This is a genomic window from uncultured Brevundimonas sp., assembly GCF_947305955.1.
Lineage (GTDB): Bacteria > Pseudomonadota > Alphaproteobacteria > Caulobacterales > Caulobacteraceae > Brevundimonas.
The window spans coordinates 1-47060 of the sequence record NZ_CAMZFB010000018.1 but is presented as its reverse complement, the minus strand read 5'-3'; the positions used below and the strand labels follow the sequence as shown (position 1 = coordinate 47060).

47 protein-coding genes are annotated in these 47060 nt (G+C 62.1%); 31 read left to right on the top strand and 16 right to left on the bottom strand.

What is annotated here, in order from left to right; all coding sequences use genetic code 11:
- Window positions 1-173: 173 nt before the first annotated feature.
- The 3 genes from Q0Y42_RS06590 (at window position 174) to Q0Y42_RS06580 (ending at window position 3331) form a co-directional block, all read left to right on the top strand.
- Window positions 174-1268: a hypothetical protein gene (locus Q0Y42_RS06590; RefSeq protein ID WP_297801499.1), complete on the top strand. Its 1095-nt coding sequence runs from the start codon at window positions 174-176 to the stop codon at window positions 1266-1268.
- Between the two features lie 3 nt (window positions 1269-1271).
- Window positions 1272-1655 carry a hypothetical protein gene (locus Q0Y42_RS06585; protein ID WP_297801495.1) on the top strand — a complete coding sequence of 128 codons (384 nt, stop codon included), beginning with the start codon at window positions 1272-1274 and terminating at the stop codon, window positions 1653-1655.
- Between the two features lie 1160 nt (window positions 1656-2815).
- Window positions 2816-3331 (top strand): PH domain-containing protein, encoded by a 516-nt coding sequence (locus Q0Y42_RS06580; protein WP_297801493.1) that lies wholly within the window; start codon window positions 2816-2818, stop codon window positions 3329-3331.
- A 68-nt stretch (window positions 3332-3399) separates the two neighbouring features.
- Here Q0Y42_RS06580 and Q0Y42_RS06575 read toward each other — a convergent pair whose 3' ends face one another.
- Window positions 3400-4050: an outer membrane beta-barrel protein gene (locus tag Q0Y42_RS06575; protein ID WP_297801490.1), complete on the bottom strand. Its 651-nt coding sequence runs from the start codon at window positions 4048-4050 to the stop codon at window positions 3400-3402.
- A 252-nt stretch (window positions 4051-4302) separates the two neighbouring features.
- On the opposite strand from Q0Y42_RS06575, the gene arr reads away from it, so the two are divergent.
- A complete protein-coding gene (gene arr / locus Q0Y42_RS06570; protein ID WP_297801487.1) occupies window positions 4303-4725 on the top strand; it encodes an NAD(+)--rifampin ADP-ribosyltransferase in 423 nt (140 codons plus the stop codon).
- Window positions 4726-4787: 62 nt separating this feature from the next.
- Here the strand turns inward: arr and Q0Y42_RS06565 are convergent, their stop codons facing one another.
- A complete protein-coding gene (locus tag Q0Y42_RS06565; protein ID WP_297801485.1) occupies window positions 4788-5387 on the bottom strand; it encodes a porin family protein in 600 nt (199 codons plus the stop codon).
- A 207-nt stretch (window positions 5388-5594) separates the two neighbouring features.
- Between Q0Y42_RS06565 and Q0Y42_RS06560 the strand changes: the two genes are divergently transcribed.
- The 6 genes from Q0Y42_RS06560 (at window position 5595) to Q0Y42_RS06535 (ending at window position 11637) form a co-directional block, all read left to right on the top strand.
- Window positions 5595-6089, top strand: a complete 495-nt coding sequence (locus Q0Y42_RS06560) for a GAF domain-containing protein (protein ID WP_297801482.1) — start codon at window positions 5595-5597, stop codon at window positions 6087-6089.
- Window positions 6086-6979 carry an ROK family protein gene (locus Q0Y42_RS06555; RefSeq protein ID WP_297801505.1) on the top strand — a complete coding sequence of 298 codons (894 nt, stop codon included), beginning with the start codon at window positions 6086-6088 and terminating at the stop codon, window positions 6977-6979. The genes Q0Y42_RS06560 and Q0Y42_RS06555 overlap by 4 nt, the downstream gene beginning before the upstream one ends.
- Before the next feature lie 45 nt (window positions 6980-7024).
- The gene (locus tag Q0Y42_RS06550; protein WP_297801480.1) at window positions 7025-7843 is read left to right on the top strand and encodes a CoA ester lyase; all 819 of its coding nucleotides are present in this window, start codon (window positions 7025-7027) and stop codon (window positions 7841-7843) included.
- A 63-nt stretch (window positions 7844-7906) separates the two neighbouring features.
- A complete protein-coding gene (locus Q0Y42_RS06545) occupies window positions 7907-9973 on the top strand; it encodes a capsular polysaccharide biosynthesis protein (protein ID WP_297801478.1) in 2067 nt (688 codons plus the stop codon).
- Window positions 9974-10106: 133 nt separating this feature from the next.
- Complete coding sequence (locus Q0Y42_RS06540) at window positions 10107-11249, top strand: beta-ketoacyl-ACP synthase III (RefSeq protein WP_297801476.1); 1143 nt, start codon at window positions 10107-10109, stop codon at window positions 11247-11249.
- Between the two features lie 100 nt (window positions 11250-11349).
- Complete coding sequence (locus Q0Y42_RS06535; protein WP_297801473.1) at window positions 11350-11637, top strand: hypothetical protein; 288 nt, start codon at window positions 11350-11352, stop codon at window positions 11635-11637.
- An 81-nt stretch (window positions 11638-11718) separates the two neighbouring features.
- Here the strand turns inward: Q0Y42_RS06535 and Q0Y42_RS06530 are convergent, their stop codons facing one another.
- From Q0Y42_RS06530 to Q0Y42_RS06510, 5 genes are all read right to left on the bottom strand, one after another.
- A complete protein-coding gene (locus Q0Y42_RS06530; protein WP_297801472.1) occupies window positions 11719-12255 on the bottom strand; it encodes a porin family protein in 537 nt (178 codons plus the stop codon).
- Window positions 12256-12380: 125 nt separating this feature from the next.
- Complete coding sequence (locus tag Q0Y42_RS06525) at window positions 12381-12932, bottom strand: porin family protein (protein ID WP_297801470.1); 552 nt, start codon at window positions 12930-12932, stop codon at window positions 12381-12383.
- Between the two features lie 222 nt (window positions 12933-13154).
- Complete coding sequence (gene ppdK / locus Q0Y42_RS06520; RefSeq protein ID WP_297801468.1) at window positions 13155-15845, bottom strand: pyruvate, phosphate dikinase; 2691 nt, start codon at window positions 15843-15845, stop codon at window positions 13155-13157.
- 233 nt (window positions 15846-16078) lie between these two features.
- Entirely contained in the window at window positions 16079-18325 is a 2247-nt protein-coding gene (gene glyS, locus Q0Y42_RS06515; protein ID WP_297801465.1) for a glycine--tRNA ligase subunit beta, read from the bottom strand.
- 2 nt (window positions 18326-18327) lie between these two features.
- The gene (locus tag Q0Y42_RS06510; RefSeq protein WP_297801463.1) at window positions 18328-19242 is read right to left on the bottom strand and encodes a glycine--tRNA ligase subunit alpha; all 915 of its coding nucleotides are present in this window, start codon (window positions 19240-19242) and stop codon (window positions 18328-18330) included.
- A gap of 117 nt (window positions 19243-19359) precedes the next feature.
- Here Q0Y42_RS06510 and Q0Y42_RS06505 point away from each other — a divergent pair, with 117 nt between their 5' ends.
- Window positions 19360-20109, top strand: coding sequence for a polysaccharide deacetylase family protein (locus Q0Y42_RS06505; RefSeq protein ID WP_297801460.1), 750 nt, complete (start codon window positions 19360-19362; stop codon window positions 20107-20109).
- Here Q0Y42_RS06505 and Q0Y42_RS06500 read toward each other — a convergent pair.
- The 4 genes from Q0Y42_RS06500 to Q0Y42_RS06485 all read right to left on the bottom strand — a co-directional run bounded on the left by Q0Y42_RS06500 (window position 20043) and on the right by Q0Y42_RS06485 (window position 25631).
- Window positions 20043-21011, bottom strand: coding sequence for a hypothetical protein (locus Q0Y42_RS06500; RefSeq protein WP_297801458.1), 969 nt, complete (start codon window positions 21009-21011; stop codon window positions 20043-20045). The genes Q0Y42_RS06505 and Q0Y42_RS06500 overlap by 67 nt on opposite strands.
- Window positions 21012-21062: 51 nt before the next feature.
- The gene (locus Q0Y42_RS06495; RefSeq protein ID WP_297801456.1) at window positions 21063-21941 is read right to left on the bottom strand and encodes a 4-(cytidine 5'-diphospho)-2-C-methyl-D-erythritol kinase; all 879 of its coding nucleotides are present in this window, start codon (window positions 21939-21941) and stop codon (window positions 21063-21065) included.
- Window positions 21934-23850 (bottom strand): tetratricopeptide repeat protein, encoded by a 1917-nt coding sequence (locus Q0Y42_RS06490; RefSeq protein WP_297801453.1) that lies wholly within the window; start codon window positions 23848-23850, stop codon window positions 21934-21936. Before Q0Y42_RS06490 ends, Q0Y42_RS06495 begins: the two co-directional genes overlap by 8 nt.
- 131 nt (window positions 23851-23981) lie before the next feature.
- Window positions 23982-25631 carry an electron transfer flavoprotein-ubiquinone oxidoreductase gene (locus Q0Y42_RS06485; protein WP_297801503.1) on the bottom strand — a complete coding sequence of 550 codons (1650 nt, stop codon included), beginning with the start codon at window positions 25629-25631 and terminating at the stop codon, window positions 23982-23984.
- Between the two features lie 192 nt (window positions 25632-25823).
- On the opposite strand from Q0Y42_RS06485, the gene Q0Y42_RS06480 reads away from it, so the two are divergent.
- Entirely contained in the window at window positions 25824-26612 is a 789-nt protein-coding gene (locus Q0Y42_RS06480; protein WP_297801450.1) for a uracil-DNA glycosylase, read from the top strand.
- Window positions 26613-26811: 199 nt separating this feature from the next.
- Window positions 26812-28449 carry a lytic transglycosylase domain-containing protein gene (locus Q0Y42_RS06475; protein WP_297801448.1) on the top strand — a complete coding sequence of 546 codons (1638 nt, stop codon included), beginning with the start codon at window positions 26812-26814 and terminating at the stop codon, window positions 28447-28449.
- Between the two features lie 187 nt (window positions 28450-28636).
- Here the strand turns inward: Q0Y42_RS06475 and Q0Y42_RS06470 are convergent, their stop codons facing one another.
- Entirely contained in the window at window positions 28637-29284 is a 648-nt protein-coding gene (locus tag Q0Y42_RS06470; protein ID WP_297801446.1) for a glutathione S-transferase, read from the bottom strand.
- A 30-nt stretch (window positions 29285-29314) separates the two neighbouring features.
- Complete coding sequence (locus Q0Y42_RS06465) at window positions 29315-29635, bottom strand: multidrug efflux SMR transporter (RefSeq protein ID WP_297801443.1); 321 nt, start codon at window positions 29633-29635, stop codon at window positions 29315-29317.
- Window positions 29636-29836: 201 nt separating this feature from the next.
- Between Q0Y42_RS06465 and purB the strand changes: the two genes are divergently transcribed.
- The 5 genes from purB to Q0Y42_RS06440 all read left to right on the top strand — a co-directional run bounded on the left by purB (window position 29837) and on the right by Q0Y42_RS06440 (window position 34080).
- Window positions 29837-31138 carry an adenylosuccinate lyase gene (gene purB, locus Q0Y42_RS06460; protein WP_297801501.1) on the top strand — a complete coding sequence of 434 codons (1302 nt, stop codon included), beginning with the start codon at window positions 29837-29839 and terminating at the stop codon, window positions 31136-31138.
- Between the two features lie 101 nt (window positions 31139-31239).
- A complete protein-coding gene (locus Q0Y42_RS06455) occupies window positions 31240-31956 on the top strand; it encodes a 2OG-Fe(II) oxygenase family protein (protein ID WP_297801440.1) in 717 nt (238 codons plus the stop codon).
- 57 nt (window positions 31957-32013) lie between these two features.
- Window positions 32014-32853: a formyltetrahydrofolate deformylase gene (gene purU / locus Q0Y42_RS06450; protein ID WP_297801437.1), complete on the top strand. Its 840-nt coding sequence runs from the start codon at window positions 32014-32016 to the stop codon at window positions 32851-32853.
- A gap of 3 nt (window positions 32854-32856) precedes the next feature.
- Window positions 32857-33384: a DNA-deoxyinosine glycosylase gene (locus Q0Y42_RS06445; protein WP_297801435.1), complete on the top strand. Its 528-nt coding sequence runs from the start codon at window positions 32857-32859 to the stop codon at window positions 33382-33384.
- Window positions 33385-33477: 93 nt separating this feature from the next.
- A complete protein-coding gene (locus Q0Y42_RS06440) occupies window positions 33478-34080 on the top strand; it encodes a fasciclin domain-containing protein (protein WP_297801433.1) in 603 nt (200 codons plus the stop codon).
- A gap of 159 nt (window positions 34081-34239) precedes the next feature.
- Here the strand turns inward: Q0Y42_RS06440 and Q0Y42_RS06435 are convergent, their stop codons facing one another.
- Window positions 34240-34563 carry a DUF1476 domain-containing protein gene (locus tag Q0Y42_RS06435; RefSeq protein ID WP_297801431.1) on the bottom strand — a complete coding sequence of 108 codons (324 nt, stop codon included), beginning with the start codon at window positions 34561-34563 and terminating at the stop codon, window positions 34240-34242.
- 264 nt (window positions 34564-34827) lie between these two features.
- Between Q0Y42_RS06435 and purC the strand changes: the two genes are divergently transcribed.
- The 8 genes from purC (at window position 34828) to purQ (ending at window position 39894) form a co-directional block, all read left to right on the top strand.
- Window positions 34828-35586 carry a phosphoribosylaminoimidazolesuccinocarboxamide synthase gene (gene purC / locus Q0Y42_RS06430; RefSeq protein ID WP_297801429.1) on the top strand — a complete coding sequence of 253 codons (759 nt, stop codon included), beginning with the start codon at window positions 34828-34830 and terminating at the stop codon, window positions 35584-35586.
- Window positions 35586-35825: a phosphoribosylformylglycinamidine synthase subunit PurS gene (purS, locus tag Q0Y42_RS06425; protein WP_297801427.1), complete on the top strand. Its 240-nt coding sequence runs from the start codon at window positions 35586-35588 to the stop codon at window positions 35823-35825. Before purC ends, purS begins: the two co-directional genes overlap by 1 nt.
- Window positions 35825-36319, top strand: a complete 495-nt coding sequence (locus Q0Y42_RS06420; protein ID WP_297801425.1) for an N-acetyltransferase — start codon at window positions 35825-35827, stop codon at window positions 36317-36319. Before purS ends, Q0Y42_RS06420 begins: the two co-directional genes overlap by 1 nt.
- Window positions 36320-36404: 85 nt before the next feature.
- A complete protein-coding gene (locus Q0Y42_RS06415; RefSeq protein ID WP_297801420.1) occupies window positions 36405-36905 on the top strand; it encodes a hypothetical protein in 501 nt (166 codons plus the stop codon).
- Window positions 36906-36990: 85 nt separating this feature from the next.
- Window positions 36991-37476 (top strand): YbhB/YbcL family Raf kinase inhibitor-like protein, encoded by a 486-nt coding sequence (locus tag Q0Y42_RS06410; RefSeq protein ID WP_297801418.1) that lies wholly within the window; start codon window positions 36991-36993, stop codon window positions 37474-37476.
- Window positions 37477-37481: 5 nt separating this feature from the next.
- On the top strand, window positions 37482-37931 hold the full coding sequence (locus Q0Y42_RS06405) for a hypothetical protein (RefSeq protein ID WP_297801416.1): 450 nt from the start codon (window positions 37482-37484) through the stop codon (window positions 37929-37931).
- A 105-nt stretch (window positions 37932-38036) separates the two neighbouring features.
- Window positions 38037-39188: an MFS transporter gene (locus tag Q0Y42_RS06400; protein ID WP_297801414.1), complete on the top strand. Its 1152-nt coding sequence runs from the start codon at window positions 38037-38039 to the stop codon at window positions 39186-39188.
- A gap of 43 nt (window positions 39189-39231) precedes the next feature.
- Window positions 39232-39894, top strand: a complete 663-nt coding sequence (purQ, locus tag Q0Y42_RS06395) for a phosphoribosylformylglycinamidine synthase subunit PurQ (protein WP_297801412.1) — start codon at window positions 39232-39234, stop codon at window positions 39892-39894.
- A 66-nt stretch (window positions 39895-39960) separates the two neighbouring features.
- Here purQ and Q0Y42_RS06390 read toward each other — a convergent pair whose 3' ends face one another.
- Together Q0Y42_RS06390 and Q0Y42_RS06385 are read right to left on the bottom strand one after the other, a co-directional pair.
- A complete protein-coding gene (locus Q0Y42_RS06390) occupies window positions 39961-41037 on the bottom strand; it encodes an aspartyl/asparaginyl beta-hydroxylase domain-containing protein (RefSeq protein WP_297801409.1) in 1077 nt (358 codons plus the stop codon).
- Window positions 41038-41125: 88 nt separating this feature from the next.
- Window positions 41126-41344 carry a hypothetical protein gene (locus tag Q0Y42_RS06385; protein ID WP_297801406.1) on the bottom strand — a complete coding sequence of 73 codons (219 nt, stop codon included), beginning with the start codon at window positions 41342-41344 and terminating at the stop codon, window positions 41126-41128.
- A gap of 121 nt (window positions 41345-41465) precedes the next feature.
- On the opposite strand from Q0Y42_RS06385, the gene Q0Y42_RS06380 reads away from it, so the two are divergent.
- The 5 genes from Q0Y42_RS06380 to Q0Y42_RS06360 all read left to right on the top strand — a co-directional run.
- Entirely contained in the window at window positions 41466-42260 is a 795-nt protein-coding gene (locus tag Q0Y42_RS06380) for a hypothetical protein (protein ID WP_297801404.1), read from the top strand.
- A gap of 60 nt (window positions 42261-42320) precedes the next feature.
- Window positions 42321-44528, top strand: coding sequence for a phosphoribosylformylglycinamidine synthase subunit PurL (gene purL, locus Q0Y42_RS06375; RefSeq protein WP_297801401.1), 2208 nt, complete (start codon window positions 42321-42323; stop codon window positions 44526-44528).
- Between the two features lie 18 nt (window positions 44529-44546).
- Window positions 44547-44990, top strand: a complete 444-nt coding sequence (locus Q0Y42_RS06370) for a DUF305 domain-containing protein (protein WP_297801399.1) — start codon at window positions 44547-44549, stop codon at window positions 44988-44990.
- 82 nt (window positions 44991-45072) lie between these two features.
- Window positions 45073-46188, top strand: coding sequence for a glycosyltransferase family 4 protein (locus Q0Y42_RS06365; protein WP_297801396.1), 1116 nt, complete (start codon window positions 45073-45075; stop codon window positions 46186-46188).
- A gap of 77 nt (window positions 46189-46265) precedes the next feature.
- Window positions 46266-47060 (top strand): cytochrome P450 (locus Q0Y42_RS06360; protein ID WP_297801395.1); only part of this gene is annotated, 795 nt, incomplete at its 3' end.

Here is a 47060-nt window from a genome sequence, read left to right as displayed (position 1 = left end):
AAGGACAAAAGTGCGCCCGGTAGAAACCCAGCCCGCGGCCGTCGCCCCCCCCCCGCGCAATAACTGAGTGGCCCTTCAAGCCCACGTGCTAACCAGCACCAACGGGGGGGTGTTGTTTAGAAGTTTAGACTACAAGCATTGACAACACTCTATCTGTTATGGCCTCTTACAGCATGCGTGGATTTACCCCTTTTTCGATCCGGCTGGCTCCTGCGACCAGAGCCAATCTTGAAGCGATACAGCGTGAATGGTCTGCACAATCAGGCCAAAAGATCACCCTTGCCCAAGTCGTCGATCGGCTACTGGAAGGCCCTGCTGCACGCGGAGACCTTGCGACTGAGGTCGACGAGCTGAATACGGATCCTCTACGCACGATCCGGCAAATCAATGAAAAGCTAGCCTCCCATTCGCCTTATCGACGATCCGAATGGCTCTTCATCGCTGAGCAGATCCAGGAGGACATCGATAGAATTCCTTCGCATCAGGCAACTTTTGACGCCTCGCTATGGAGCGCAGTTTACGACGCCTTGATTCTTCTCGCCGGCCTCTTCACTTCAGCATCGCCGGTTCTACGCTATGTTGCTTCGAAAGCTACTAATAGCGTCAGCGATGGCGATGAAATCGATCCAAGCTCGATCCAAAGGGCGTTAGCGGTAGAGAAGGCCAAGTTCTTATCGCATCCCTGGCCTGTAAAGGATCTATACGTCGCACGCGCCCTGCACGTGTCTCTTCGCGATGGCGGCATCGCAATCGATGAACCAACCAAAATTCCAGATAGCGATATCGAAAAAGCTCTGGCCAGCGTTAAGAGCCAGCTCACAAAGCTGGCAACTAGAGCTATTGTCGATCACGAAGAAACCCCGCTACTTGGATCGATATTCAATAGCTCGCTGAGCTCATTCCACTTTTCTACCGAACTTGTGTCTGTCAGCGCACGACAAACCGAGAGAGGCGATCTTAGCTGCGGCCTGATATTGGGAAACAGTGATTTAAGCTTGCAGCTGTCACTGAATGGTTATGGCCAGATCGCAGACTTAAGCGAATGCCTTGCCGCCAGCGGCCTATCAAAAGTTCGCAAATGCAAAAATTATGAGGTCCGCACTCCATATAGAGAAGGTGAGAAAACCTTCCTATCAATAGTTAATGGCGGAACCGCATGGTTGAGCGACCAATGCGTCCACGACCTACGCACGGGGCTCTCCGAACTTCTGATGCACGAAGAATGGTCTGAACATCTAGCCCAGCTACGTAATGCATACGGCCGCTAGCTCATGACCATTAAAAGCAATGGGAATACAAAATACAATATTGATAGAGACACTCCTCTATCTCTTAAGACTGTTGCCGAATTATTTTTTCCAGATGGAAGCATAACTCGCAATAAGCTAAAGAAAAAAGTTGAAGACGGACTTCTCGTAGCTTGGGACATAGGCGGAGAATTACTAACTTCGCGCGTAGAAGTAGAGAGGATGTTAGAAAAATGCCGCGTGACACCCAGCCGCCTAGACTATGGTATCGCAAGCCCAGACCCCAAAAATCGGGAAGAAGTGCAGAAAAAGGGGCCTACTACATCCTCTATAACGGACGCCAAATTAGCACGGGATGCGGCCGTAATGACCGCGCAACGGCTGCGACAAAGCTTGCGCAGTTCATAGTAGAAAGTCACGCAGTCCCAAGACGCAGAAGGTGCATCGAAGACATCCCCATCGGCGATGTTCTTACGCTCTATCTCCAACAAGTCGTCCCTAAATTGGCCACCGCCCAGAAAGCCGCAGGACGCTGTGAGAGGCTTGCAAAATGGTGGGGTGACAAAAGCCTCTCAGAAGTTACGCGCGGCACCTGCGAACAGTTTACCGCAACCAAGACCCCTGGAGCCGCTAGGCGAGAGCTTCAGGATCTACAAGCCGCAATCAACTACCATCACAAAGAAGGCCTTCATCACGCCGATGTACGTGTGACCTTGCCTCCTGCTGGGGCTCCAAGAGAACGTTGGCTAACTCGCGAAGAAGTAGCGCACCTAATCCGCGTCTGCCGCAACACCAGAGAAATTCAGAAAGGGATACCGACTGAAAGGCGACCACTACGCCATTTGGTCCGCTTCATTCTTTTCGGGCTCTACACAGGATCACGGCCAGGCGACATTCTCGCAGCATCATTCACCGCAGCGCCAGGTCGGAGTTTCATCGACCTTGAAGCGGGCCTCTTCTACAGAAAGCCAGCGGGAAAAGTCGCGACGAACAAGCGACAGCCCACCACCCCTATTCCGCGCCGACTTCAGGCACACTTACGTAGGTGGAGAGCCCTGGGGGCTCAGAACGTTGTAGAATTCGAAGGCAGTTCCGTAAAATCAGTCAAAAATGCTTTTAACACATTGATCCAAAACGCTAACTTACCTGAAGGCATCATCCCCTACACCTTGCGACACACCTGTGCGACTTGGAAAATGCAAGCTGGAGAGCCTGCTTGGAGAGTCGGAGGTTTCATTGGCACAAGCGAAGCAATGATCATAAAGCACTATGGCCATCATAGCCCATCCGGGCTTCGAGAAACCGCAGAAGTCGCCACCCAACGACTACCCAACGCTAAAGTCCCCGTAAGACGCGAAAACCCCGCGTTCTCACCACAGTTTTAAAAGAAAAGCGGCTTCTCAATGCTAGTACAGCGCGCTCATAACGGTCTGGTTGGGGGTTCGAGTCCCTCCACGCCTACCACCCTCCCCTCTCGTTAAGTCATAGACTTGGCTGCGATATTTGCTCGCTCAAGCTTGTGGCTGGGGCACGGCTGTGGTCCTGTCGGCTAAAGGCCGGAGGGACAGATGACGACATCCACGAATTTCAGCTTCAGCTCAAAGCTGCAGATCTATTATTTCCTGTCAGGTGCCCTGACGCTGGCAGTCACCGTCGTCGGCATTCTGGCCCTGCCGGTGTGGGCCTTCGTCGGCACCTGGTGGGCCAAACGCTATTACGAACACCTGCGGCTGGAACTGACCGAGCGCAGCGTGGTGGTCGGCAAGGGCGTGTTCTTCAAACGCGAACTGACCATCCCGCTGGACAAGATCCAGGACATTTCGATTTCGGAAGGGCCGCTGCTGGCCAAGTTCGGCCTGCTGGGCCTTCGCATCGAAACGGCGGGACAGCGCAATGCTGCAACCGGCAAGTCCGAGGCCGATCTGATCGGCGTGGAAAACGCCCGTCAGGTGCGCGATCTGATCCTCGCCCGCCGCGACGCTCTGGCGGCATCGGATGGGCCGGCCAAGAGTGACATCGGCACGATCGATCTGCTGACCGAGATACGCGACAGCCTGAAACGGATCGAAGCGAAGCTGGGATAAGCTCCATAAACAAAGCCCCGACCGCCACTTGGCCGTCGGGGCTTTTTCATTTCAGGTCAGGCCCGAAATCAGAAGTTGAAGCGCATGCCAGCGCTCAGCACGTGGGCCGAGGTGTCAACCGACAGCGAGTCACCATCAATACCGTCCTTGCCGGTCGGGGCCGACAGGTAGCGGTAGCCGAAGTCAAAAGCTGTCTTTTCGTTGATGTCGTAGATCAGGCCGGCCTTCACCTGCCACATGAAGCCGTTGTCGTCGGCCGAACCGGCGAAGTCTGCATCCGGCACGGCCAGCTTGTACTCGACCTTGCCATAGCCGATGCCCGCACCGGCATAGAGGGCGGTGTTGGCCGAGCGATAGAACTCATAGTTGGCGTTGGCCATGACGCCGTAAACCTTGGTGCCGATGTCCAGCTTCACGTCTTCTTCGAAGTAGTCCGACAGGATATCTTCGAAGGTGCCGACGTCCACGTCGGTGTCCAGATAGACGAACTCGCCCTCAACCGACCACTTGTTCGCGAACTTGTGGCCGAAAGCAGCGCTGGCGAACACGCCGGTTTCGAGGTCCAGGTCTTCCTTGTAGCTATCGCCGTCCAGAACCAGGTTCAGGTCCGACTGACCAGCAAAGTTCAGGCCCAGGTTGCCTTGAATATAGTTGCCCGATTGAGCGAGAGCCGGAGAAGCCATCAGGGCGAGAGCGGCAGCCGAAGCCAAAACAGTCATTTTCATATCGGTAAATATACCTAGAGTTGAAAGGAAGCGTCTCTCTAGGTGCCAATTCCTACCGACTGGTTAATCGGCGTTATTTATCAACAGGTTGTAATGTAGATAAACATTCGCCCAAGGGCTGCGCGTCGCAAACCCCCAAGATACCGGTCCGTTTGACCTTAGATGGTGGCAAACCAGACAGTTTCAAGAACTGGTAGAACGACGGTTTTTCCTATTGCCTGCCCGCTCTGGCACGGAGCGAAAACCATGACGCAACAAATGTCCCCCACGCCCTTCAGGCAGGCGTTTTTCCATGGCACGCGGGCAGATTTGCAGGTCGGTGCGCTGATCGTGGCCGGTAATGCGTCAAACTATGGCGCAGGCCATGCGGCGGGCCACAACTATTTCAGCGGCACGCTGGACGCCGCCATCTGGGGTGCCGAACTGGCCAAGGGAGAGGGTGCTGGAAGGATCTATGTCGTCGAACCTACCGGCGATCACGAGGATGATCCCAATCTGACCGACCAGAAATTCCCTGGCAATCCCAGCCAGTCTTTCCGGTCCCGCGCCCCGTTGCGGATTATCGGCGAGGTTGTGGGCTGGCACGGCCATCCCGAGGCGCAGATTGCGTCGATGAAAGCCCATATCGACGAGCTGGAAGCTGCAGGTATTCGGGCTATGGACGACTAGGTCCATAAACAAAGAGCCGGCCCCTTTCGGAACCGGCCCTTCAATCACGCGGTCAACCGGCCTTAGAAGGCGCGGCGCAGACCGACGGTCAGGGTGTGGAACTTGCCAGCTTCGCCCACCGAGCCGACTTCCGGTGCCACCAGATAGCGGTAGCCGATGTCGAGGGTGGTCTTTTCGTTCAGTTCGCGGGTCGCACCGGCCTTGAGCTGCCACATGATGCCGGTGTCGTCCGACGAACCGTAATCGCTGCCTTTAGGCTTGTACTCGACTTCGCCGAAGCCAACGCCAGCGCCGACGTAGGCTGCGTTCTTGCCCGAGCGATAGATTTCGTAGTTGGCGTTGGCCATCAGACCCAGGGTGGTCATGTCGTAATCAAGCACCATGGACATGGGCGAGATACCCATGAGCTTGATGCGGCTGCCTTCCAGTTCGGCATCAGCGTAAACCAGTTCGCCTTCAATCGACCACTTCGGTGCGATCGACTGACCATAGGCAACGCTGACCAGATAGCCGTTGTCGGCGTCTTGGTTCATAAAGTTGGAATCGAACTCGCCACCGACAACACCGCCCAGGTTGGCTTGAATATAACGGCCCGACTCTTGGGCAACAGCCGGCGTGGCAAGCAGGGCTGCGCAAGCCGCAGCGACAGTAAGCATCTTCATAATCTGTACTCAAAACGAGGAGGAAGGAGCGACGCCATTCACGAAAAATAGCTAAGCTTAGATTAAGTCCTTGAGATTACGCTGTTTTTCCAATTCTCAGCACAACCCGCCCCGGCCGCGCTCGGGCATGAAAAAATACAGGCCCGGCATTTCGCCTTAGGCTTCGCGTCCCTATGTTTGCGCCTCCACCACAGGATTAAAATTCGCATGTCCTACATCGCCCGTGACGACCGCCCCGCCGACAAGGCCGAACGCTATGCCGAGGTCGAGGCTGAAATCCTGGCGGTACTGGATGGCGAGACCAATCTGACGGCCAAGATGGCGACGGTGTCGTCCATGCTGTCGGACGCATTCGAGGCCTTCTTCTGGACCGGCTTCTATGTGGTCGATCCCCTGAAGGAAAACGAGCTGGTCGTCGGCCCGTATCAAGGCACGCTTGGCTGCCTGCGCATTCCGTTCACGCGCGGTGTCTGCGGTGCGGCGGCGCTTCAGGGCAAGACCCAGCTGGTCGAGGACGTCCACGCCTTCGAGGGCCACATCGCCTGTGACAGCCGATCCCAAAGCGAGATCGTGGTGCCGGTGTTCGACGCCGACAAAAAGCTGATCGCCGTACTGGACGTGGATGCCACCGAGAAGGCCGCCTTCGACGCAATCGATCAGGAATGGCTTGAGCGCCTGATGGCCAAGGTCTTTGCCGCCTGATGCGTATCGGGGTCGATTTCGGCGGGACGAAGATCGAGGCGGCGGCCATCGATGACGCGGGCGGTTTCGCCGCCCGTATCCGCCGCCCCAATCCCGGCCACTATGACGGCGCGCTCGAAACCGTGAAAGCGCTGGTGGCCGAGGTCGAGGCCGAGGTCGGGGCCACACGCTCCATCGGCATCGCCATTCCGGGGTCGCCCTCGCCGCTCACGGGCCTGATCCGCAATGCCAACAGCCAGTATCTGAACTGCCGCCCGTTCCAGGCTGACCTGCAACAGTATCTGGGTCGCCCCGTGCGGCTGGCGAACGACGCCAACTGTCTGGCCCTGTCCGAAGCCGTGGACGGCGCGGGCGAAGGCCATTCATCGGTCTATGCCGTTATCCTCGGCACCGGATGCGGCGCAGGGCTGGTGATCGACGGCAAGCTGGTGGAAGGCCGCCACGGCGTCGCCGCCGAAATGGGCCACAATCCCCTGCCCTGGCCGACCCTTGACGAAGTGCCCGGCCCTGCCTGCTGGTGCGGACAGTCGAACTGTCTGGAGACATGGATTTCCGGCAGTGGCTTCGCCCGCGCCCACCATGCCGCAACGAACCGCAACTGGACGTGTGAACAGATCATCGAGGCCGTCCGCACGGGAGATGAGGCCGCCAAGGCGGAACTGGACCTGCTGCGCGACCGCGTGGCACGGGCACTGGCGGCCGTGGTGAACCTTGTCGATCCGGAGATCATCGTGCTGGGCGGCGGCCTGTCGAACGTCGCAGAGCTTTATGACGGTCTGAACGAGGCCATCGCCGCCCGCGTCTTTTCCGACATCTGGAACGCCGCCGTCGTGCCGGCCCGCTGGGGCGACAGTTCCGGCGTGCGGGGTGCGGCGAGACTTTGGGAATAGCGCCCGCTATGGTCGGGCGAACCTGATTTTCCCAGCGAGTCGCCCATGAAAGTCCGCAGCGTCCTCTACCTGCCCGCCAGCAATGCCCGCGCTATTGAAAAGGCGCGCACACTGGACTGCGACGTGGCGGTGCTGGATCTCGAGGATGCCGTCGCGCCCGAAGCCAAGGCGGAGGCCCGCGCCGCCGCCATCGAGGCCGCCAAGGCCGGTGGCTTCAAACCCAAGCTGGCCGTCCGCATCAATGCGCTGGACACCGAATGGGCCGAGGACGACCTGAACGCCCTCAAGGACGCGCCCGTCGATCTGGTGGTCGCGCCCAAGATCGAGAACGACCAGCAGGTCAAAGCCATCAGCGACGTGCTGCGTCTGGACCAGCGCCTGTGGGCCATGATCGAAACGCCCGCCGCCCTAATCGACCTTAAGGATATCGCCTCTGCGGGCGGCATCCTGTCGGGCCTGATGCTGGGTGTGAACGATCTGGCCAAGGAGATGAAGACCGGCCCCTCGCCCGACCGCGAACCGTTCAAGCCGTGGCTTTCATCGCTGGTCGCTCACGCCCGTGCGAACAAGCTGTTGGCCATCGACGGCGTGTTCAACCGCATCAAGGACGAGGAAGGCTTTGCCGCCGAGGCCGCACAGGGTCGGCTCTATGGCTTTGACGGCAAGAGCCTGATCCACCCGTCCCAGATCGCCCCCGCCAACGCGGCCTTTGGCCCCTCGCCCGCCGAGGTGGAGTGGGCGCAGAAGGTCGTCGCCGCCTTTGCCGCGCCGGAGGCCGAGGGCCTCGGCGTCATCCGCGTGGACGGCGAAATGGTCGAACGGCTGCATCTGGAACAGGCGCAGGCCCTGCTCGCCGGTCTCTGATTGCCCACAGGTCGACGCCCGCGCCATCTGGCGCACCGGCCAAGCCCCGCCTAGACATAACCCATGATCGAAAACGCCCCCGCCAACGCAACGCGCCGCCCGACCGCATGGGTCTGTGCGCCGGGAGTGTTGAAGGTGCCCCATCTGGCGACCTTCGTGGCCGATTACGACATCCGCAAGCTGCCGTCCGCCGATGTGGCTGTAGTGATGGGCTGGGGGATGAAACCCTCGGCCAATGTCGGGCGCAAATGGGCGGCTAAGAATGGCAAACCCTATGTGGCGCTGGAGGACGGCTTCCTGCGCTCGGTGGGTCTGGGCGAGAGCGGCGCGACCAGCCTCAGCGTCGTCGTCGATGATCTCGGCATCTATTATGACGCCACCCGCCCCAGCCGCCTTGAGGCCCTGATCGATACCGCGCCGCAGTGGTGTGATGCCGCCATGGCCGCCCGCGCCCGCGCCCTGATCGAGCGCATGGTCGAGAGCCGCATTTCCAAGACCAATATGGGCGTGGCGCTCGACCCTTCCGTGCTTCAAGGCCGACCGCGCGTTCTGGTGGTGGACCAGACCTATGGCGATGCCTCCATCGCCTATGGATTGGCCAATGAGGCCCGCTTTGCCGAGATGCTGGCCGCCGCGCGCGCCGATCATCCCGACGCCCAGATCATCGTCAAACGCCACCCCGCCGTGGCCGCAGGGCGCAAACAGGGTTGCATCCCCGCCGATCAACTCTCAAACGTCACACTTATCGACACCGACGTGCGCCCTGCCGAACTGCTGGATGCGGTGGATGCGGTCTATGTCGTGACCTCGGCTCTGGGCTTCGAGGCCCTGCTACGGGGCAAGCGCGTGACCTGTTTCGGCGCGCCCTTCTATTCCGGCTGGGGCCTGACGCAGGATAAGGTGCTGACGGGCCGCCGTGGACAGCCGCGCACGGTCGAACAGGTCGTGGCCGCCGCCATGATCCGCTACACCCGCTATGTCGATCCGGTGACGGGCCAGCCGTGCGAGGCCGAGGCCGCACTGGAACGGCTGATTTCGCTTCGTGATCGCGCCGAGCGTCTGTCCGGTCATTGGTCTGCTGTCGGCTTTGCCCCCGCCAAACGCCCGCCTGTGCGCCGCCTGTTGAACAGCCCCAAGGGGACGGTGCGCTATTTCTGGCGTTCATCCTCAGCCCTTGCCGACGCCCGCGCCAACAACGGCAAGCTGATCTGGTGGGCGGGCAAGGAAAACCCGATCATCCGCGCCGCCGCAGATGCCTATGAAGGCCCGACCGTTCGCATGGAGGATGGCTTTATCCGTTCGCGCGGACTGGGCTCCGACTTCTTTGGGGCGCTGTCTGTCGCTCTGGACGATGAGGGCGTCTATTACGACCCGCGCACGCCCAGCCGTCTGGAAAGCCTGATCGCGGGCAATGCCCTGTCACCGCGCCAGTTGGAACGCGCCCGTGCCTTGCGCGAGAAAGTCGTCGGGGCGGGCCTGTCGAAATACAATCTCAAGGGCGCGGCCCTACCCGCCGACTGGCCCAAGGACAGAGACATCCTGCTGGTCGTCGGTCAGGTCGAGAACGACAAGTCGATCCTGACCGGATGCGGCGATATCCGTACCAACTCCGGCCTCGTGAAAGCCGCCCGCGCGGACTATCCCGACGCCTTCCTCATCTATCGCAACCACCCCGACGTCACGTCCGGCAACCGTCCGGGCCTGCTGGATGCGGCGGCGATGGAGGAAGTGGACGCCGTGGCCGATGATATGGACATCATCGACCTGCTGAACGCCTGCGAGCGACTGGCGACCCTGACTTCGCTTTCGGGGTTCGAGGCTCTGATGCGGGGCAAGGCCGTCAGCGTCTATGGCCGTCCCTTCTATGCCGGATGGGGCCTGACCGAGGACCGTATGACGTTCGAGCGACGCGGTCGGCAGATCACGCTGGATGAGCTGATCCACGCCGCCCTGATCGACTATCCGGTCTATGTCACGCCGAATGGCTGGCCCTGCGAGGCCGAGGATCTGGTCAACATCCTGATCGCCGCGCGCGACACCCCCCTGCCCGCCCCGCCGCGCGGGCGTATCCGACGTTGGTGGCGCGGCATCAAGGCAAGTCTCGACCGCAGCCTCCCGCCGTCTTATTGATAGACTCAAACATTTACATAAGCCCGCTCACCTGACGGACAGAAGTTCGCCGCAAACACCGGACATGACCTGAGACAACAGGTTAACCGCCCCCAAAAGCGAACCGCGCCAGCGAGCGTGAGGAAGAAACGAAGTGCATAAAGCCGTCATCGCCGCCACCGGCCTCTACACCCCCGAACAGTCGATCTCGAACGACGAGCTTGTGCTGGCCTACAACACCTGGGTCGATCAATGGAACGCGGCCAATGTCGCCGCCATCGAAGCCGGTGAGGTCGAGCCGAAATCGCACTCTTCCAGCGCCTTCATCGAAAAGGCTTCGGGCATCAAGAGCCGCTTTGTCATGGACAAGGAAGGCATTCTCGATCCGTCGCGCATGGCCCCGCGCCTGCCCGCCCGCAGCAATGACGAAATCTCCATCCTCGCCGAAATGGCCGTAAAGGCTGCCGAGGATGCCATTGCCAAATGGGGCAAGCCGGTCAGCGAGATCGGTGCCGTGATCTGTGCCGCATCCAACATGCAGCGCGCCTATCCGGCGATGGCCATCGAAGTCCAGCAGGCGCTGGGCATCGAGGGCTTCGCCTTCGACATGAACGTGGCCTGCTCCTCGGCAACCTTCGGCATCAAGACCGCCGCCGATCTGGTCGCCAACAGCGACAAGGCCGTGCTGATGGTCAATCCGGAAATCTGCTCGGCGCACCTGAACTTCAAGGACCGCGACAGCCACTTCATCTTCGGTGACGTGGCCACCGCCGTCATCATCGAGAACGAGGCCAAGGCTGACCCCGGCGGCTGGAACATTCTGGGCAGCGCGCTCAAGACCAGCTTCTCGAACAACATCCGCAACAATTTCGGCTTCCTGAACCGCACCCACCTGCCGACCGACACGGCCGAGCCGATCCCGTCGGACGGCCTGACCGACAAGCTGTTCGTCCAGCAGGGTCGCAAGGTGTTCAAGGAAGTGGTGCCGATGGTCTCGGAGATGATCGTCGAAGAAGCCGACAAGCTGGGCATCGACCCGCAAAGCCTGAAGCGCCTGTGGCTGCACCAGGCCAACATCAACATGAATCACCTGATCGCCAAGCGCGTGCTGGGCCGCGAGCCGAGCGCCGAAGAGAACGTGATCATCCTCGACGAATACGCCAACACCTCTTCCGCAGGGTCAATCATCGCCTTCCATCTGCACAACGATGGTTTCGAAACTGGGGATAAGGGCCTGATTTGCAGCTTTGGGGCTGGCTATTCTGCCGGCACCGTAGTTGTTGAAAAGCGGGCATAATCTTGCCGCTTTCTGTGAGCGCCCGCCGTGGCGCTTGCACTGTTCGGTTTTTTTTGCAATCCCTATGGGACTGAAAATTTATCGGGGTTGGGATCCGGTAATGACGACGACGATGGAAAAGAACCCTTCGCCATGGGCGGAGAAGCTTAAAGATCCGCTGGCACATGATATTGCCACGGTGCTTCACCGCATGGGTGGATCAGCCCATCAGGACATGGTGATCAACTGTGTTGCCGCCATGAAGCGTCAGCGCGGCGAGTCGGTGACCCAGGACCTGAAGTCCAAGATCATCGAAGTGTTCGAGCGCTATCGCGACTTCTTCATCCGCCCGTTTGGCGAAGGCTCGCTGCGCTGGGCGATCGCCCCGGAAGTCCTGCACACGATCTGATCTCATTGGATCAACCGGATATGCAAAAAGGCCCGCCTCTTTCGAGGCGGGCCTTTCGCATTCCTGGACCGTTATACGATCTTAGAAGCGACGGACGTACGAGACGCTGTAGGCGTCGCCGCTTTCGCGGTCGTCGCGGAAGTCACGACGGGTCCAGTCGGCGCGGATGCCGTTGTCCTCGTTCATCTTGAACTCGGCACCAGCACCGTACGACCAGTGGTCACCGCCAACGTCGGTGGTCACACCGGCGATCTCGCGCTTCATTTCGGTGTGGCCGTAGCCACCGCGAGCGAAGACTTCAAAGTTCTGGCCGACCGGGATCTTGCCGACGACATAGCCAGCAGCGTCCCACTCGTGCTTCAGGGTGCCTTCAGCGCCGAGGATCGAGAAGTCCTTGTCTTTCACACCGACACCGACTTCGGTTTCGACAGCGAGGTAACGGTTCAGCTCGATACCCATGCGGCCTTGGACAGCACCGGTGTAGGCGTCTTCGAGGTAGCTGTAGCCCAGCGAGCCGTAGCCACGGGCATTGTCCATGCTCCACGGCGAGGTCGATTGAGCCATGGCCGGAGCCGAAACAGCGGCAGCAGCGGCTGCCAGCAGGATGATCTTACGCATAGTGATACTCCATGGTTGGGTCCGAGGGGCGCTTTGCGAGCGCCTCCCCTGCCCCGATCCGTCATTGGGGGAGGAAACCCCGCCCGCGGACAGATCCACGCGGGCGGAGGCAGTCATTCAGCCGATTAGAAGCGGCGGACGTACGACAGCGAATAGACGTCCACTTCGCCAGCATCGCTGTCGGTAAAGTCACGACGGGTCCAGTCACCACGGACGCCGTTCTGGGCATCGAAGTAGAAGTTGGCACCGGCACCGTAGTTCCAGCTGGTGCCGTCAGCTTCACGCGAGAAGCCGCCCAGTTCCGACTTGATCTTGGTCGTACCGTAACCACCGCGGGCAAACAGCTCGAACTGGTCGTTGATCGGCAGGGTACCTACGACATAGGCCGCAGCGTCATACTCGTGCTTGATCGAGCCATCGACGCCAGCGATGGTGAAGTCGTCGTCGCGAACGCCGAACGAAGCTTCGCCCTCAACGCCGAAGTTCTTGTTGAACTTGGCACCGAAACGGCCGGTGATGGCACCGAGGTCACCATCCGATTGATCCAGCTGCGAATAGCCGAGGGTACCGTAGTAAACCGGACCATCCTGGTAAGCAGCCGGCGCGGTTTGAGCAACGGCGGCACCGCCAAAAGCAACAGCAGCAACGGCACCAGCAGCGATAACAAACTTACGCATATTATAGTCTCCTAACTGGAGTTGAACTAAAGGCGAGAACGCCCCTCGTTCCAGCTCGGACAACAAAACGGCTCGCCCTCACTGGCGTTCCCTATGAATTTACATAACCAATAATAGTGTGCGCAACTGAACACATACAGCGTTCGGCCAAAAGTGTCAGAATTTGGCAATAAAAAAGGCGGCCCGTTGGACCGCCCTTCTTATTAATACTTGAGACGAAGCTTAGCGGTCTTTTTCACGCGCTACGCCCGACTTGGTCACAAGAGCAGCCTGAGCGGCGGCCAGACGGGCGATCGGCACGCGGTACGGCGAGCAGGACACGTAGTCCAGACCCACTTCCTCGCAGAAGGCGATCGAGGCCGGATCACCGCCGTGTTCGCCACAAATGCCCATCTTCATGCCCGGACGGACGCCATGGCCACGTTCCTCGGCGATGCGAATCAGGTCGCCCACACCGTTCGTATCGAGGCGGACGAACGGATCGTTCTCGAAGATGCCCTTGTCCAGATAGGCCTGCAGGAAGCGGCCCGAGTCATCGCGGCTGATGCCGAAGGTGGTCTGGGTCAGGTCGTTAGTGCCGAAGGAGAAGAACTCGGCATGCTCGGCCAGATCAGCAGCACGCAGAGCTGCGCGAGGCAGCTCGACCATGGTGCCGACGAGGTATTCGACGCTGTCGCCAGCCTCGGCAAACACGGCCTTGGCGGTGTTGTCGGTCAGCTCGCGCAGGTACTTCATCTCCAGGCCCAGCGCGACCAGCGGGTGCATGATCTCCGGGATCGGAGCCAGACCGGTGGCCTTCTTGACCTCCAGAGCGGCCTCCAGAACGGCGCGGACCTGCATCTCGTAGATTTCAGGATAGGCGACACCCAGACGGCAGCCACGGTGGCCCAGCATCGGGTTGGTTTCGTGCAGTTCCTTGGCGCGGTGCTTCAGCTTGGCCGCGTCCAGACCCTGCGAAGCGGCCAGTGCGTCGATTTCAGCCTCGGTGTGCGGGATGAACTCGTGCAGCGGCGGGTCGAGCAGGCGCACCGTCACCGGCAGGCCCGACATGATGGTGAACAGTTCCACGAAGTCCGACTTCTGGAACGGCGCGATCTTGGCCAGAGCCGCACGGCGGCCCGCTTCGTCGTCCGACAGGATCATTTCGCGCACAGCGGCGATACGGGTGTCGTCGAAGAACATGTGCTCGGTGCGGCACAGGCCGATGCCCTCGGCACCGAAGCCGCGAGCGGTCTTGGCATCCAGCGGGGTTTCGGCGTTGGCGCGGACCTTCAGGCGGCGCACTTCGTCGGCCCAGCCCATCAGGGTCTGGAAGTCGCCGGTCAGTTCAGGCTCGATCATCTGGACAGCGCCGTCCAGAACCTCGCCCTTGCCGCCGTCGATGGTGATGATGTCACCGGCCTTGAAGGTGCGGCCACGCACGGTGAAGGTGCCCGACTTGTCGTCGATGCGGATTTCACCAGCGCCCGAGACGCACGGACGGCCCATGCCGCGTGCGACCACGGCGGCGTGCGAGGTCATGCCGCCACGGGCGGTCACGATGCCGCGTGCGGCGTGCATGCCGTGGATGTCTTCCGGCGAGGTTTCGTCACGTACCAGAATGACAGCATCGCCGTTCTGGGCGGCGCGCTCGGCCTCGTCGGCGTCGAATACGATCTTGCCCGTGGCCGCGCCCGGCGATGCCGGCAGGCCGTTGGCGATCACGTTGCGGACAGCCTTCGGGTCGATGGTCGGGTGCAGCAGTTGGTCGAGGGCAGCGGGCTCGACGCGCGAAACCGCTTCCTCGTGCGAGATCACGCCCTCAGAAGCCAGTTCCACGGCGATCTTCAGCGCCGACTTGGCGGTGCGCTTGCCGTTACGGGTCTGCAGCATCCACAGACGGCCCTGCTCGACCGTGAACTCGATGTCCTGCATATCGCGGTAGTGGCTTTCCAGACGGCCGACCACGTCGACGAACTGGGCGAACACTTCCGGCATGGCTTCTTCCATCGAGGGAGCGGTTTCGCCCATTTCCTCGCGGCCAGCCTTGGTCAGGGATTGCGGGGTGCGGATACCGGCCACCACGTCTTCGCCCTGAGCGTTGATCAGGAACTCGCCGTACAGCTTGTTCTCACCGGTGGACGGGTTGCGGGTGAAGGCCACGCCCGTGGCCGAGGTTTCACCCATGTTGCCGAAGACCATCGACTGGACGTTGACGGCAGTGCCCCAGCTTTCCGGAATGTCGTGCATGCGGCGATAGAATTTCGCGCGGTCGTTCATCCACGACTCGAACACGGCACCGACGGCGCCCCACAGCTGATCCTTGGGATCTTGCGGGAAGGGCTTGCCCAGCTCGCGCTCGACCAGCGCCTTATAGTCGGCGACGACCTTTTCCCAGTTCTCGGCGGTCAGTTCGGTATCGACCGAGACGTGCAGACGCTCCTTGTGGTCGTCCAGCACTTCCTCGAACAGGTCGTGGCCGAGGCCCAGCACCACGTTGGAATACATGGTGATGAAGCGACGATAGGAATCGTAAGCAAAGCGGCGGTCGCCCGACAGCTTGGCCAGACCTTCGACGGTCTGGTCGTTCAGGCCGAGGTTCAGCACGGTGTCCATCATGCCCGGCATCGAGGCGCGTGCGCCCGAGCGGACCGAGACGAGCAGCGGGTTCTCGATCGAACCGAAGGTCTTGCCGACCACGCCTTCAACCTTGGCAAGGGCTTCCTTGACCTGAGCTTCCAGATCAGCCGGATAGCTCTCGCCATTGGCATAGTAGTAGGTGCAGACTTCCGTGGTGATGGTAAAGCCCGGAGGGACAGGCAGCCCCAGCGAGGACATCTCGGCCAGGTTCGCACCTTTGCCGCCGAGAAGGTTCTTCATCGATGCGTCACCGTCAGCGGAGCCTCCGCCGAAACCGTACACCCACTTGGTCATATTTCAGTTCCTGAACCGTGGTCGTCACACGGGGGTTAGAGAATCCCGTGGTTCGAGCGCCTCTCTATCGCGCTGCACCTGCGAAGGCCACCGCCTAGCAGTCACAATCGGTGGCACGATGTAGCAATTAGCGAAAATTTATCCGTGGAAGGCGGATTTTTGTGACCAAACGCAAAACGGCACCCCGAAGGGTGCCGTTCCGTCTGTGTAGTTTTCATGACGCAGTTAGGCGATCAGCCTGCGATCTGGCCGAAGTCAGCCACGCGGCCCATGATCTCGCGAACCTGCACCAACAGTTTCAGTCGGTTATCACGCTCGTCTTTGTTTTCCGAGTTGACCATGACGCCGGTGAAGAAGGCATCGACCGGAGCGCGGAGCGCGGCCAGTGCCGTCATGGCGGCGGCGAAGTCCTCGGTTTCCAGTGCCTTGGCCACGGCGGCGTCGGCAGCCTTGGCCGCTTCGGCGAGAGCCACTTCCTCGGCGGGCTGGTTGGCCATGCCGATGGTGACCTCGCCCGACGGCAATGCGCCCTTCTTCTCCTCGGCCTTGAGGATGTTGGAGGCGCGCTTGTAACCGGCCAGCAGGTTGGCACCGTCGTCGGTGGCGAGGAAGCCCGACAGGGCCTCGACGCGCGACACGATACGCACCAGATCGTCATCACCCAGAGCGAACACGGCGACCACGAGGTCGTGACGCTGTCCTTGGTCGCGCAGCAGGACGGTCAGACGGTCAGCGAAGAAGGCGAGGAGTTCCTTAGATGTAGCTCTGACTTCCTCAACTGTTTCGAAGAAGGTCGACGCCCCCTCTTGAGGATACGGGTTCCAACCGTTCACCACTTCGGAATAACGTCGCTGAATATCAGTGACGATCTGATCGTGCATGTCTCTGGAAATAGACTTAAATTCAGCGTCCTGAACAGCAACACCGTCATTTGCGTGAGCGGACGCATGAGCGGCGATTACGGCTGGCACGATCATCTCTACAAGCGGAACGGGGCGCCCAACTTCCAAAATCAGTCGAGTAACGCCCAGAGCCGCGCGGCGAAGGGCGTAGGGGTCCTTCGAGCCGGTCGGCTTTTCGTCGATCGAGAAGAAGCCCGAAAGGGTGTCGATCTTGTCGGCCAGAGCGATAGCGACCGTCAGCGGTGCGGTCGGCACGCTGTCGGACGGGCCTTGCGGCTTGTAGTGATCGCGGATGGCGTCGGCGATGGCGTCCGGTTGGCCAGCGAGACGGGCGTAATAGCCGCCCATGATGCCTTGCAGTTCCGGGAACTCGCCGACCATGCCCGAGGCCAGATCGGCCTTGGACAGACGGGCGGCCTTTTCGGCCTCGGCAGCATCGGCACCGACCAGCGGGGCGATTTCCGCAGCCAGTTTGGCAATACGCTCGACGCGCTCGGCCATCGTGCCCAGCTTGGCGTGGAAGGTGACGCCCGAGAGCTTTTCGTTCCACTTGTCGAAGCCGACCTTCTGGTCTTCTTCCCAGAAGAAGCGGGCATCGTTCAGACGGGCCGACAGCACCTTGGTGTTGCCAGCGGCCAGAGCCTTGCCGCCATCGGCAGCCTCGACGTTGGCGACGACGACATAGTGCGGAGCGAGGCCCTCGGCACCCGGCTGGCGGACGGCGAAATACTTCTGGTGCACCTTCATCGACAGGCGCACGACTTCCGGCGGCAGCGACAGGAACTGCGGGTCCATGTCACCAAGGATCGGGGTCGGCCATTCAGCAAGGCCCGCAACCTCGTCCAGAAGGCCGATGTCATCGACCAGTTCCAGACCCTTGGCGGCGCAGACAGCCTTGGCACCTTCCAGCACTTTGGCCTTGCGGTCCTCGAACGACAGGACGACGAAATTGCGTTCCAGCTTGGTGCGGTAGTCGGCGAAGTCTGTGACTTCGAACGGCTGGCCCGCCCCCATGAAGCGGTGGCCTTCGGTCACGTTCGAGGCAATGATCTTCTTGCCCTCACCACCGATGGTGCTTCCGAGGTCCAGCGCATAGGGGATCACCGCGCCGTCAAACAGGGCGATGATGCGGTGGATCGGACGCACCCAGCGGAAGCTGCCCGAGCCCCAGCGCTGGGACTTCGGCCACGACATGGTGTGGAAGATGTGGTCCAGAGTTTCGGCAACGACCTCGGTCGTGGCGCGGCCCTTTTGCGAGACTTGCGCGTAATAGACGCCATCCCGCTCGACCAGTTGGTCCTGCGTCAGGCCGGTCTTGCGCAGGAAGCCTTCCAGCGCCTGTGCCGGAGCCGAGGTCTTCGGACCTTTCAGTTCTTCATTCAGGTCAGGCGTCGCGGTCGGCAGACCCTCGACCACCAGCGTCAGGCGGCGCGGGCCGCCATAGGTGGTCAGGCTGTCCCACGTCAGGCCTGCCTTTTTGAAGGCGTCAGAGGCCATGCGCTCCAGATCACGCGCACCGCCCTGCTGCATGCGAGCCGGGATTTCTTCCGAGAAGATTTCAATAAGAAGCTGGGACATGATCAGGCGTTTTTCGCTTCGGCTGCCGCTTCTTCGCGGCGCTCTTGTTCGACTTGGGCGGTGGCGCAGGCCTTACACAGGTCGCGGATGCGGCCGATGTAGGATTGGCGCTCGGCCACGGCGATGGCACCGCGTGCGTCCATCAGATTGAACAGGTGCGAGGCTTTCAGAACCTGATCATAGGCTGGCAGGACCAGCGGCTGGCCTTGCGGGCCGGTCATGGACAGAAGGCGCGAGGCCTCGGCTTCCATATCCTCGAAGCGGCGCTTCAGGCCCGCCACGTCATAGCCGTGGAAGTTGGCTTCCGACTGCTGGCGCTCGTTCTCGAGGAAGACTTCGCCGTAGGTCAGGCCTTCCTTGTTGAACTTCAGGTCATAGACGTTGTCGACGCCCTGAACATACATAGCCAGACGTTCCAGACCGTAGGTCAGCTCGCCCGAGACGACGTCGACCTCGATGCCGCCCACGCCTTGGAAATAGGTGAACTGGGTGACTTCCATGCCGTCACACCAGACTTCCCAGCCCAGACCCCATGCGCCGACGGTCGGGTTTTCCCAGTCGTCCTCGACGAAGCGGATGTCGTGCAGGCTGGGGTCGATACCGATGGCGCGCAGGGAGTTGAGATACAGCTCCTGCAGGTTGTCGGGGTTCGGCTTCAGGATGACCTGATACTGGTAATAGTGCTGCAGGCGGTTCGGGTTTTCACCGTAGCGGCCATCACCCGGACGGCGCGACGGCTGAACATAGGCAGCCTTCCACGGCTTCTTACCCAGAGCACGCAGGACCGTCGAAGGGTGCAGCGTTCCTGCGCCCACCTCGATGTCATAGGGCTGCAGGATAGCACAGCCTTGCTCGCTCCAATAAGCGTGAAGGGTCAGGATCAGGTCCTGAAACGAAAGAGGTTCAGTTGCGGCCACGGGTCGACATTCAGTCCGATTTCGGGAGGCGCGGACCATAAGCCCCTCGCCTCGACGCGGCAAGGCAAGCGCGCCTTCATTTTCCGGCAACAGGCTTTGCCGTAAAGGATCAGCGTTATGAAACATCGCCTCGACCAGTTCCGCCGACGTGCCGCGCGCTATCTGTATCGCGATCCTGCGGGCATTTGCGTCAAGGGCGGTGTGCTGAGCCTCAGCTTCGACGACTTCCCCAAAAGTGCATGGGAGGTGGCCGGTCCGGTTCTTGCCGACTTTGGTATCAAGGCGACCTATTACGTCGCGGGCGGGCTGTGTGACGGGACCAATATCGGCAAGGTCCAGTTTTCGGAACGCGACCTTCAGGAAGTCCTTCAGGCCGGCCACGACATCGGCTGCCATACCTTTTCACACGCCAGCACCTTGGGGCTGAGCCGTGCGGAACTGGCGTTGGAAATCCAGAAAAACGCCGAATGGGTGGCCGAGCGGCTGGATGGCTATCGCATGCGCCACTTTGCCTATCCGTTCGGGGATGCCTGTGTGGGGGCCAAACGCTATCTGGGGCAGCAGTTTTTGACGTCGCGCGGCGTGACCGATGGCCACAACGCATCCGGCGCAGATCGCAACAACCTGAAGGCCATCGGGTTGGAGAGCCGCCGCCTGCCCCACTATGACCTTGAGGCCATCATGGCCGAGACAGCGTCCGCCAATGGCTGGCTGATGGCCTACGGGCATGATGTCGAGCGTGATCCGACTCCCTATGGCTGCACGGAACAGGATCTGGTCAGGGTGATCCAGACCGCCCGTCAGGCGGGGCTGGCGATCCTGCCGGTTTCCTCGGCCTGGTCGATGATCTGCTCCAGCGTCGACTGACGGCGGCGCTCGCTGGCCGCCCATTTCAGCAGCGCCCTGCGAGGCCAAACCACCAGCCACGAACGCGGGACATAGGTGCCGTTCTCGATCATGGCGCGTCGGGTCGGCGATGACGCCGCCGCGCGCTCGCTGTGGATTTCGCCCGGTCCCTGATGGACCAAGAAGGCCCCGTTCTTCAGCGGCATCTCGCGAAGATAGGCCAGACGCGGGCTGATGGTTTTCAGCGGCGGATCATAGAACCAGCTGGAACCGATGGCACCGCGCAGACCCGAATAGGCCTCGACGATACCGGCGGCGGCCATCCACGTCCGGTCCCAACCCGCGGGGTTGAAATCGGACAGATCTCGGCTTTCGGTGTGAGCCTCGACCCACTGGCCCCAGCCGCCCGCCGCCAGCCAGCGAAAGGGTGCGGAATAGCCGTGTCCGCCCAATACGTGCTCGATCGTCTGGCGCGGACCGACCGGAGACGACAGGTCGATCAGGTGGGTACGGCTGCCCGGCACACTCATGGCCGTGGCAAAGCGCACATCCTTGGCCCAGTGGTCGCGGTCGTAAAACGGCTTTTCTTCGCTCAGATACTGGGCCGTGCGGCCCAGCCAGTGGGGATAGTTGTCCAGCACATCGCGCGGCAGGCGATAGGCCGCGACCCGACGCGGCAGCTCCAGACACCACATGGCGATAAAGCCGCGACGCAGCGCTGCGGTGGCGGGATCGTCCGGTGTAGTGCCTATAAGCTCGTCCACGGCCTTGGCGCACAGTTCGAAATCCCAATGCGGCGCGGCCTCGACGACCTTCACGGTCGCCTCGGGCATCAGCTCACCCAGACGCAGCCTGTCGCTATCGGACAGGTTCGCCAGAGTCAGATGAAAGGCATCGGTCTGTTCGGACGATAGAACCAGCATGGGGCTTCAGATAACAGAACGATGTCACCCAGCCGTTAACTTGCCCCGCGATCAGATGAGTTTTGGCGTGCCCAGCACCGTGGGCCGCACCCACCACCCCGTACGGTCCAGCGACAGTGCGGCATCCAGAGCCACCTCGGCACTGTCAAACAGGCCAAATACGGTCGCTCCCGATCCCGACATGCGGGTCAAACGGCAGGTCGGAACGGCAGCCATGGCGTCCAAGGCTTCCTGAATGGCAGGCGTGACCGACAGGGCCGGAGCTTCAAGGTCATTGCGCTGATGGCCCAGCCAGTCGATGACCGAGGACACCGACCAGTCGGCGGGCGGTGCCGGACGGTCAGCATCGCCCTGCCCCGTCGTGTCATAGGCCTTATAGACGGCCCCAGTCGGGGACGGCAGGCCGGGGTTCAGCAGAACGGCATGGAGTGGCGGCAGGTCATCTGCGGCCTCCAGAACCTCGCCCACGCCCGACACCAGCGCCGGACGCGCGCGATAGCACATGGGACCATCCGCCCCTGCGGCGCGGGCGATCTTCTCCAGCACATCGTCGGAAAGGCCCAGATCAAGCAGCAAATTGGCCCCGCGTAGAACAGCGCCCGCATCCGCCGAACCACCGCCCAGACCCGCGGCAATCGGCAGTCGCTTGTCCAGTACCACCGACAGGGGCAAATCATCCTGTCCAAGGTGCGCAGCCAGCGCCAACAGGACCTTGACCACCAGATTGTCGGCGTCATTGCCCACCGAACCGCCGAACGGCCCTTCGACCGTGAAGTCGAAGCTGGGCGCGCGGCTGACGGTGACGCGGTCACCGACGTCGGCAAAGGCCACAAGGCTGTCCAGCGGGTGATAGCCATCCGGCTTCACCGCTGCGACGTGGAGATAAAGGTTCACCTTGGCCGGAGCCAGGATCGTCAGGTTATCAGTCATTCGTTACGGCGGCGACGTCTTCGGAGGCAGCCGAATGGCCTTCCTCACCATAGGGGCGCTGGTTCAGGCGATCACGCAGCTTGGCCTCGACCTCGGCGCGGCGCTTGGCATCGACATCCAGCGTCAGGACGCGCTGCCACTGGAAGCCCGCCTCGCGGTGGCGGCCCAGCGCGTAATAGACATCGCCCAGATGGTCGTTGATCTCGGCATTGGCCGGTTCCTTGGCCACGGCCTGTTCGATGTTCTCGACGGCCTGCTCGTACTGGCCCTGCTTGAACCGCGCCCAGCCCAGCGAGTCCTGGAAGTGGCCGTCATTGGGGTCTGCATTGACCGCACGGGTGATCAGCTCTGTGCCCTCGACAACCTTGTGTCCGGTATCGACCCACATATAGCCGAGATAGTTCAGAACGGTCGGATCATTGGGTGCCAGTTGATAGGCGCGGACCAGTTCGGCCTCGGCCTCGTCGCTGCGGCCCAGCGCCTCCAGCACGGCCCCGCGCAGGAAGTGGACCTCATAGCCCTGATTGGCGACGTTCAGCACCGGACCATTCAGCAGTTCCAGCGCCTCGGCATCGCGGTCCATCTTCACCAGTTGGCCCGCCAGTGCATAGGTCAGCGACGGCTCGTTCGGTACGGCCTCGACGGCCAGACGGAACTCGGCCAGCGCCTCTTCGTCCATGTCCTGCTTTTCAAAGCTGACGCCACGTTGGGCACGGGCATTGGCGTAGAGGTTCACGTCCGACTGCGGGATTTCGGCCAGCGCATCACGTCCGGCCGACGCAAAACCGGCGTTGATCAGCGACTGGCCGATCATGAACTGGTTCTGGACACTGGGGACGACCTGCTGGGCCAGACGCAGATAGACGGCGGCGAACTCTTCGGCGCTTTGGGCGATCATCTGGTCGGCGGCGGTACGCAGCGCCATGGCCAGTCCCTCGCGATAGCGCGGTACGGCGGGCGGGCGACCACCGCTCTTGACGCGATCACGCGCCACAAAGATGCGGGCCTCGGCCTGTTGGGCAGAGATGGCCGCCTCATAGAGGGCCAGTGCCTCTTCCTTACGACCACGGCGCTCCAAGAACTCGCCATAGGCCAGACGGAACAGCGCGCCAGCCTGCGCATGGGCGACCAGTTCCTTCCACTCGGCCTCGGCCTCTTCATAGCGGCGACGGATTTCCAGCAGGCGCGCACGGTTGCTGCGGGCGACAAGTACGCTGATCGGGTCGAAATCGGCTGGCGGGGCGGCCAGAGCGCGGTTCCAGTCGCCTGCCTCGGCGGCGATCCAGACCTGCGCATAGACGGCGGCGCGGTCGTGCGGCAGCTCGACCGGATTTTCGGCAAACAGACGGTTGGCCCTGCGCGCGCCGTCCTTCAAATAGGTCTCGATGCCGTTGACCAGCTTTCCGGCCTCGACGATCACCGGAGAGGTTCCCTCGGCCTCGGGCGTGATACGACCCGCAAAGGCCAGATCACCGGCCAGAAGCGCGGCGGTGAAAGCCTGTTCGCGCAGGCGCGGCTGTTCCGGCGTCAGATTATAGGCTTGTTGCAGGACGCGGGCGCCCTCGCCCGTCTCGCCCTGTGCCAGCGCGGCGCGGGCCGCCAGATAGTGGCCATAGGCCGAACGCCCTTCGCGATCGACAGGCACAGGGGCCCACTCGGCGGGAATGGCAATGATCGGCTCTGGCGGCAGCTCGGTTTCCGCGGCCTCGCCGTCCTCGCCTTCCACGGCATCCTCTGCGGCGTCCGGCTCGGCAGGCGCAACCTCGATGACAGGTTCGCTGGTATCGCTTTGGGCCGGAGCCTGAGTGGTCTCGGCCTCGGGGACAGGCGTTTCCTGTGCAAGCGCGGGCGTGCCCATGATCAGGGCAGCGATCGAGGTGGTCAGCAGCAAGGGACGGATCGGCTTCATAGGGCGGACCCTTCACTGTTTCCGCCGTCTCGGCAAGGCCCGCCCGCCTTCGCGCACAAAAAAGAAGGCGTCGCGATCACCGCAACGCCTTCTTCAAAACATTCAAACCCTACAGGGCCTTACATGCGTGATTACATGTTCGGATAGTTCGGGCCACCCGCGCCTTCCGGCGTGGTCCAGACAATGTTCTGCGACGGGTCCTTGATGTCGCAGGTTTTGCAGTGGACGCAGTTCTGGGCGTTGATCTGGAAGCGCGGATTGGACACGCCGTCCTCGTCGTACAGAACCTCGTACACGCCCGCCGGGCAGTACAGACGAGCGGGCTCGCCGTACTTGGGCAGGTTGACGTTGATCGGCACGGACGGGTCCAGCAGCTTCAGGTGGGCGGGCTGGTCCTCGGCGTGGTTGGTGTTCGAAATGAACACCGACGACAGCTTGTCGAACGACAGCTTGCCGTCCGGCTTCGGATAGGCAATCGGCTTGTGCATCGATGCCGGTTCCAGCGAGGCCGCATCGGTCTTGCCGTGCTTCATCGTGCCGAAGAAGGAGAAGCCACCCGTCAGGTGGTTCACCCACAGGTCGAACATACCGATCGCGCCGCCCAGCATGGTGCCGAACTTCGACAGCAGCGGCTTGGCGTTACGGACGATCTTCAGTTCCTTATAGACCCACGACGTCTTGTAGGCCTCTTCATAGGCTTCCAGAACGTCGCCGCCACGGCCCGAGATCACGGCGTCATAGGCCGCATCGGCGGCCAGCATGCCGGTCTTCATGGCGTTGTGGCTGCCCTTGATGCGCGGCACGTTCACGAAACCGGCCGAGCAGCCGATCAGCGCGCCGCCCGGGAAGGCCAGCTTCGGAACCGACTGGAAGCCGCCCTCGGTGATGGCGCGCGCGCCGTACGAGATACGGGTGCCGCCTTCGAGGTGCTTGGCCACGGCGTCGTGGTGCTTGAAGCGCTGGAACTCGTCGAACGGCGACAGGTACGGGTTCTTGTAGTTCAGGTGGGTGACGAAGCCGACCGACACATAGCGGTCGCCAAAGTGGTACAGGAACGAGCCGCCGCCCGTCTTGTCATCCAGCGGCCAACCGGTCGTGTGCTGGACCAGACCCGGCTGGTGCTTCTCGGCCGGAATCTGCCACAGCTCCTTGATGCCGATGCCGAACTTTTGCGGCTCGGCGTCGTCGCACAGGTTGTGCTTGGCCATGATGGTCTTGGCCAGCGAGCCACGGACGCCCTCGGCGATGAAGACGTATTTGCCGTGCAGCTCGATGCCCGGCTGGAAGTCGCCGGTCGGCTTGCCTTCGCGGTCGATGCCGAACACGCCGGCGACGACGCCCTTCACCTGACCGTCATCGCCCCAGACGACGTGGCTGGCAGCCATGCCCGGATAGACTTCGACGCCCAGAGCCTCGGCCTGCTCGCCCAGCCAGCGGGTCAGATTGCCCAGCGAGGCAATGTAGCAACCGTGGTTGTGCATGAAGGGCGGCATGGCGAACATCGGCAGCGACATCTCGCCTGCCGGGCCCAGCACCAGGAATTTGTCTTCCTTGACCGGCGTTTCCAGCGGCGCGCCCAGTTCCTTCCAGTTCGGGAACAGTTCGTTCAGCGCCTTCGGATCGATCACCGCGCCCGACAGGATGTGGCCACCGATTTCGGCAGACTTTTCCAGAACGGCGACGTTGATTTCCTTGCCGTCTTTTTCGGCGCGCTGCTTCAGTCGGATCGCGGCAGACAGGCCGGCAGGGCCGCCGCCGACGATGACGACGTCATATTCCATGACTTCGCGCTCGACGCCCGACAGGGCCTCCAGCGGCGGCAGGTTGTCGATGACAGCCTCTTGCCAGGCGTTCTTTGCGCCGCCTTCGGTGACGTGTTCGGTCATGTGATCCCCGGAATCCGTATTCTTGTCGTGTTACAGCCTTATCAAGACGTGACGCAGGGGCGGTCAAGGCTTATTGGCTAGATTGATATGAACGCTCACTCTTCGGACTTGGCTGCTTACGAAGCCCTGCTCGCCTTTTGGCACGAAGCAGGCGTCGATGCCTGCTATCTGGACGAGCCTATCGATCATACGGTTATTCAACCGCTTCCGACACCCGCAGCGGTACAAAAACTCGCGGCGGTTCAGCCTGTTCGCGCCCCTGCGGGCCAGACGCGCGTGGATGCGGGCGTGCCCCTTGCCCGCCAGCTAGCGGCGCAGGCCAATACGCTGGACGAGCTGATCGGCGCGGTTGCCGCCTTTGACGGATGCGGCCTGAAAATGATGGGGGCGAAGAATGCGCTGTTCGGTCGCGGCGCTGCCGACGCCGATCTGTTGGTGATTGCCGACGCCCCGACGGGCGAGGACGACGACCGCAACCAGCCGTTCTCTGGTCCCTCTGCACGTCTGCTGGAGCGAATCCTTGGCGCGGCGGGCGTGGCCGAGAAGACCTATCTGACCCAGACCGTCTTCTGGCAGCCGCCCGGCAACCGTCCGCCGACGCCCGAAGAACAGGCCGTGTGTCTGCCCTTCATCGAGCGCGCCGTCCAGCTGATCCAACCTAAGGCCGTGCTGCTGATCGGCGCGGTAGCTGTTCGCGGAATTTTGTCCAGCCAAGAGAGCCTGTTACGCCTTCAGGGACGGTGGCAGGAATGGACGCCGCACGGCCATGAAACTCTTCCGGTCATGACGACCTTCCATCCCGGTTTCCTGTTGCAACAGCCCCTCGCCAAGGGCGCTGTTTGGCGTGACATGCTGGCGGTCGCGGCACGACTTTAACGTTAAAAGTTGAGCGATCGCCCAAATGCGGGCTATGTTTTCTGATCAGGTGACCAATCCGCAGAGCATTCTGAACGGTCCGAAATGACCTATCAGCACGCCGATGAAGGGGGCCTCCGCGCTCATGAAGTTTGATTACAGAGCGCAGTGCGCCTCTCGATCACCCGCGTCCCGATCTTTCTTTCTCTGGCTGGCTGCAATGGCAGCGCCTGTCGCTTTGGCCCCGTCGGAAGCCTTTGCGATGGAAGCCTATGAGGCCCCGCCTGCGGTTGAGGCCTATGACGACCAGTCCCAACCCTCGGCCCTCAGCCGCGAAGACCGGCTGACCTATACCACCGCCTTTGACGCCCTGCGTCGGGGCGATCTGGAAACGGCCCGCTCCAGCGCCCAACAGGTTCGCGACCGTATTCTTCTGGGCCAGCTCGAGTTCGAGCGCCTGTTCCACGCAAACCACGTCGCGACCTATGACGAACTGGTCGGCTGGCTGAATAGCTATTCGGACCTGCCGATGGCCGAGCGGGTTTATAATCTGGCCATGCGCCGCCTGCCCGACGGTGTCGCCCCGCCGCCGCGCCCCGGTGGCTTTCTGACCCGCACGTGGGACAGCGTGACCCGCGCCACGGCCACCGATCCGTCCCGCGCCGCCCGCGTTATGCTGAACAATGACGACCTACAGGGGGCCTATACGACCGGCATCGAACTGGGCGACTGGTGGACCTCGGCCTTGGCCGCTTGGCGGATGGGCCAGTACAACGAGTCCTACGAAGCCTTCCTACACGTGTTGGAAGACCCGACCGAAGACCCGTGGGTGCGCGCCGGTGCTGCCTATTGGGCGTCGCGCGCCGCGTCGGCGACCGCGCGTCAGGATCGTGTGCAGCCCCTGTTGCAACAGGCCGCACGCTGGCCCGCGACCTTCTATGGCCAGATCGCCCTGCATCAGCTGGGCCTGCCCCTGCCCATCGAGAATGAAGGCCCGCGTTCCTACTATGCTGTGGCCAGCTCGCCGCGTCCGGTTGAGGCCACGCCTGCGATCGACAGCCGTGCGCTGAGCGACTTCGTCCATAGCGACGAAACCGCCCGCCGCACCCTGGCCCTTTACGAGGTTGGCCGTCGAGCCGATGCCGCCAGCGCGGCCCGTGACGGCCTGCGCCGTTCGCGCGATCTGCAGGCCCGCCAGCTCTGGGCGGGCCTCTATAATATGGTGGCTCCGGGTCGTGCAGCCGAACGCGCCGCGACCGTGATCGATGCCAATGACTATCCTATGCCGGTGCTGTTCCCCGAGGGCGGCTATACCGTCGATCAGGCGCTGGTTTACGCCCTGATCCGCAAGGAGTCGGCGTTCAATCCGGGCGTCCGTTCCAGCGCCGGTGCCTATGGTCTGATGCAGGTCATGCCCTCGACGGCCGCCTATATGACGGGCGACCAGTCCTATGTGCGCCAGCCGCAGCGACTGCTGGATGCGTCCCACAATATGAAGCTGGGCCAGCAGTATCTGAACCGCCTGATGTCCATAGAAAGCTTTGGTGGCGACATTCTGAAGACGGTCGCCTCCTATAATGCCGGACCCGGCCCGATGATTGCCGCCATGCGCAAGCTGGGCACGGACGCCGATCCGCTATTGCTGATCGAGACGATCGATGTGCCGCAGGCCCGCGACTATGTCGAAAAGGTCGTGGCCGCCTATTGGATCTACAAGCGGCTGATGGGTGGTCCGGTGAATACGCTGGATGCCGTTGTGTCGGGCGCGCGCGCCATTCCCGTGTCGCTTGACTATCAGCCGCCTGCCCCGCAGCCGACCCAGACCGCGACGGTGGAACAGATCCCGACGGCCAACTAGACCCTTAGCTGATACCGCTCTGGATCAAGGCCCAGGCCGCGCCCAGCACGATAGCAGCCACGCCATAAATGCGGCTACGTCTACGCCAGTTTGTTCCACGGTCGATTGTGCGCATAGATCACCTGCTGCCAATGCAAATGACATTGCGCTCAATAATTTAAAACATCGTTCTCTGAAGCGGCGAAAACTAAGCCAGCGCCACAGCTTCCCATTCAAGGAAGTCGGGCTGGCCGAGCAGGCTGGCAACATATTCGGCGGCTATGCCATCGGCGTCGCCATAGCCCGCCAGATCGATCTGATAGTGCCGCACGCGCGAGGCCACCGGCGTGAAAAAGGCGTCGGCAATCGACCATTCCCCGAACAGCCACGGGCCGCTCTTTCCATAGCGACCGCGCATCTGGGTGAAGATCGTCACCAAGCGGCGCAGATTTGCCTCGACCTCGGGCGTGATGTTCGGCACGGCGGTGCCCTTCCCGACCAGAAGATGCTCGCCGCCGAAACCACAGTGGGTCCGCAGGGGCGTAAAGCCTGAATGCATCTCTGCCGTAACAGAGCGAGCATAGGTACGCGCGGTCTTGTCCGTCGGCCACAGACGGGCCTCGGGATAGGTTTCCGCCGCCCATTCCGCGATGGCCAGACTGTCCCAGAAGGTCTCGCCTTCGACCGTCAGCAAAGGCACCAAGCCTGTCGGTGAAATAAGATTCAGTTCGGCCTTACCGTCCGGCGTGTCGTATCGCGCATCGCGGGTCGTGAACTGCGCCCCTGCCCTTTTCAGCACCAGCCAAGGGCGCAGCGACCACGTCGAATACAGGCGCGGTCCGATTGTCAGTTCCATGCCTTCTCCCCCTTGGCTAACGGCGTCGTCTTAATGGCTCGACGAGAGCTTCAACACAACCAGTCCCGACACGATCAGCAGGGCCCCCGCGATACGCATGGGGGTCGCCGCCTCGCCCAATACAGCTATGCCGACGACAAAGGCCCCGACCGCGCCGATCCCTGTCCAGATGGCATAGGCCGTGCCCAGCGGCAGCGACTTAATCGCCACCGCCAGCAAGCCGAAGCTGACGATCATGAAACCGATGGTGCCGATCGAGGGCCACAGCTTGGTGAACCCTTCCGAGCTTTTCATCAGAAACGCCCAGACGATTTCGAACAGACCGGCAAGAATAAGGAAAACCCAGGCCACGACAGACTCCCTATGCATGGCATGCCGGGTCGTCCCGACGTGAATGCCCAATGCGGGGGAGGTCGTCCTCCTGATACGCCTTTAGGTAGGACAGGCGATGGGGGAGTAAACCCCCTTCTTCTATGAAGGTTTCATGACCTCTGCATAACAGGGCTTTGTGCGCCTTGACTCAACGGGCTTTGGGAAGGAATGAGCGCAACCATGATCACGCGCTACACCCGCCCCGAAGCCGTCGCCATCTGGTCCCAGGACACGAAGTACAAGATCTGGTTCGAGATCGAAGCCCACGCCGCCACGAAGATGGCCGAGTTGGGTGTGATCCCGACCGAGGCTGCTGAAGCCATCTGGGCCAAGGGCAAGGATGCCACCTTCGATGCCGACCGCATCGACGAGATCGAACGCACCACCAAGCACGACGTCATCGCCTTCCTGACGCACGTGGCGGAAATCGTCGGCGACGAAGCCCGCTTCCTGCACCAGGGCATGACCTCGTCGGACGTTCTGGACACCTGCTTCGCCGTGCAACTGGCCCGCTCGTCGGACCTGCTGCTGGCGGGCGTTGATCGCGTCCTAAGCGCGCTGGAAACCCGAGCCAAGGAACATAAGTACACCGTCTGCGTCGGTCGCTCGCACGGCATCCACGCAGAACCCGTCACCTTCGGCCTCAAGCTGGCTGGCTATCACGCCGAGTGGCAGCGCGCCCGTCGCCGTCTCGTGACCGCCCGTGAAGAAATCGCCACCTGCGCCATCTCGGGTGCGGTCGGCACCTTCGCCAACGTCTCGCCGGAAGTGGAAGCCTATGTGGCCGAGCAGATGGGTCTGCAGGTCGAGCCGGTCTCGACGCAGGTCATCCCGCGCGACCGCCACGCCGCCTACTTCGCCGCCCTTGGCGTGATCGCCTCGTCGATCGAGCGTCTGGCCACCGAAATTCGCCACCTGCAGCGCACCGAGGTGCTGGAAGCCGAAGAGTTCTTCGACAAGGGTCAAAAGGGCTCGTCGGCCATGCCGCACAAGCGCAACCCGATCCTGACCGAGAACCTGACGGGTCTGGCCCGCCTCGTCCGCTCGTCGGTCGTTCCGGCTATGGAAAACGTCGCCCTGTGGCACGAGCGCGATATCAGCCACTCGTCGGTTGAGCGCGGCATCGGTCCGGACGCCACCATCCACCTCGACTTCGCCCTGCACCGTCTGGCCGGCGTGGTCGAGCGCATGAACATCTATCCGGAGAACATGCAGAAGAACCTCGACCGTCTGGGCGGTCTGGTCTTCTCGCAGCGCGTCATGCTGGCCCTGACCCAAGCGGGCATCAGCCGTGAAGACGCCTATGCCGCGGTTCAGGAAAACGCCATGAAGGTCTGGCGCGGAGAAGGCCGTTTCATCGACTTCCTCAAGGCCGACGCCCGCGTCACCCTGCCCGACGCCGAGCTGGAGGCCCTGTTCGACCTTGGCTACCACACCAAGAATGTCGATGTGATCTTCAACCGCGTTTTCGGCGAAGGCTGATCCGGTTCGATATCCGAATGAAAGGGGGAGGCTCGAAAGGGCCTCCCCTTTTTCTTGCAAGCTTGATTGGCTATCACGGTGTCCTCTTGGGGGAGACAGGCGTGACAATTCCGGCCATCCGCATCAATCCGACGGTTGACGCCAATACGGCGCGCGCCAGCTATGCGCGCGACGGCATGGTGCAAATCCCTGACATTTTCGAACCCCGTGTGGCCGACCACATTGCAGGAATGTTCGAAACCCTCGCCTTCGACACCGCCTTTGAGGGCGAGGACGGGCGTCCGGTGACGGTGTCCGCGCAAGAGGCGGCGACGGGTGCCGACGCCTTGGCTGCACGCATCAACGCGATGCTGGAGCGTGCGGGGCATGGATATGGCTTCCTCTATACGGCCTATCCGTTGATCACGGCCTATTTGGCCAAGCGCGATCCGGGCCACCCCGTCCACCGCCTGACCGAATTCCTGAACGCCGAGTTTGTGGCCTTTGGTGCCTATGTCACCAACCAGCCGCAGGTGCGTAAGGCCGATGGTCAGCTCACACGCTATCGGCCCGGTGACTTTATCGGCCTACACAACGATATTGGCACCGAGGCCAGCGACCGCCTGACCGCCTATACGCTGGGCTTTACGCGCGACTGGCGGGCCGACTGGGGTGGCCAGTTGCTGTTCCATGACGACAAGGGCGATGTGACCAAGGGCTTCATCCCGCGCTTCAACACCCTGTCGCTGTTCCGCGTGCCCCAGATGCATTCGGTTGCGCCCGTCGCCCCTTATGCCGCCAGGCCGCGGGATTCCGTGGTCGGCTGGCTTAGAAACTAGCGCACGACCGCCTTAGGCTTCCTTCCCTCCCCATTCGCCTCCTGTTCTCGAAGTCCCATGATCCTCACGCTTTCCTGCCCTGACCGTCGCGGTCTGGTTTCGGCTGTCTCGACCTTCCTGCTGGAACGTGACGCCAACATCATCGATGCCCAGCAGTTCGGTGAGCCCAGCACCGGGACCTTCTTCATGCGCGTGGCGTTCGATCTGGCCGAAGGCGACACGCCGGACGCGGCGCGGGCCGATTTCACCTCGCTGGCCGAGCGGCTGGAGATGGACTGGACCATGCGTGGGCCCGAACCGCGCAAGGTGATGATCCTGACATCCAAATTCGATCACTGTCTGGCGGACCTGCTTTACCGCTGGCGCACGGGCGAGATGGAGATGGACATCACCGCCATCGTCTCGAACCACCCGCGCGAGATGATCGGCCACGTCGATCTGGGCGACCTGCCCTTCCACCACCTGCCGATGAAGGGCGACAAGGCCGAGCAGGAGAAGCAACTGCTGGCCCTGATCGAGGAAACCGGCACGGAGCTGGTGGTGCTGGCCCGCTATATGCAAATCCTGTCGGATGATCTGGCGGGCAAGCTGGCCGGACGCTGCATCAACATCCACCACTCCTTCCTGCCGGGCTTCAAGGGAGCCAAGCCCTATCATCAGGCCCATGCACGCGGCGTGAAACTGATCGGGGCTACCGCTCACTTCGTCACCGCCGATCTGGACGAAGGCCCCATCATTGAACAGGATGTGGAACGCATCAGCCACCGCGACGCGCCCGAGGACCTGATCCGCAAGGGTCGCGACATCGAGCGCCGCGTTTTGGCCCGCGCTGTGTCCCACTATCTGCACGACCGCGTCCTGATCCACGGGGAAAAGACGGTCGTCTTCGCGGAATAAGCTATGGCCGACGCCCCTGCCCGCTCCATCGGCTTTGCGCCCGAGGTGACGCCCGAAACAAGGGTGCTGATCCTCGGCAGCCTGCCGGGCGTCGCGTCACTGGCAGCGGGTCAATATTATGCCCATCCGCGCAATGCCTTCTGGCCTGTTATGGGCCAGTTGGTGGGCGTTGATCTGCCGTCCATGCCCTATTCCGAAAGGGTCGCGGCATTGAAGGCCAAGGGCTTTGGCCTGTGGGACGTTTTGGCATCCGCCGAACGGTCAGGCAGTCTGGACGCCGCCATCCGGTCGCCGGAAGCGGCGGACCTTGTGGGCTTGGTATCGGGTTTGCCGCAACTGCATACGGTGGCGTTTAATGGTGCGGCGGCGGCCAAGATCGGCCGCCGTATCCTGAAGGACCTGCCCGAGCGGACACGTCTCGTCGATCTGCCGTCCAGCAGTCCGGCACACGCTCGCCCCCTCGCCGAGAAATCGGCAGCATGGCGCGCGGCGCTTTTCGGCTCTCAGGATGTCGGAACGACCGGCGGCTGATCACAAAATCGGCCCTGACTGCATCCTTTGCCGTTCTGAACCGTAATCTCTCCTCAGTCGCCGCCGCGCGACGCTTTTAGGGAGAGACACATCATGATCGCTCTGCGTAAAACCTCCGCCGTGCTTATCGCCTCCGCCGCCGCCCTGACGCTGGCCGCCTGCGGTAACAATAATAACCAGCCGGCCCAGACCGGTTCGGCACCGGCTTCGGATCCGGCCGCGACCACCACGACCACCACCGCTGCCCCGACGGCTGACATCATCACCGCCGCCAGCAGCGCGCCGGAGTTCACCACCCTGACCGCCGCCGTCCAGTCGGCTGGCCTGAAGGATCGCCTGTCGGGTCCGGGCCCGTTCACGGTTTTCGCCCCGAACAACGCCGCCTTTGACAAGATTCCGGCCGCTGACCGTGATGCCCTGATGCAGCCGGCCAAGAAGGCCGATCTGACCAAGATCCTGACCTATCACGTGGTACCGGGCCGTGTGACCGCCGCCGATCTGGCCTCGCAAGCTGCTGCCAACAACGGCGTGGCGACCCTGACCACCATTCAGGGTGGCAAGCTGACCCTGCGCGACGCGGGCAATGGTCGTTGGGAAATCACCGACGCCAAGGGCGGCAAATCGACCATCACCCTAGCCGACCAAGCCCGCACCAATGGCGTGGTTCACGTCGTCGATACGGTTTTGATGCCGTAAGTGAAACCGACCGCCGGTTTGCGAGTTATACTGTCGCGCTGGCAGTGCGCATGTCTGTCCTCAACAGCATTTCCCCCAATTGAGGCAGGCCGGTAAAAAAGAGGCCCGCGACCTTCCCCTCCGGTCGCGGGCCTCGATTTTTATTGGATATAAAAAGGCTTATTGGCCAGCGCGGATTTGCTCGCGGGCGATCGAAGCCAGTTCGTCCATCTTGCTGCGGACTTCGGTGTCCGAAACGGTCAGGCCAGCGCCCTTGAAGTCGCCGGCAATCTTGCGGAACACGTCCTCTTCGCCCGGCTGCTCGAAATCAGCGCGCACAACAGCGGCGGCGTACTGATCGGCGCTCTCGGCGGAAAGGCCCATCTTTTCAGCGGCCCACAGGCCCAGCAACTTGTTGCGACGGGCGATGGCCTTGAATTCCTGTTCCTGATCGAGGGCGTATTTGGCCTCGTAGGCCTGTTCCCGATCTTCGAAGGTCGTCATCGCGTCGTAACTCCAGTTCACGGGAGACATTCATTCCCGCATGGCGCTCTATGGCCTCCCAAATGCCCCAAGGTCAATAACCGTTAAACACGGTTGTGTGCGCGTTCGCCGTGTATGGATATTTGTGTCACAGCCCGCGTTCGGTTAAAGGGCACTCGGTTCTATAAAGCCGCCATCGACTCAAGGACCGCGCTGCCCGTTCACGGGCCTGCGCGTTTTTCGTTTTGAAGGCCACCGTTACCTCCCCGTTCGGGAACGCCAGTGATGAACACCAAGCGCAAAATGCTCTACGAGGGCAAGGCCAAGATCCTTTACGAGGGTCCGGAGCCCGGCACGCTGATCCAGTACTTCAAGGATGATGCGACCGCCTTCAACGGCGAAAAGAAGGCCCAGCTGGAAGGCAAGGGCGTCATCAACAACCGCATCAGCGAGTTTGTGATGAGCCGCCTGAACCAGATCGGCGTCACCAATCACTTCATCAAGCGCCTGAACCTGCGCGAGCAGCTGATCCGCGAAGTCGAGATCGTGCCGCTGGAGGTCGTGGTCCGCAACATCGCCGCTGGCTCGATCGCCAAGCGTCTGGGCCTCGAAGAAGGCACGCCGCTGCCGCGTTCGATCATCGAGTTCTATTACAAAAAAGACGAACTCAACGATCCGATGATCTCCGAAGAGCACATCACCGCCTTCGGCTGGGCCACCACCCAGGAACTGGACGACATTCTGGCCACCGCCATCCGCGTGAACGACTTCCTGTCGGGCATGTTCGCGGCTGTCGGCATCACCCTCGTCGACTTCAAGATCGAGTTTGGCCGCATCTACGAGAACGACTTCTCGCGCGTCATCCTCGCCGACGAAATCAGCCCTGACTCGTGCCGCCTGTGGGATACCGCCACGGGCGAGAAGCTGGACAAGGACCGCTTCCGCCGCGACATGGGCAATGTCATCGAGAGCTACACCGAAGTGGCTCGCCGTCTCGGCATCATGAAAGACATGCCGACTGTTATTCAGGGGGGGCTGCATTAATGGCCAAGGTTAAGGTTCACGTCTTCCTCAAGCCGGGCGTGCTGGATGTTCAGGGCAAGGCCGTCGAAGGCGCTCTGCAAGGTCTGGGTTGGGGCGGTGTCGCCAACGCCCGCGTCGGCAAGCTGATCGAGTTCGATCTGGCCGACGACGTTGCGGACAAGGAAGCCGAAGTGAAGCGCATGTGCGAGACGCTTTTGGCCAATACGGTCATCGAATCCTACAAGATCGAGATCGCCTGATGATTTTGCGGCCCGAGTCCCCTGCGGATCGGGCCGCAATCTTTTCCCTGACGCAGTTGGCGTTTCAGGGGCATCCCCACAGTGACGGGTCCGAGCCACGCATCATCGACGCTTTGCGCGATGCCAAGGCCCTGACCATTTCCATTGTGGCGGAGTTGGACGGCCGGATTGTCGGCCATGCCGCCTTTTCTCCCGTCGAATGGTGCGAACAGTCCGGCTGGTTCGGGCTGGGTCCAGTATCGGTCCATCCGGACCTGCAAGGCCGTGGCATCGGCCAGGCGCTGATCGAGAATGGATTAGAGCAGCTGCGGGTGATCGGGGCCAATGGCTGTGTGGTGATGGGCGATCCCGCCTATTATGGTCGCTTCGGCTTCAAGCAGGATGCGCGCTTCACCTATCCCGGCCCGCCGCCCGAATATTTTCAGGTTCTGGTCTGGCACGAACCAAGGCAAGGGCTTGGCGGCGCGGTTCGTTACCATCCGGCCTTTGGCTGACCCAAGTCTTTGACACAGCTATAAAAACGGCCACGCTTGCAGCTTTCCGCCCTTCCCTACAGTTTGCTCGGGATTGGGAGGACTGATGAAGCCTTTGCGCCCCGGCGATGTTGTTCGCCCCCATATCCTTTATCGCTACATCCCGTTCGGGGTCCTCAGCATGGCTTGTCACGGGCTGTTTGTGCTGACGGTGCTGTTGCTGGGCGTCGCGCTGATCCGTGCCCCGCGTGAGGTTTTGTCGTCCTTTCACGGCGAGGGTCTTATGCTTTGGCTGGGGTTCGGTTTGGCGTGGCTGGCCCTGCCCGCCGCCAATCTGGCGATCGGTACCAAGCTGGCCCGCCGCCGCATGGTGATCGGCATGGATGAAGTCATCATCCGCAGCTCTTCGGGCACCGAGCGTTCAACGTCATTGCGGAACGTGTCTGAGGCCACAATCAGCCATTCGACAGCAGCCATCCACAGCTTGCTCAGGCTGAAATACCATGACGGCAAGCGGACCACCGTCAACACCGCAGGCTTCGATTCCCGCGACGTGCAGCGTCTGGCCGAAATGATCGAAAGCATTTCCATCCGACAGACGTTTTGAGTGAACGATTGCCCTTGCCTCGGGCCTAACCGACAGGCCATTTAGGTGTCACTGGACGGGCCTGTTTTTGCGGAGGGATTGACCCATGACCTTTACCCTGACTTCCAACGACCTGACCGACGGCGGTCAGCTGCCGGACGCGCAGGTCTATGCCAAGGGCAATGTCTCGCCGCACCTGAAGTGGTCGGGCGCGCCGGAAGGCACCAAGTCCTTCGCCATCACCTGCTATGACCCCGACGCGCCGACCGGCTCGGGCTTCTGGCACTGGACCGTAGCCAATATTCCGGCAGACGTGACCGAGTTGGAAACCGGTGCGGGTGCGCCGGATGGCGGCAAGCTGCCGTCGGGTGCCATTCAAGGCCGTACCGACTTTGGCCAGCCGGGCTTTGGCGGCGCTGCCCCGCCCGCAGGCCATGGCCCGCACCGCTATATCTTCACCGTCTTTGCCGTGGACACCGACCGTCTGGACGTCAACGCCGACAACTCCGGTGCCGTGTACGGGTTCAACCTGCACTTCCACACCCTCGCCAAGGCGTCGATCACCGGCATCTACGAGAACAAGGGCGAATAAGGGAAATGCCCTCGCCCGAGGTCATGGCAGCCCTGCCGGGCCTGTATGCCGATCTGATGGCAAGGCCGCGAATGCCCGTCGTTCGCGGCTTTCTGCCCGTCGATAAGGCGCTCTATGTTTTCTATATTCAGGACGAACCGATCCTGACCGGCGCTCCGCCCCACGTGAATGAGGCGGAGCTGCTTTACCCGTCATTTCGCGGGTCGATTTCTATCCTGATCGGCAGCAATCCGGCCGGTGCCGATTTCTCCAACTTTCGCAGTCGATCCGTCCCCTTTGGGCCGCATCAGAACCCACCCGTCGAGGCCCGCTGGCTGACGGTCGAGGACGACATGACGCGAATGATTCTGGAGGTCTATGTGGCCCAGAAACTGGGTCTGGCCGTATCGCATCCCAAGGTTCGCGAAGGGCTGGAGCGGATTCAACCCCAATCGGATGGCTCCGACGCATTGTAACTGGCGCGAGGAGGACCATATGCCCCTGCTCCTCCCTTTACGCCGGCCTTCATGTCTTCCGACCCAATTCCCCCATCCCGCCTCCAAACGCCTCAAAATCTGGCGTTGATCCTTATCGCTCTGGCCATGGGTGGCTTTGCCATCGGCGTGACCGAGTTCGCCTCCATGAGTGTCTTGCCGGAGTTTGCCAAAGGGCTGGGCGTGGACGAACCGACCGCAGGCCACGTCATCAGCGCCTATGCCGCTGGCGTGGTGATCGGTGCGCCGGTTCTGGCGGTGATGGGCGCGCGTATGCCGCGCTGGCTTCTGTTGATCGGCCTGATGGGGCTATTCGCCATCGGCAATCTGCTCAGTGCCATGGCACCGACCTATGAGCTGATGCTGGTGTTCCGCTTCCTCAGCGGTATTCCGCACGGGGCCTATTTCGGTGTGGCAGCTCTGTTGGTGGCCAGCATTGTGCCGCTGGAAATCCGCTCGCGAGCGGTCGCCACGACCCTGCTGGGTCTGACGGTCGCGACGGTTCTGGGCGTGCCTGTCGTCAATCTGGTCAGCCAAAATTTCGGTTGGCGCTGGACCTTTGCCATCGTCGCCCTGTGCGCCATCACCACCATGGCGCTGATTGGCCTGTTCGCGCCACGCGACAAGGGTGATCCTGAGGCTGTTCCCATGCGTGAACTGGGCGCTTTGAAGCGCAGTCTGGTGTGGCTGACGCTAGGCGTGGGTGCCATCGGCTTTGGCGGCATGTTCTGCGTCTATGCCTATATCGCCTCGGCCTCCCAAGCCGTTACGGGCCTGTCGGCATCGATGCTGCCGTGGCTGTTTGCGGTGTTCGGCATCGGCATGATGGCGGGCAATCTGATCGGCGGCTGGGCTGCGGACAGATTCGGAATGAAGGCCGCTGCGGGTCTGCTGATCTGGAGCGCCTTTGCGCTGTGCCTTTATCCGACGGCGCTGAACCACCTCTGGACCCTGCTGCCGTGCATCATGATGATCGGCATCGGCGGCGGCCTCGGCTCGATCCTGCAAACGCGCCTGATGGATGTGGCCGGTGACGCCCAGACCCTGGCTGCAGCCCTGAACCACTCAGCCTTCAATCTGGCCAATGCCATTGGGCCACTGCTGGGCGGGATGGCGATTGCGGCAGGTTGGGGCTGGGCCTCGACCGGCTATGTCGCGGCGGGCCTGTCACTGGGCGGGCTGGCGATCTGGGTTGCGGCCTATGTGAGCGGTCGCAAAACTGTCGCGAAAAACCCCTGACCTTTGACTGACATTCTTCGAGAAGAGTGCTAGGAGGCCGCCCATGAGCGCAGCCGTCATCGTATACCCCGGTTCCAACTGCGACCGCGACTGTAAGGTCGCCGTCGAACGCTCCACGGGCGAGCAAGTTTCCATGGTCTGGCATGCCGAGACCGAACTGCCCAAGGACCTCGACCTGATCGTCATTCCGGGAGGTTTCTCCTACGGTGACTATCTGCGTTGCGGGGCCATGGCGGCACAGTCGGCCATCATGCCTGCGATCAAGAAGGCCGCCGAAGATGGCGTGACCGTGGTCGGCATCTGCAACGGTTTCCAGATCCTGTGCGAAGCCGGTCTGCTGCCGGGCGCGCTGCTGCGGAACAAGGGCCTGAAATACATCTGCAAGCCGATCAGCTTGCAGGTTGCCAACCCGAACACCCGCTTCACCAAGCTGTACGGCGACCAGTCCGAAGTCATCATGACCCAAGGCAATGGCGACGGTAACTATTTCGCCGATGCCGAAACGCTGAAGCGTATCGAGGACAACGGTCAGGTCGTCTTCCGCTATGTCGACAACCCCAATGGTTCGGTCAACGACATCGCCGGCATCATGAACGAAGCGGGCAATGTCATCGGCATGATGCCCCACCCCGACCGCGCCTTTGAAGCCGAACTGGGCAGCGCCGACGGTGCCACCCTGTTCCAGAGCATCTACGCCTCGCTGTAACGACAGCCGGTAAGGTTCAATATTGGAAATGGCCCCGATGCAGACAGCGTCGGGGCCATTTTTCGTTCAGACGCCCAGCTTGATGTTGGAGCCACCCGCTGCGTCTATGGTGGCGAACAGGTCGCAGATCTTCTGGCGCTCGGCTGGGGTGATTTCTGGCTTCCAGACATCAAAAATCAGGATGGTGCGGTCCTGTGCGCTGTCGTTGCGCGCCTCGTGTTCGATGGTGTCGTCAAAAGCCCATGCCTGCCCTTCGCGCCATTGGCGCTCCTCATTTCCTACGCGGAAATAGCATCCGTCCGGCACGACCAGAGGCAGGTGGCAGATCAGGCGCGTGTTGATCAGTCCCGTATGCGGCGGGATTTTCGCCCCCGCCTTCAGACGCGAGAACAGGATGGAGGGCGAGCGCCCCGGTATCCGGCAAAGGGGCAGGTCCGACAGAACCTGTAGCGTACGGGGACAGAGGGCGGCGATCTCCGGCACCTCGACGCCGTCCTTCCAGAGAAACACCGCGCTCCAGTCGTCATTGCCAAGCAATCCGGCCTGATCGCTGGCGGGGCGGTTCTTGCGGTCCTCGATATAGGGGGCGAACAGTTCGGGACGCGCCAGCAGTCCTTGCAGTTCGGCCTTGATGTCTGCGGTCGCCTCCTCAACCTGCGCCAGCCATGGCACGGTCTCGCGCGGCTGGAACTCGATCTGCGGCAGGCCCGGAAACAGGAAGAATTTCGGCTGTTGGTAATAGAGGCGGCGGCGGCCCGTCATCAGATCGACAGCGGCCGCAAAGCGGGATTGGTCCGGATCAGCCGCATCAAATCCCCGCTCCCGCAAGCCGTCGCGCAGGCGCGCCTCGAACAGGGCGGCGGCTTCGGCCTGTCGTCTCAGGGCGTGTTCGATATCGGCCCGCAGGTCGGGGGGCAGTTGCGTCGCCCCCTGAACCCGTGCCACGGCGGCACCGTAGAAGGTCGCTGCTGAGCGCAGATCACCGCCAGCATGAAGGGCGTCGCCCTTCAGAACCAGAAAGCGCGGTTCATGCGGTTGATAGGCCAATAGAGCATCGGCCAGTCGGGCCAGCGCAGGAACATCGCCCGTTTGGCGGGCACGTCGCGCATCGGCCAGCAACTGTCCGACATTCTGGGGCGTCACGGTTGTCATCGTCACATGAACCGTGCTGGCGGCACCGACGTCAACATTACAGCGTCATCTTGAACCGGTACCAGCAGCCCCAAGAACCTTATTTTCGGTCCAGTACGCTGGCAGAACGGCCGATGTCGGTCTCGATGGTGTCGTCTTTCTTCTTGCCGGCGTTGGGGGCTTCAAGCGTGCCCTTCTCGCCGCTTTCACCAATGGCGGCCAGTTCGCGGGCCCCGACGCCCAGCCCCTGTTGTACCGAACGGTTGGTGTCGACTTCTTCCGGTTCGTTGTCGAATTCATCCTGTGGGCGGTCGGGCATGGCGGGCCTCCGATATGATGGGGAATGAAAGACTAACCCCGTCGATTGGCGCGGGTTCCGTGAACCTTCACCGTCGCCAAACGTAGTTACCCCGATACCGAAACGGTCCCAGGGAGCTGTAATGTCGATTGTTCGCCCATCACCCGCGCAAAAAACCCGCCGTCTGGCGGTTCTGGCCGCGGCTGTTTTCGCCATTGTCGTTCCGCTGTTGCAGAACCTCATGAACCTTGGGCTGACACAGGCCGAGTTTGCCGCGGATGGTAACGAGACCCTGCGGGTCGCAGGCTATGCCTTTTCGATCTGGGGCCTGATCTATGCGGGCATTGCCGCCTATGCGATCCGGCAGGTTCTGCCGAATACGGGGGAAAGCACGCTGATCAACCGCATGGGCTGGCCATCGTTCGTGTCCTTCTTCGGCATCGGGCTTTGGATCATCATGGCGGCGATGGACCTGAAGGGGGCCAGTGTGGTGGTGATCTTCGCCAGCCTTTTGGCCTTGCTGGTGCCGCTGCTGGCCTTGTCCGGCACGATCCGCGCGACGCCGCTGATGCATCGTGACCGTATCTTCCTGATCTGGCCGCTGGCGGCGCTGGCGGGATGGCTGACCATTGCCTCGCCGCTGAACCTGATCACGACGGCAACGGCGCTGGATGCCCTGCCCACCGCGATGTCGCCACTGGGCTGGGCCATTCTGGCGGTCGTGGTTGTGACCGTGGTGGGTCTGGTCGTGTCGTGGGCGCTGCGGACCCTCGCCTATCCCCTGCCGATTGCATGGGGCCTGATCGGGGCCTTTGTGGCGGAACAGGACGTGGATCCGGTGCTGGCGTTCAACTGTCTGGGTGCAGCCTTGTTACTGGTGGTCGGCGGTGTGATCTTTGCCTTTGGCCTGCGCCGCGGCGTCGAGCGGGTGGCCTGACACAAAACAGTCGCCAAACGGTGGCTGACAGATCGTCCGTACAACGCTAATAGGCGCCACATGAGCGCGCCCCAAAAGACCATCGCCCAACTGGCCGAAGAGTACGGCCTCGCCCCTAACGAATATCAGGTCCTGCTGGACCGGTTGGGTCGTGAGCCCAATCAGGTCGAGCTGGGCGTCTTCTCGGTGATGTGGTCCGAGCACTGCTCGTACAAATCATCCAAGAAGCAGCTGATGAAGTTCCCCGTCACGGGCGAGCGCGTGATCTGCGGTCCGGGTGAGAACGCCGGCGTTATCGACATCGATGACGGCGATGCCTGCATCTTCAAGATGGAGAGCCACAACCACCCATCCTACATCGAGCCTTACCAAGGCGCGGCGACGGGCGTGGGCGGCATTATGCGTGACGTCTTCACCATGGGTGCGCGTCCGGTAGCCCTGCTGAACGCCCTGCGTTTCGGTGATCCGTCGCACGAGAAGACCAAGCGTCTGGTGTCGGGCGTGGTCGCCGGTATCGGCGGTTACGGCAACTGCGTCGGCGTTCCGACCGTTGCGGGCGAGACCAACTTCCACAAGGGCTACAACGGCAACATCCTCGTCAACGCCATGTGCGTGGGCTTGGCCAAGGCCGACGAGATCTATTATTCGGCTGCGCCGGAAGCGGGCCACGATGTGGTTTACTTCGGCTCCAAGACCGGTCGCGACGGCATCCACGGCGCGACCATGTCCTCGGCAGAGTTCGACGACGAGTCCGAAGCCAAGCGCCCGACCGTTCAGGTCGGTGATCCGTTCGCCGAAAAGCTGCTGATCGAAGCTACGCTCGAACTGATGCAGTCAGGTGCCGTCGCCGCCATTCAGGACATGGGTGCCGCGGGCCTCACCTCTTCGTCGGTCGAGATGGCCGGCAAGGGCGGCGTGGGCGTCGAGCTGGACCTCGACAAGGTGCCGCAGCGCGAAGAAGGCATGACGGCCTATGAGATGATGCTGTCGGAATCGCAGGAGCGTATGCTGGCGGTTCTGAAGCCGGGCTATGAAGAGACCGGCTATCGCATCTTCAAGAAATGGGGTCTGGACTTCGCCATCATCGGCAAGACCACCGACACCGGCCATCTGGTGCTGAAGCACAAGGGCGAGGTCGTCTGCGACGTGCCGCTGGCCCCGCTGTTCGACGATGCGCCGCTTTATGACCGTCCGTGGGTCCAGCCGGAACTGCATCCGGCCCTGACGCCCGCCGAGGTTCCGGCACCGGAAAGCTGGAACGATGCGGTCCTCAGCGTCCTGACCTGCCCGGACATGGCCTCCAAGCGCTGGATCTGGGAACAGTACGACCGTCACGTGATGGCCGACACCCTGCAGGATTCGGCCACGGGCGCAGACGCGGGCGTGGTCCGTGTCCACGGTACCGAAAAGGGTCTGGCTGTTACGTCTGACTGCACCCCGCGCTATGTCCAGAACGACCCGTATGAAGGCGGCAAACAGTGCGTCGCAGAGGCGTGGCGCAACCTGACGGCTGTGGGCGCACGCCCGATCGCCATCACCGACAACCTGAACTTCGGCAACCCGCAGCGCCCTGAAATCATGGGCCAGATCGTGCGTGCCACCGACGGCATGGCCGAGGCCTGCCGCGAGCTGGACTTCCCCGTCGTGTCGGGCAACGTCTCGCTCTACAACGAGACCAATGGCGTTGCCATTCCGCCGACCCCGACCGTGGGCGGCGTGGGCCTGCTGCCAAACTATGACGTTGTCACCGGCTTTGGTGGCGCAGCCGAGGGCGATGCCCTTGTGCTGATTGGCGAGACCAAGGGTTCGCTGGGCGCGTCCATCTATCTGCGCGAAGTGCTGGGCCGTGAAGACGGTGCGCCGCCGCCGGTTGATCTGAAGCTGGAAAAGAAGACCGGCGACTTTGTGCGTTCGCTGATCGAGGCGGGTGAGCTGACGGTCGTTCACGACCTGTCGGACGGCGGTCTGGTCGGTGCGGCGGGCGATATCGCCCTCGCCTCGGACGTCGGTATCGAGATGAATGCCGGTGAGGCTGCGGCCCACGGATTCTTCTTCGGCGAGGATCAGGCCCGCTATCTGCTGGCCGTGACCAATGCCGATGAAATCATCGCCAAGGCCAAGGCCGCGGGTATCCCCGCTGCCGTGATCGGCAAGGTGGCCGGGAACGACTTTGTCGGCTCGGACGCTTCGGGTGAACTGTTCCGTATTCCTGTCACCCACCTTCGTGAGATGCACGAAAGCTGGATGCCGAACTGGATTGAAGGCTAAGCCCTAAAGAGGTTGTATATGCGCCGTCTGCTTCTCGCTGCCGTTCTTCCCCTCGCCCTTGCCGCCTGTGACGGCGGTGGTGATCCCGTCGAACAAGCCAAGCGGGAGGTGGCGGCCGCCAACCAAGCCCGAGCCGTACAGGACGGTACGGTCTCGGGCGGCGAAATGGACCATGCCGCCATGAGTCATGACATGCATGACGGCAACGGCCCGACCGATGCCGACAAGCTGTATGCCGAGGGCGAAGCCGAGATGCACCGCCTGATGGCAGCGGCTTCGGGCAAGACGGCTGATGAAGCCTATATCAACAAGATGATCGCCCACCATGAGGGCGCGGTGGCCATGGCCAAGACCGCACTGGAACACGCCAAGGACCCGCAGGTCCGTGCGTGGGCCCAAGGCGTGATCGACGCACAGGAACGCGAGATCGCCGAAATGAAGGCGTGGAAGCCCGCGGCCTGATCCCGATCTGATGAAACGGCCTTTCATTACATGAAGGCCGTTTCTAACCACCCATGGGGTTCAGCCAAGCTTCGGGTGGAATATGCCAGTAAATACCGAAAACCTGCGCGTGTGGATCGCCATTGTGCTTCCGCCCGGCAGCCTGTTCTGTTCCCATCGCCCGAATTCGATGGAAACGGTCGTTCGCACTCTATTGCCCTTTAGGTCGGATGCCGAAGAGGTCGCGATATTCTGTGATCCGGGGGCGCAATCCTACGACGTCGATGTGCCCGTCTTTGCCGTCGGCCATTCCACGCCGGACAAACTGCTGACGGCTCTACAGTCCTTCGATCCCGACATCGTCGAGTTCCACCAGAATGTCATAGGCGCGGCGCGGTTGGCCAAGCACCTGCCCTATGCGCGGCTGGTGTCCTATCGGCACAATGCGCTGAAGCCGCCGAAGAACCCCATCGACAGCCTGCGATATCACCGTCGCTATCGCCACATGGACCGGTTTGTCTTTGTCAGCCGTTCCGAGCAGTTCCGCTTCATGCGGGATTATCCGGCGCTGCAAGGGCGGGCCGTGGCGCTTACCAACCCGATCAATGCCGAAGGCTGGCTGGCCGACATCGGCGAACGCGATCGCCAGATCGTCTTTTCCGGTCGCGCCATTCCGGAAAAAGGCGTCGCGGAAATCTGTAAGGCCTTGCCAAAGGTTCTGGACGCCCGCCCCGACTGGAAGGCCGTCCTGCTGCTCAATGACTGGGAGCAGCACCACGCATGGGCGGCCCCGCATGTCGCGCCGCTGCGGCGCTATGGCGAGCGGGTGAAGGTGATGCACTCCATCCCGCTGGGCGAGGTGCAGCAGATCATGAAGCGGTCGGACATCGCCCTGACGCCATCGCTGTGGGCCGAGCCGCTGGGTCTGACGGCGCTGGAAGCCCATGCGGCAGGGGCGGCGCTGATCTCATCGGGTCGCGGCGGGCTCAGGGAGGCCAGTGGCCCCCACGCCCTCTATGTCGATGATGTCACCCCCGACACCTTGGCACAGGCCATGCTGCAACTCATCGACGACCGTCCTCGACGGCTGGCCATGGCCATGGCCGCGCAAGCCTATGTGTTGGATCAACATAGCCCGGTCCGGCGCTCGCAAGAACTGACGCGGTTAAGACTGGAACTGGCGGGCCATCCTGTGCGGGAGATGTCCGTTGCAGCCTAGGTCGGGGCCGTCATAAACGGCTCTTCTTTTTGACATTATCGTCAGTATGATCGCCGTTCGATGAGAAGGAGTGGTTCATGACTGACGCGACCGCCTCGATGCCACCGGTTTCCTCCGGCTTCCGTCCGTGGGTTCCGGCCCAGCGGACAGAGCCGATGGCGCTGGTCCCCTTCCTGCTGCAGAGCTGGCGCGATCCGCTGAAGCTGTGGGGACGGCTGCATTTCAAGGAACTCTATGTCGCGGGGGCTTCGCCGCTGGGGCGCACTCTGGTGGTGTCGTCTCCGGTGGGGGTGCGTCATGTCCTGACGGACAATGCCTTCAACTATGAGAAGGGCGACCTGCAGCGGCGGGTGCTGGGACCGATGCTGGCCGACGGTCTGCTGCTGACCGAGGGCGACCAGTGGCGACGGGCGCGGCGGATCATGGCCCCGCTGTTCACCCCTGCCTATACGGCCAAGACCGCACAGATCATGGATGCCGTATGCCGCCGTCGCGTGGAGAGCTGGCATCTGGAGGACGGGGCCAAGGTCCTGAACATCGACAGCGAGATGAGCGGCCTGACCTTCGACATTCTGTCGGCGACCATGTTCTCGGATGATCTGGACGGCGACGCCAAGGGGTTCGAGAAGGCGCTGAACAACTTCCTGAACGTCGGGGCACGGATCAGTCCGCTGGATGCGCTGAAAGCACCGGACTGGATTCCGCGTCTGGGCAAGATCGTCACGCGCGGCGATGCGCGTTTCTTTCAGGAGCGGGTCACGGCTCTGGTCGCCCGCCGCCGTCGTCGGATCGAGCAGGACGGTGATGCGCCCGATGATCTGCTGACCGCCCTTCTGTCGGCGCGGGACGAGGAAGGCGACGGCTCGGGCCTG

Bases quoted from the DNA above. Each gene is read 5' to 3' on its own strand.
- Q0Y42_RS06590 (WP_297801499.1), top strand. From the start codon at position 174: ATGCGTGGATTTACCCCTTTTTCGATCCGGCTGGCTCCTGCGACCAGA.
- Q0Y42_RS06585 (WP_297801495.1), top strand. From the start codon at position 1,272: ATGACCATTAAAAGCAATGGGAATACAAAATACAATATTGATAGAGAC.
- Q0Y42_RS06580 (WP_297801493.1), top strand. From the start codon at position 2,816: ATGACGACATCCACGAATTTCAGCTTCAGCTCAAAGCTGCAGATCTAT.
- Q0Y42_RS06575 (WP_297801490.1), bottom strand. From the start codon at position 4,050: ATGACTGTTTTGGCTTCGGCTGCCGCTCTCGCCCTGATGGCTTCTCCG.
- arr (WP_297801487.1), top strand. From the start codon at position 4,303: ATGACGCAACAAATGTCCCCCACGCCCTTCAGGCAGGCGTTTTTCCAT.
- Q0Y42_RS06565 (WP_297801485.1), bottom strand. From the start codon at position 5,387: ATGAAGATGCTTACTGTCGCTGCGGCTTGCGCAGCCCTGCTTGCCACG.
- Q0Y42_RS06560 (WP_297801482.1), top strand. From the start codon at position 5,595: ATGTCCTACATCGCCCGTGACGACCGCCCCGCCGACAAGGCCGAACGC.
- Q0Y42_RS06550 (WP_297801480.1), top strand. From the start codon at position 7,025: ATGAAAGTCCGCAGCGTCCTCTACCTGCCCGCCAGCAATGCCCGCGCT.
- Q0Y42_RS06545 (WP_297801478.1), top strand. From the start codon at position 7,907: ATGATCGAAAACGCCCCCGCCAACGCAACGCGCCGCCCGACCGCATGG.
- Q0Y42_RS06535 (WP_297801473.1), top strand. From the start codon at position 11,350: ATGACGACGACGATGGAAAAGAACCCTTCGCCATGGGCGGAGAAGCTT.
- Q0Y42_RS06530 (WP_297801472.1), bottom strand. From the start codon at position 12,255: ATGCGTAAGATCATCCTGCTGGCAGCCGCTGCTGCCGCTGTTTCGGCT.
- Q0Y42_RS06525 (WP_297801470.1), bottom strand. From the start codon at position 12,932: ATGCGTAAGTTTGTTATCGCTGCTGGTGCCGTTGCTGCTGTTGCTTTT.
- ppdK (WP_297801468.1), bottom strand. From the start codon at position 15,845: ATGACCAAGTGGGTGTACGGTTTCGGCGGAGGCTCCGCTGACGGTGAC.
- glyS (WP_297801465.1), bottom strand. From the start codon at position 18,325: ATGTCCCAGCTTCTTATTGAAATCTTCTCGGAAGAAATCCCGGCTCGC.
- Q0Y42_RS06505 (WP_297801460.1), top strand. From the start codon at position 19,360: ATGAAACATCGCCTCGACCAGTTCCGCCGACGTGCCGCGCGCTATCTG.
- Q0Y42_RS06500 (WP_297801458.1), bottom strand. From the start codon at position 21,011: ATGCTGGTTCTATCGTCCGAACAGACCGATGCCTTTCATCTGACTCTG.
- Q0Y42_RS06495 (WP_297801456.1), bottom strand. From the start codon at position 21,941: ATGACTGATAACCTGACGATCCTGGCTCCGGCCAAGGTGAACCTTTAT.
- Q0Y42_RS06490 (WP_297801453.1), bottom strand. From the start codon at position 23,850: ATGAAGCCGATCCGTCCCTTGCTGCTGACCACCTCGATCGCTGCCCTG.
- Q0Y42_RS06485 (WP_297801503.1), bottom strand. From the start codon at position 25,631: ATGGAATATGACGTCGTCATCGTCGGCGGCGGCCCTGCCGGCCTGTCT.
- Q0Y42_RS06480 (WP_297801450.1), top strand. From the start codon at position 25,824: ATGAACGCTCACTCTTCGGACTTGGCTGCTTACGAAGCCCTGCTCGCC.
- Q0Y42_RS06475 (WP_297801448.1), top strand. From the start codon at position 26,812: ATGGCAGCGCCTGTCGCTTTGGCCCCGTCGGAAGCCTTTGCGATGGAA.
- Q0Y42_RS06470 (WP_297801446.1), bottom strand. From the start codon at position 29,284: ATGGAACTGACAATCGGACCGCGCCTGTATTCGACGTGGTCGCTGCGC.
- purB (WP_297801501.1), top strand. From the start codon at position 29,837: ATGATCACGCGCTACACCCGCCCCGAAGCCGTCGCCATCTGGTCCCAG.
- purU (WP_297801437.1), top strand. From the start codon at position 32,014: ATGATCCTCACGCTTTCCTGCCCTGACCGTCGCGGTCTGGTTTCGGCT.
- Q0Y42_RS06445 (WP_297801435.1), top strand. From the start codon at position 32,857: ATGGCCGACGCCCCTGCCCGCTCCATCGGCTTTGCGCCCGAGGTGACG.
- Q0Y42_RS06440 (WP_297801433.1), top strand. From the start codon at position 33,478: ATGATCGCTCTGCGTAAAACCTCCGCCGTGCTTATCGCCTCCGCCGCC.
- Q0Y42_RS06435 (WP_297801431.1), bottom strand. From the start codon at position 34,563: ATGACGACCTTCGAAGATCGGGAACAGGCCTACGAGGCCAAATACGCC.
- purC (WP_297801429.1), top strand. From the start codon at position 34,828: ATGAACACCAAGCGCAAAATGCTCTACGAGGGCAAGGCCAAGATCCTT.
- purS (WP_297801427.1), top strand. From the start codon at position 35,586: ATGGCCAAGGTTAAGGTTCACGTCTTCCTCAAGCCGGGCGTGCTGGAT.
- Q0Y42_RS06420 (WP_297801425.1), top strand. From the start codon at position 35,825: ATGATTTTGCGGCCCGAGTCCCCTGCGGATCGGGCCGCAATCTTTTCC.
- Q0Y42_RS06415 (WP_297801420.1), top strand. From the start codon at position 36,405: ATGAAGCCTTTGCGCCCCGGCGATGTTGTTCGCCCCCATATCCTTTAT.
- Q0Y42_RS06410 (WP_297801418.1), top strand. From the start codon at position 36,991: ATGACCTTTACCCTGACTTCCAACGACCTGACCGACGGCGGTCAGCTG.
- Q0Y42_RS06405 (WP_297801416.1), top strand. From the start codon at position 37,482: ATGCCCTCGCCCGAGGTCATGGCAGCCCTGCCGGGCCTGTATGCCGAT.
- purQ (WP_297801412.1), top strand. From the start codon at position 39,232: ATGAGCGCAGCCGTCATCGTATACCCCGGTTCCAACTGCGACCGCGAC.
- Q0Y42_RS06385 (WP_297801406.1), bottom strand. From the start codon at position 41,344: ATGCCCGACCGCCCACAGGATGAATTCGACAACGAACCGGAAGAAGTC.
- Q0Y42_RS06380 (WP_297801404.1), top strand. From the start codon at position 41,466: ATGTCGATTGTTCGCCCATCACCCGCGCAAAAAACCCGCCGTCTGGCG.
- purL (WP_297801401.1), top strand. From the start codon at position 42,321: ATGAGCGCGCCCCAAAAGACCATCGCCCAACTGGCCGAAGAGTACGGC.
- Q0Y42_RS06370 (WP_297801399.1), top strand. From the start codon at position 44,547: ATGCGCCGTCTGCTTCTCGCTGCCGTTCTTCCCCTCGCCCTTGCCGCC.
- Q0Y42_RS06365 (WP_297801396.1), top strand. From the start codon at position 45,073: ATGCCAGTAAATACCGAAAACCTGCGCGTGTGGATCGCCATTGTGCTT.